Below are 57,671 nucleotides of genomic sequence, written 5' to 3' on the forward strand. Positions count from 1 at the left end.
TGGCATCCAGTTGATATTGAGGAAGAATTCTTTTTTGGGGAATATTGGTTCTATGGAGGCCGTGATGTTTTTTTCGCTGATGGCAAGCATAGAGTATTCCTTGTTACGGAAAGTGTCTGCGTGCGTAGCGTATACTCCGTGCTCAAGGGATATTTTTGATAGGCCGCTTATTAATGCTTCGTTTGCTTTGTTAGATATGTATTCATTGTATACGTCCATGAATTTCCAGTGTTTGTCGAAATCGTCGCCATGCGCATGGTCCATCACTCGTCGTAAAAGCGCTTGATTGTATATGTCCATATCTTCATTGTCTTTATCCATAAAGGTGTAATATTCTACAAATGCGTCTGCAGAATGTTCGGTGTAAAGTTCTCCAAGTGTGTTTTGTAGGTCAGTCTTCAGCGCCGGGAGGAGTGATAAATGTTCTTCATATTTAGGGTTTGTAACGATGTGCCTGAGTGCGTATTCGTTGTTGAAGAAGGCAGAAAGTTTTAAGCGATATCCTCCTAGGTCCGCATTTTGTTTTTTCATGGCTTTTTTATCTCCGTGTCTGTGGGACGGTTGAGTGCGTGGGCTATGGTTTGTGTTGCGGCTTCCGCAGCCCTTTTAAGCGCATCGTCTCTGAGGTGGGCATAGCGCTGTGTCATGGCAGGACTTTTATGAGTCATTAACTTCTGCAGTTCGTACATGCTGACTTTTCCAGAGCTTGCCAACATGCTTGCATACACGTGTCGTAGACCGTGAAATGGACGAAAGTCCTCTGGGAGGCCCGCTTCTTTTTTGATTGCGTCGGCCTGCTTCCGGATATCAACCAGTCTTCCACCACCTTTGCCTGGAAAAACGTAAGTGCTGATCAAGCGCGGAATCGACATTAGCACTTCGCGTGCGAGGTCGTTGAGGGGGATGCGCTCGGATTGTCCGGACTTCGCTCCCCTGCCATCATCGTTCCCAACAAGATTGATGAAACCTCGTTCCCAGTCAATATGCTCCCATTTTAGGCTGAACATTTCTCCTCTGCGCATGCCAGTGTATAGGGCGAGCAGCATCATGTTGCCAGCCTTTTTGTGCCTTGTATTCGCAATAGCTTCAAGAAGCGAAATCAGTTGCCCCGGTGAGAGGTCTTCGGTTCTTTCATTGTTAAGGCGCGGCATTTCGAACTGAACAGCAATTTGTGATTGAAGTATCAATCCTTTTTTGGCGCCAAATGATATAATTCGACGTAGTAGTTCCAGAATGTTCCTAATTGTTCCGGGCTTCTTTCCGGATTTTGTAAGTGCCAGGCGTAGGTTGTCGACATGTGTCGTTGTGATCTCTGCAGGCTTCAGGCTCTTAAAGGCGTTCAGGTGGACAGTGAACCTGTTCTGGTCGGTTGTAAGTCCTTTGAGGTTTTCATTCCGGTGTTTGTACTCTTCCCAAAGGCTATGGATTGTCCACTCTTTGGTGGAAAGGGCGCTTTTTTCCGCTTCACGGGTCTCTTTTCGGGTGAGGCGTTTGCCTTCAAGTAGTTGGCCGCGGATTATCGAGGCTCTGGCCGGGGTCATGTCGTCGGCGTATTGTCGGCCAACCTTTGTTTCGATGAGCTTTCCATCTCGTTTATAAACTGCGTAGTATACGCGCTCAATACCGTTGCCGCCTGTTCGTATGGTTTCACGGTAATAAACGCCTGGGTAGGCCGTCTTGATTCGCTTCGAGGGTGGCATGCTTCCTTCCTTGGTAGATGGGGTTGGGTGGTGGTATTTTCCAACCCTATTTCCATCCTGTAAAGCAAAATCCAACCAAATTTCCAACCGGGGAGCTCATGCTAGTGACTAATCAGAAGCAAAGGGTACAAAAAAATCCTTTGAATATTAGCAATGTAATTTGCTAAACAGTGTTTTGTTTTGTGTGGTTTGCTGCGAAACTCTTGGGCTCATAACCCGAAGGTCGTCGGTTCAAATCCGGCCCCCGCAACCAGTAAATAAAGGCTCTTACGGAGAACGTCCGTAAGGGCCTTTTGTTTTTTTCAGCCCTATTTCAACGTTGGGATGGCTACTCGAAATCCTGCAATAGCAAAACCAGGGAGGCGTTCAGATTGGCACAACGGGTGGCGCATGTTCGTGGGCCGTTGGCCCCTGTGCCGCAATGCGTTTGAAGAAAATTTGGTGCCGAGCCTGTCGCGCGGCGTTTTGAACTCGTTTGGAAGAAGCGCGCAGAAGAGTGTGCGCCGATTGGCACGGTTCATCACAGGCATGGAAGAAAAACGGGCGCCCCCTTCAGGCCGCCCGTTTGTGTTTTGCCTGTGTTCTGCGTTTGCTGTCTAGGCAGGGCAAAATGCGATGATGAATCCTGCGCGATTCTGCCGCGTCTGCGCGGCATTCTGCGTCAATTCAGCTCGCGTCCATCCCTGGATACTCTACCTATGATGGCGATTTCGTTATGTAAGTAGTTGGGTGTGTTCGTTTTGATCAGTGGAGAGTCGGGGGGTAGCTCTACAGGATGACCTTGCCCGGCACGTCGTTCACGCGCTTGAGGCAGGCGACATCCTCGACGCCCACGGCGTAAACCTTGCCCGCCCTTGGTTCCCGTTGGCTTTGGTCAATCAGGACCCCATCGCCATTGAGCGCAACGGGTCCATGCGCTCGCCATCCACGAGCATCAGGACCATGCAGGACGGTGCGCCTTCGCAGCAGGAAGTCGGTACGGAATGCGTAACGGCGTTCAATGCCACCAGCTGTCTCGAAGGAACCCGTGCCCGCACTCGGTCGCGCCTCGGCCATGGGCATCATGACCGGTTCGCAGTCCGCGTTTGTTCTCGTGGGCTTGACCTGAAGCGGATGTGTTGCGTGCGTTGCCTGTTGCGCGGCTGTGTGAGTGCGTTGCCCGGACGCTGCTAGGGGGCTTTGCTGGTGAAGGCAGCCGCAAGGTTTGCGACGCTGTGTGTATACCGGTTGATTTCGATACCGTGCTTCTTGAGCTTGTAGAGCAACGTTGAGCGCGGCAGGCCAAGCAGCGTGGCAGCGCCTTTCTTTCCACTGATCACGCCGTTGGTCAGGGTCAGCACCCGTTCAAGGACTTGCCGTTCGGTATCCGCCAGGGAATAGCCGCATGTCACCGAGGGAGGAGATGGCAGGGGGGCGGCGGGCACGTCGCGAACGCTCGGAAGGTGCGTCTCCTGTTGGAGCAGCGGAGTAATCATGTCTGGCTGTATTTCGCCTCCGTAGTTGAGGATCAGCAGCCGCTTGACCATGTTGGAAAGCTCGCGCAGGTTTCCCGGCCAATGATACTCTTCCAGCAGGTGCAGCGCGGAGCGGGAGAAGGTGATTGGCAGGCACTGCATGTCTTCTGTAAGAATGCCGACGAGGTGCTGCAGCAGCGCGCGCAGCTCTCCGACACGTTCTCGCAGGGGGGGGATGTTGATAATGGCCGTTCCGAGTCTGTAATACAGGTCGCTTCGGAACTGGCCACCCTGTATCAACGCACCGAGGTCGGCGTTTGTAGCGGAAATGAAGCGTACGTTTACCCGGATGGAGCGGCTCTCGCCGACTCGCTCGAAGCTGGAATCTTGCAGCACTTGCAGCAGCTTTGCCTGGAGTATCTTGTCCAGATCGCCAATCTCATCCAGGAATATGCTTCCCTTGTCCGCCATTTCGAAGCGTCCCACGCGCTGACTGTTGGCGCCCGTGAAGGCGCCTTTGGCGTGACCAAAAAGTTCGCTTTCGAACAGAGTGGAGGATAGGGCTGGGCAGTTGACCTTGACGAAGTTGTTGCTTTTTCGAGTGCTGTGCCGGTGAATGATGTGGGCGATGAATTCCTTGCCCGTGCCTGTCTCGCCGCGTATCAGGACCGGCACGTTGCTTGAGGCCAGAAGCTGCGCCTGTTGCATGACGGTACGCATGCTCTCGCACCGGTAGAAAAAACGCGGTTCAGAGTAGCTTGCCTCTTCCGGATAGAGCAGGTCGCCCACGCGCTGCTTCAGTTCCGTATTTATTTTCTGGAGTTTTGCATGGGCAAGCATGTTGTCCACGGCCAGGGCCACCTGCACGGATATCTTTTCCAGAAACGCCACCAGGACCGTGTCGTCGTCGCGCAGCAGCGGGCGTTTGAAGGAAACAACCAGTGCGCCGATGGGCTGGGAGCGGCTCATGAGCGGCAGGGCGATGGCCGAACGCAAACCAGCATCATGCATGCTGCGTATTGCGTCGAATGAAGAAAAATTCTTGATGTCCCAGGCGACGAACGTGGACTTTGCGTGGATAGCCTTATGGGCCAAAGGCCCCCGCTGAGGGGTTGGAATATCGTCCATGCATGTGACAGCAATCCCTTCTGCACGTGCGAACCATTCCAGCGTTCCGTTTTCTGCATTATAGATGCTGAGACTGCATCGGTCGCAATTGACCAAGGGCTGCAGTGTAGCTACGAGACTCTGAAAAAGACCGTCTTGGGTGACTTCGCGAACAAGAATGTTGTTAATCAGCAGCAGGGCTTGATAGAACCTGTCAGGAATGTCACTCATCGTTCCCTCGCCTATGTTGCATGAAGGGTACGCGTATGGGTTTGCATTCGTGGAGCCGTTCGTTCCGGCCCCGCTCATGGTCTAAATCACTCTTATTTGATATTGTATATTCTTGATATGATGGACTTGCGGTGCCCGAGGGCTTCGGCAGATGTGCGTCTACCGTTGCATGCGCAAATCATCATGTCAATGAACCTGACCCCAGCGGGACCGAGGTGGAACTCGCGGCGCAGTTGGCCGAGGCATCCACGTCAAAGTGCTCACTCATGGTACGCAGCGTGCGGAGTGGACACCGTTTGCTCCCGGCAGGATTGGGTTGCCGGCGTTGGTTCCGTCCCTGAACACGCTGTCGCTGGCGGAAATGTCCTTCAGCCCGGCATGTGGCCGATCGGGGTATCGTTGTGCGCCTTGAGGGCGATGGTCCAGTCTTCGGCCATCAACCCGCGGTCATGTCATGGCTGGCCTTGACGCTTTCAACAACCACGCCCCCTTGAATCGTGGTCAGGCACTGCGAGGCATGCGGGGCCACGAGGCGCCTGGGGCACTGGCGTGTGGGGTAGACTGCGGCACGCGCGCGGGTCATGCCCGGCGGGCGGGTCGGGCATGCGCTCCTCCCGGTGAACCTTGAGGTAACGCCCAAGGACACCGGGCATGCGCACGTGCCGCAGGGGGTGCCTCCTTGCGGCGAGGTGCGCCGCAAGGAGGGGGAGGCGTCTGTGGGCTAGGCGCTTTCGTACAGGCGGGTCAGGACGAATTCGCGATGGCCCAGCACTTCAGCGGACGTGTTGCGCCCGTTGGCGGTGCGGATGGCCATGTCGAGCAGCTTGTCGCCCGCGCCGTCCATGGTCAGTTCCTTGCGCAGGATGCCGGAGACATCCACGTCGACATGTTCGCTCATGGTGCGCACGGTGCGCGGGTTGGCGCACAGCTTCACCACGGGAAGGATGGGGTTGCCGATGACGTTGCCCTGCCCGGTGGGGAACAGGTGCACCACGTACCCGGCAGCGGCGCACAAGGTCACCATTTCGGCGGCGGCGGAAGAGGAGTCCATGAACCACAGGCCGGGGCCGGTGGGGGCTTCGGCCTTGTCCAGGCAGCCCACGACCGGAGCCTTGCGGCCGATCTTCTGGATGTTGCCGAGCGCCTTTTCCTCGATGGTGGTCAGGCCGCCCTCGATGTTGCCCTTGGTGGGCTGGGAGTCGGAAAGGTCGTCGGTCTTGTGGTCGTCCACGAGCTTGGCGTAGCGGTCGAAGAAGAACTGGAACTTGTTGCGTACCTCTTCGGTCGCGCAGCGCGCGGCCACCAGGTGCTCGCCGCCGGTGAGTTCGGTGGTTTCACCGAACAGCAGCGTGCAGCCCTTTTCGTACAGCTTGTCGAAGGTGTTGCCCACGGTGGGGTTGGAGGCGATGCCCGAGGTGGTGTCGGATTCGCCGCACTTGGTGGACACCCACAGGTCGCTCAACGGACATTCCACGCGCTGCAGCTCGGTGGCCCAGTGCATGAATTCCTTGGCCTTGCGCGAGGCGTTGCAGATGGTGTTGTGGTCGCCGTTCTGCTCGATGGAGAAGCCCGCAACCGGCTTGCCGGTCTTGGCGATGCCTTCCACGATGCGGTTGGTCCACTGCGGCTCGATGCCGATGACCACGACCGCGGCAACGTTGGGGTTGCTGCCCACGCCGATCAGCGTGCGGAAGTGCAGGTCGAGGTCTTCACCAAATTGCAGGCGCCCATAGGGGTGCGGCAGGGCCAGGGTGCCTTTCACATTGTTGGTCACCGCTTCGGAAGCGGCGTTGGAAAGGTCGTCCAGGGGAAGGATGACCACATGGTTGCGAACGCCCACGCGGCCGTTTTCGCGGCGGTAGCCGAGGAAGGTTTCAGCAGTCATTTTCCTACCACCTCTTGGTCTTTACGTTGTGAACATGCAGGTGTTCGCCCTTCTTGATGGGAGCGACCACCTTGCCGATGTCGGTGCCGTACTTGATCACGGTGTCGCCGACGGAAAGATCCTTCAGGGCCAGCTTGTGGCCGATCGGGGTATCATTGAGCACCTTGAAGGTGATGGTACGGTCTTCGGCCATCACCCAGCCGGTCAGGTCCTGACCGGCCTTGACGCCTTCAACAACCACGACGCCGACGGAATCGCCGTCTTCGTGCACCAGAAACTGAATGGACATGAGTTCCTCCTTGAAGGGTTGATCAGTTGCATTTTGACGGCTGGGACCGTGGCGTGTCGCCCCTAGGCCACACCGAGTTTGGCATAGATGTCCGGCAGCCTGCGTTTGGCTTCCTCGGCGACTTCGTCGTAGAGGTGCCGCCCGTGGCTATCCATGGCCACGGTCAGGGGGCCGAAGTTCTTCACCCGGAAGCGGTACAGGGCTTCGGGGTGCAGATGTTCGAAGTAAACGGCCTCGACTTCCTCGATCTGTTCCGTTTCCAGCGCTGCGGCCCCGCCGACGATGGCCAGGTACACCGCCCCGTACATGCGCATGGCGTCCAGGCTGCCTTGATACAGGCCGCCCTTGCCGATGATGGCCCGCACCCCGTAGGTGCCGATCAGCCCCGGCGTGAAGCGGTCCATGCGCGTGCTGGTGGTGGTGCCAACGCAGATCTTTTCCCATTTGCCGTCCACGTTGCGCAGGCTGGGGGCGGTGTGGATGCAGGGCATGCCTTCAAGGCTGACCGGGGGCGTGTGCCCCTGGTCGAAGATGTAGATCTGCGTCAGGTCGCGGATGCCGAACAGCGGACCGTCGAAGTAGACCACATCGCCAGCGTGCAGCGCGCGGATGTCCGCTTCGGAAAACGGGGAGGTGAGATGGTGCGTGGTGCTCATGACTGTCTCCTAGTACCCGTATGTCGTGGTGCCATCAGGCAGGATGACTGCTCGCGCCCGCCGGGCAGGCCAGCATTGGGTGTTCACGGCCACGGGGTTCTGGGTGATGTGGGTGTAGGCGTACTCAATGTGCACGGCCAGGCAGGACACGTCGCCGCCAAGCCCCATGGGGCCGCGCCCCGTGGCGTTGATGGCCTCTTCCAGCTCCTCCTCCATCTCCGCGATCTGTGGATCGGGGTGGCGCTGTCCCACCGGACGGCAGATGGCGTCCTTGGCCAGCCGCATCACAAGGTCGGACGTGCCGCCCAGCCCCACGCCGATGACGCCGGGGGGGCAGGGATTGGCGGCGCTTTCCACCACGGTGTCCAGGATGAACTTCTTGACCGCCTTGATCCCGTGCTGGGGGTAGAACATCTGCATCTTGCTCATGTTCTCCGAGCCGGAGCCCTTGGGCACCATCAAGATGTCCAGCGCGTCGCTGTCTTCGACGAAATCCCAGTAGATGACGGGCAGACCGGGCCCGACCGAGGTCTGGGGATTGACCCGGGTGATCGTGTGCGTGGAACTGCTGCGGAAGGGGAATTCCTGGGTGGCCCGCCGCGCCCCTTCGTAGAGGCAGTTCTTGATGGCGGCACCGTTCCAGGGGAATCGCGAACCGACCCGCACCTTGTAGATGGGCAGGCCCGTGTCTTGGCAGAGCAGGGTCTTTTTCTGGTCAGCGATGTCGATGGCCTTGAACATGGCCTCGAAAATGGCGCGGGCGGTGGGGACGGTCTCGCGGTCGTGGGCCTTGTGCAGGGCAACCCGCACGTCCGGCGGCAGGTCGCACAGGGCCTTGATGTAGCTCTGCTTGGCCGCCTCTTCCACAATGCGATAGTCGAATGAAGACATGTGCCAACTCCTTGTGTTGGACGCTGCGGTCAGCGGGTGGCTGGGGGATTGGTCAGCGTGTCGGGAATGCTGGTGCGGACGTCTTCGGTGCGCATGGGCACCGGTGCTCCCCGGCTGGGGTCGACGGCCAGCAGGAACGCGGCGAGGGCTTTCAGTTCCTCGGGGCGAAGGGCATAGGCAGGCATGGAGCTGGAGGACATCTTGGACTTGGGATCCTTGATGTACGCGGCAAGATAATCGGCCGAACGCCCCTTGGCGCGCATGTTGGACATGTCGGGCCCGGTCCGATGTCCGCCTTGCCCCTGGATGTTGTGGCAGTACGAGCATTCGCGTTCAACGTAGACGCGCAGGCCCTGGCGAACCTCTTCCGACATGGCGCCGGGAGGGGTGAGCACGACCTTGTTGTAGGGCGCGGCCTCGGAATAGGCCTGGCCGGTCAGGTAGACGACGCAGATGATGAAGGTCAGGCCGATGCTCATGGATACCGGCCGGTTGGTCAGCCCCTTCATGCGGCTTTCGCTCATGAAGGGCACGCACAGCATCAGCAGCGCGCCGCCCACGGGAATGACCAGGCTGCCCACAGCTTCCCATATGCCGGTGAAGTAGGTCAGCAGCTGGAATATCCACATGTAGTACCATTCAGGCCGGGGCAGGTAGTCGGCGATGAAGGTGCCTGCCTTGTCCTCCAGCGGCGCGGGGGCCGTGATCGACAGCGCAAGCAGGGCGCAGAACAGGATGCCGAAGGCGATGGCCGTGCGGTGCATGTGCTCGGGAAAGAAGCGGTAGGGCGCGCTGCCTTCTGCCGGGGGCGGCAGAGGCTCGCCGCCTACCCTTTCACGCGGATCGGAGAGGTTGTGCAGGCGAATGAGATAGATGTGCACAGCCAGAAAGAGCAGCAGCAGGGCGGGAAGCAGCAGGGTGTGGATGGAGTGGAAACGCGTCAGGGTGAACCCCGACATCCCGTCCCCGCCCAGGATGAAGTGGGTGATGGCGTTGCCCACCAGCGGGTACTGGCTGGGAATGTTGGCCCCCACCACGGTTGCCCAGTAGGCTTTCATGTCCCACGGCAGCAGGTAGCCGGTGAAGCCGAGGCCCAGCGTCACCAGAAACAGGCAGGCCCCGGTGATCCATGTGCCCTGGCGCGGATGCACGTATGCGCCGTGGAAATAGGTAACCATCTGGTGCACGAACACCAGCAGCACCATGGTGCCCGCTCCCCAGTGATGCAGGCCGCGGAGCAGTTGCCCGGCGGGAACCTCGTTCGAGATGTAGCGGACGGACTGCCACGCCTTGTCCGGGGATGGCACGTAGTAGAAGGCCAGCACGATGCCCGTGACCACCATCAGTAGAAAGACCAGGGCGCACAGCGTGCCCAGAACGGCGGTCCAGCCCGTGCCGTCCGGCAGCCTCTTGTAGAGGAAGGGCTTGAGATGCGTTTCCCATCCGATATGTTTGCTGATGTTCATTACACCACCTCGACCTTGAGTATTCCGTCCTCGATCTTCCAGGGCAGGCGATTCAGCCCCTTGGGCGGCGGGCCAGCGATGACATTGCCGTCCCTGTCAAACGCCCCGCCGTGGCAGGCGCACTTGAAGCGAGAGGACAGCGGGTCCCAACTGACGGCGCAGCCAAGGTGCGGACAGGAATTGCCGAAGCAGAGCACCTGGCCGGGGGCGTCGTGCCGGACCAGCACGCTGGTCTGCACCTGTTCGCTGTGGAAGGCCTGTCTGCGCGTGTAGCCGAGCGGCAGGGTGCTGATGTCGCCCACGGGGATGTCCTTGAGCGGGGCCACCGGCACCCATTGCGCCGGGGTGCGGCCCATGGTCGGCGCCAGGGCCGCAGTGCCCAGGATGCCGCCGAGCACGGCAACGGTCCCTGCGCCCACGGCGGCCGTCAGGAATGAGCGGCGAGAGGCGCAGACCGTTCCCGGATCGCTGGGAGGGCATGCCGTTGCGTCGGGTGAAGCCGCCGTCGGGGTCGGTGCCGCAGGCGCGGCATGGTGCCCCCCGCAGGAGCAGCCTGTAGAACTTGCCCCTGCCGCTGCGGCTTTCACGCCAGCCTTCGCGGGATCCTTCGCCTTGTCCTCTGCCGGATGGGCGGGAAGGGGCTTGAGGGATTTCAGGTGCTTCAGCGCCAGGCGCTGGATGTACTTGATGGCCCGGGTTCCGCTGATTTGCTTGGGGCAGACTTCCGTACAGTTGAACTCGGTGCGACAGGCGTAGCAGGAGTCCAGCGCCCGGGTCAGGCGGGCCTCGAACAGCCCGTCGCGCTCGTCGGCCAGAAGGGTGAACGCGCGGTTGAGGGCGGCAGGCCCCGCGTACCCCGCGTGGTGATTGACCATGGTGCAGCTCGAAACACAGCAGCCGCAGGCTATGCAGTCCGTGGCCATGCCGATGTCGACGCGCGCCTTGTCGTCCGGCTTGATGACATAGGGTTCGTCGTGCGCCTTGGCGGGCTCGAAGAACGGCAAGGCGTCCTCGTACTTGGCGAAGAACGGCTCCATATCAACCACAAGGTCCTTGATTACGGGAAAGTGGTTGAGGGGGCGGATGGTGATGTCCTGCGCAGGGGGCAGGTGGGCGACGTTGGTCTTGCAGGCCAGGGCCTCGCGCCCGTTGATGACCATGCCGCAGGAGCCGCACATGTTGACGCGGCAGGCGAAGCGGAAGGATATGCTCGGGTCCTGCTCTCGCTGAAGGCGCAGCAGCACGTCGAGTATCGTGGTGGTCTCCGGCGCGGGGATGTCCAGCGTGTAGGTATCGAAATGCCCATCCCCGCCCTTGGCCGGGTCGTAGCGGAACACCCTGACGGTGCGGGTCGTTGGTTGAGATGTCATGATGGCCTCCGGTTAGTAGATGATGCCCCAGATGAGCAGCACCAAGGCAAGGCCTATGCCGGGCAACCAGTAGACGAGGTTCCGCTGTCGCTTGATGTCCGCCAGATTGAAGTCAAGCAGGATGACTCGCAGCCCCAGCGCTGCGTGAAGCGCCACAGCGACCAGCAGCATGAACTGGAGAAACGGCTTGTAGGTGAAGAAGAGGTGCAATGTAAGGAATATGACAATGAGCACTGCGCTGAAGCGCTGTATCAGCCATGCCCACATGCCGACATGTGTGCGCTCTCTCCGATACGGATCAAGGTCTCCCCATTGCAGTGGTGCGCGGTACTCGAACTTGCTCTGTTCCATGTTTTTTTCTCCGAAGTGTGCTGCGTTGATATGTCGAGCAGGAATCACTTTTTCCATTTCTGACAGGCTTCAAGCGACTTGTGCGTAAATTCGACGGGTTTCTTTTCCGTGACGGGCATGCCATCTTCGCCGCGCCAGAGGAATGTGTTGAACAATCCGTAGTCGTCGCGCTGCTCGGGAAAGTCCAGTCTGGTATGTGCACCACGCGTTTCATCACGCAGCAATGCCGATGTCGCGGCCATGATAGACACGTCGATCATGCTGCGCGTATCAAGCCATACGTTGTAGATCATGTTGCAGGCATTGCTCTCGGAAACGGAAGCTCGTTCCACATCGTCGCCCAGGCTGCGGAATATGGGGATGGCTTCTTCCATGTCCTTCTTGTTGCGGATGATGCCCACCTTGAGCCAGTTGGTTTCCTGAATGTCGTGCCGGATTTCCAGCGGACTCCGCCCGCCGGTGCGCAGCAGAGGCTCCTGCAACCGGGCAACCAGCGATTTCACAAGGCCGGGGGCGGTCTTGGTGATGCTGCGGTCTGTCGCCAGGAACCGGGCCAGGGATTTGCCCGCCAGCCGTCCGTAGACGCAGGATTCCGCGATGCCGTTGCCACCGAGTCGGTTGGCGCCGTGCACGCCCCCTGCATCCTCGCCGGCGACGAAGAGTTTGTTCAGGCTGGCCCGGCAGTCGGTGTCGATCTCCGCGCCGCCCATGAAGAAGTGGGCCGTGGGGGAGACGGGAACCCGTCCCCGCGCCAGGTCGTAGCCAAACTGTGCGCAGCGCTCGGCCATGCCCGGAAAGGCCTTGAGCACGAAGTCCGCACCCATGTGGGCTGCGTCGATGTGCACGCCGCCTTCGGGACAGGCCCGGCCCGCCATCATTTCCATGTAGGCCGAGCGGCTGACCACGTCGCGGGTGGCGCGTTCTGCCACGTCGGGGGCGTAGCGCTGCATGTAGCGTTCGCCCTCGCCGTTGTAGAGGTGAGCCCCCGCGCCTCTCAGCCCCTCTTCCAGCAAGGCGCCGGCCACAACGCTGCCTGGTACGATGAGCCCGGTGGGGTGGAACTGGATCATTTCCATGTCGCGCATGCGGGCCCCGGCCCTGTAAAGCATGGCGATGCCATCGGCGGACTTTTCCGGGCCAGGGGCATGGAAGCGGTACTGGGTGGGGCCGCCGCCCGTGGCCACCAGGGTGGCCGCAGCTTCCACGACAAGGAATTCGCAGCGGCGCATGTCGTACAGCAAGGCGCCGGTGACCGTCTTGCCGGTGGAGTCAAGCAGCAGTTCCACCGCACGGGTTTCCTCCAGCACGGGAATGCGCCGTTTGAATACCTGTTCCGTGGTGCGGCTGATGATTTCGATGCCGGTCAGGTCGCCTCTGTGCACGGTCCGGTCGAAGGATTGTCCCGCGAAGGGCTTTTGATGGACGCGTCCATCGGGAAAACGGTCGAAAAAGCACCCGCAAACGGTTTCCAGTTCCTTGACCGTCGGGGTGCCTTCTTCGACAAGTTGCTTTGCAAGGTCCTGATTGTTGATGTACTGGCCGCCCTTGAGCGTATCCATGAGATGCTTTTCGTGCGAGTCGTCAGGGCTCAGGACTACATTGAACCCACCTTGCACCATACGGCTGCATCCACCCTTACCCTTCAACGCCTTGGAGGCGATAAGGATATTCAGTGAAGGCGATGCATCATGCGCGTATATGGCGGCAAGCTCTGCCGCAGCTCCCATTCCAAGTATGAGAAGATCGACTTTGTGCGTTTGCATCATGTCCAACCGCGCTTGTTAGAATGTTATACAGTGCCTTCGCATTCTGTATGCATTCAACAGCAAGGATGGTGCCAACGGTGTTCTTGTCGTATTTATGTTGAATTGTTGACTTTAATTTTGAGTCGGCGGGGTGGCGTGGTTGGTGGTGTCCAGTATTGGACTTTTTTGACCAAGCACGGGATTGCTGACGGTAATTGGTCATCTGTGAGGGACGGGAGGGGCCGGGAGCGTTCGGAGATGGGTGGGGATGCGCCGCTGAGGACGTCTTTCGGGGCGCGCGGAAGGCGCTTCTGTCCTTGAGGGACGCGCCTGCCGCAACTGCCGGAGTGGGGTGGCGTTGCGACGGGGGTAGAGGCGTGGGGAGGGGTGGCGGAGTCTTGGTGTGGACTGGACGAGGCTAGGCAGGACCGGGCGCCTGCGGAAGGTGAGATCGGGCGGACTCGTCTGATTGAGGGGGCGAGGCGGGGGGGGGGGCTGCCGTGCGTGGGCTGGCCGGGAGCGGGCGGGTGGTGTCCCGATGGGGGGGCGATTCGAGTACGCCCGATTGTCATCCTGCGGCGGTCTGTTTTTTGGGTGGGCAGATGAAAGCCGCATGACGGCCAGGCCGGGCTGTGTGTGTCAAGGGGCACAGCCTGCCGTCATGCGGCGCAGGGAGGGGGGGTTAGTGGCTGGGTTTTTCCGCCTTCTTGGGCGGGAAGGCGAGGCAGTAGTAGGCGGCGCAGAGCACGGCGATGCCCAGGAGAACCTCGCCGGGGAAGGCGTAGTCATGCATCCACTTGAGGTACTTGAGTCCCGTCAGCGACTGGGGAGACAGAAGCATCCAGGATCCGGCCGCGAGCAGTACGTATCCGAGTGGCTTATTCATATGCGGTCTCCTCTTTGTGCATGTGTCCGGTAATCCAGTGTCCGAAATGGTCTTGCAGGAAAGCGCCGACCACGCCGTCATCCGTGGTGTTCCCGGCGGTGGAGAACATGGGGATGAGCCCGCTGAACACGGCGACGAATGTCGTGACGTAGACCCCCGTGTCAGGAGCCCCCAGCAGGACGGCAATGATGGGCGACATGAAGTACCCTGCTCCGCCCGGAATGCCGGGCGATTCCAGCCCCAGGATCATGACCGGCGGGATGAGCATCAGTATTTCGGACAAGGAGATGGGAACGCCCAGCAGTTGGGAGACGATGATGGTCACGATGAGCACGGACATGGTGCTGCAGTTCTTGTTCAGCACCGTGCCGAAGACGATGGAGACTTCCGCTATGTCTTCGTGCAGGCCCAGGTCTCGTTCCGCGGAAATGATGTTGATGGCCAGGGTGTCGTAGGAACCGCCGGTGCCGAAGCCCGTGGGCCACACCGCGCCGTAGTAGGAGAATATCTGCTTCCAGGTGCGCTTGGTAGTATACCGGCAGAGCAGGATCATCAGGCCTACCCAGGTAACGGTGACAATCATGACCCACAGCACGGCCTGGCCATAGAGCGCCAGACCATGGGCTCCGAACTTCATGGGGATGCCGATGGCGAGGCAGCCGATCATGATGGGGTAGTACCACAGCAGTTTCTTGAAGAACCACAGGATCATGTCGCCGATGGCGATGAAGCCGTGGGAGATGACCTGCAGTTTCTCGGACTTCGCACAGAACCAGCCGACCACCATGGCGCCCACCAGCGCCTGCAACAGCGGCTGTTGGGTCAGCACGTTGGCGAAGGTGTGGCCGATCTGGCTGATCCATGCCATGGGGCCGGGAACTTCCAGGCCGGGAAGGAACATGGGGATGTCAGAGAGTACGGCGATCCAGCCCGTGACGTAGACCAGCGAGACGGCGCCCATGAACAGGTATGCGCCGAAGATCAGGCCGAACAGTTTGCCCGCCTGCTCCTTGTGGTACAGCATCAGTTTGGACATGGCTGCGGCCAGCAAGTTGAAGATCAGTAGTGCCGCGAAGGTGACGATGGTCTTTGGGAAGTATGTTCCGCTGGTATGCAGGGCGCCGATGAATTCATTTTTCGGAAATAGGTATCCAAGACACAGGCCTACACACAGGTAGAGCACAACGAGAATGGGCAGCGGTATCCTTGAATAGAAATTCCCCTTCGACATGTAAGGCTCCTCATGTAAATTGTTGTTTTTGTCAATTGCTGATGCTGGATGTCCTCATGGATGTTTCGTTGATCTCCTTCTTGGTAATTATTTACGGTATACGTTCAACGTATATTGCTATTCTGTATTTAGTTCGTGTGGCGTGGATTTGCTTGCGTGTGTGTTATTTTGATGTTCAATTTGATGCATGGTTACAGTATGAGAAGTAATGACACGGAAAAAATGGCTACAAGAACGGACATTCTGAATATTTGATGGTTTGCTCTTTTGTTGAGAATGTTCCCTGCCAATGCTCCTATATATATTGCAGGTAATGAAAGAATGGCTGTCAATAGTGTTTGTGTGTCAAGTATTCCTATTTTTACATATGCAAATGTTTTGTATAGATTAGTTATTGCGAACGAGAGGACAATTGTTCCAACAAATACGCGGCGATTCTTTTGCGTGGACAGGAGGTGAAGTGACCATACCAATCCTCCTGCATGGCACATGACCGTGGCAATTCCCCCCAGCATGCCGTAAAAGACGGCGCTGTATCTTTCGATGCCAGGACGTGGGCGTGGCAGCAGGCGAGTGAAGGCCGTCACAATGTGCGACCGTGGAAAGAGCATGCCCATCGCATACGTCATGCCGAAGATGCCGACGCCCATCCGGAAGGCATGGCCGGGAATGATGGGAAGGAGCCACGTTCCCAGCAGCAGGCCGGGCACGGCCGGCACCAGCAACCACAGCAACTCTCGCGTGCTCGCCCATTCCTTCCAGTAGTTGCGCAAGCCTATGATGTCTGAGCCCAGCATTATGGGGGCGCCTATGCCCAATGCTATTTTTGCGGGAAACACCAGGCTGAGAACAGGAAGCAGAAAGATGCCCGAGCCGATTCCCACTCCGTTCTTGATGATGGCGGAGAGAAATCCCGCAATTGCTATTGTGGAAAGTTCCATGAAAGTCATTGTAGGTGTCCTGTCGTGCCCATTGGGAAGACGTGCTTGACTCTCGCCATGCAATCGAACGCTCGGCGTCGCGTATGGCTGACGTCGGTATTGCAATAGGTGGTCCATGGTTTGCCATGCGCGTATCATCGTGAATTAATTAAGAAAAAAGCCGCCACGGCGAGGGCGTGGGCGGCTTTGTGATCAAATGAGGCATTGTTGGTTGTTATTGGTCAAAATAGTCCAATAGTCGGCATGTGTGCTCTATGGCGCGGCACGCAACAGTCGACCGGCAACTGGATATGATCTGGTGTGTGGAGTGGCCCCTCACGATTTGCCCTGACATCCCGGCCAGCCTCGGGCGACCCGGCGATACCTTTCGAGTACGGCAGTGATGAAGAGCCGCTGAAAGGCCATCATCCATTTTGCCAGCGAGCATGGCCGGTACGGGTGTCGCGCCTCCAGCTTTGCTTTGGTGGGAAGGTTGGCTGGTGAGCCGCAAGTGCATTCGTGGGGGCTGGCCAGAGCGGGAAGGTCCGGCCATGCTCCATGGCAAGTCTGAGGGGGCGTGCAGGAGTGCCATGGAGCCCTGATGCACGGACGGGCGCGAGGGTGGGTGGCTCCAGCCTGCCGTGCCCCGTGGCTTCGAAGGCCGGGCCGTTGAGTCGGGTTGTCAGGCCGGGTAGTTGAGTCGGGTAGTTGAGCTGGGCGGCCAGTTGCCGGATGGCGCTGGGCCTGAGTGGGCGCGGCTCTCCCATGGGGGGGGCGCCCTTGGCGTGGTGGGTGGGGCTGGTGGTCCCGGCGCACCGCCACCATGCCTTGCCATAGGCGTTCCCTTTGAACCCGGCAGCCGAAAGCAGCAGCTTGCGGGCAGACGTGTTGCCCGACGCCGGAGCGCAACGGCGGCCATCATGAGTGATGGCCGTCGTGCTGCTTGTTCCATCCAGTCATGGCAGGGATGCCATGGCTGGATGTGCCGTTTCTGCGGGCTTGGGCTGCGGCAGAGGGGCGACTGGGGGGCGCTTGCTGCGCTGATGCGGCAGGGGGGGGGGGCGCTGGGGCCGCGGGTGACGAGCTTGTTGCGTTTTCTTTGGGCGGTAAGGTGCGCGTAGTCTGGTTGCACCCGCGTGATGCGTGCAGCAGGCCGACGGCTGCGCTTTGTGTGCTGGGAATCGTCGTTACGGGGGGAGGGCTGGCGACTCATCCTTGGGATTCGATGTGAGCTCTGTAGGTGATCCCACTGTGCTCATGGCGCATATGGACCAAACGCCACCCCAACGACAGGAGGTCTGTCGGCCTCTTTTGAAGGGAGCGGACCGGTTTGCGCCGGAGGCGGTTTGGGGAGCTGGGGATCGTCAGCCGCTCGGGCTGGTGCCTGATTATGTTTGCGGCCCGCACCTTGTGAGGTTGCGGGCCGCCTGCAGCCGATTATCGGCCTTGTATATGGGGGGGGCAAGGCGGGATCCTCCGCTGCAGTTTTGCCCGGCCATCGGGTAAGCGCCGGACCGTGGCGAGCCTTAGGGGGGGCAAGGTCACCACTTCTGTTGAAAACTACTCTGCAAAGTCAGTGGAAGCTATTAGATTGATAATTGCACAGGAAGATAAAAAATAACGCTTTTGAGTGGTGTTGCTTTCTAATTGACAATATTTCACGTGGTGTAAATAGTGTATCATCAACTGGTTTTTTTGTTGGCATAGTTGTGTTTTTATATTTGAATTGTGTTTATTTGGCGTGGTAGTGCGGTCCGCGCTTGGTGTGGGCATGTGCTTGTGTCGAGTGTTGTAATTGTCTTTTTCCTTTGGAAAGGGACTGAGAATGGCCAGTATTCTGATGATCGGGTATCAGGCGGACTTGTATGCCCATCTGTCTCGCCTGCTTGTCCGTGAAGGGCATACGCTGCATCTCGCCTCATCGTTCGACGAGGGGGTGGAATACTGCGATTCGTTCCAGTGCTGTCTTGTGGTGCTTGAGGAGGGTGTAGTCCCTGTAATGTCAGTTGCAATATCAACTTTGCGTTCAATGTCTGCATCTCCGCATGTTGTGGTGGTTTCTGAACGGTATGATGCGAATTTTGGGCAGGAGGTTATTCTTGGTGGCGCACTGAATTATATGCAAAAGGGAACTGCTCCTCGTGCAATATGCGCATTGATAAGTCATCTTCCGGGCATATCTGCTGATGAAAATCATGTTTCGTCGTTTCGAGAGTTTGGTATTTACGGTAGCTCTGCCAAGCTTCAGGTGCAACTTAGTATAATAAGCCGTTCTCGCAGTGCGGATGTCAATGTGTTGTTGCAAGGCGAAACGGGCACGGGGAAAGAGTTGTTTGCCAAGGCCATCCACCGGATGAGTCCACGGAAGGATGGCCCGTTGATTACTGTGGATTGTGCCTCTTTGCCTGAGCATCTCGTTGAAAGTTTGCTCTTGGGGTATTCGCAGGGCGCATTTACCGGAGCGGCCCGGTCGCGGGTGGGACTCATCAAGCAGGCAGACGGGGGTACCCTGTTTCTGGACGAGGTGGGCGAGTTGCCTCTGGCGCTGCAGAAGAAGTTTCTGCGTGTCTTGCACGAGCGGCGCTATCGCCCCGTGGGCGGGGGCAAGGAAGAGACAAGCAACTTCAGGCTGGTGGCGGCGACCAACAGGGATTTGCAGGAAATGGTCCGGCTGGGGACGTTCCGCGATGACCTGCTGTACCGTATCGGTACGATGAAAGTGTTGCTTCCTCCATTGCGTGAGCGAGGCGCGGACGTGATCGAGATAGCCGAACATCTGCTGGAGGCGAGAGCCGCGGCCAATGGCGGCAGCCCACGGCAGATGTCGGCGGACTTCAAGGCCCGCTTGCTGGCGTATCCGTGGCCGGGGAACATTCGGGAACTCGTCAACGTCATAGATTGCACGCTGGCAGTGGCCACGGATGGCGATGTGCTGTTTGCCGAGCATCTGCCCGCGACGATTCATGCGGGGATGCTGCAAGCCAGCAATCATGCGTGGTCCGGCCCCAGGCAGGGGGCTGCCCACAGGCGGGACGGGATGGCGCAAGGCCCGGCTGTAGTGGATGATGATGCGCGCCTGCATTCTGGAGAGGATATTGCGGTCTCCATTTCGCGGCCGCATGTCATTCCTTCATTTCGCGAGGCGAAGCGCGAGGCGATGGAGAGTTTCGAACGGACCTACCTTTCCAAGTTGTATGCAGAGGCTCAGGGTAATGTGCATAATGCATGCGCATTGTCGAACCTGTCCCGGGCCAGGCTGTATGAACTGATGAGGAAGTACGATCTGCTGAATTGATATTTATGTTGCCGTCATCGTTCTTCGGCCTTGCAGGATCGCAGTCATGATTCTCGAAATTGCGTGCCGCAATCTTTTTCACGACCGCGTAAGGCTCGTCGTGACACTTACAGGCATCGTCTTTGCCGTGGTGCTGGTAACGATACAGTGCGGGCTTTTTCTGGGGTTCATCACCACCATCTCTGGCGTGGTGGACAACAGTCAGGCCGACTTGTGGGTGACCTCGCGCGGGGTCAAGACGTTCGACATCGCCATGCCCATGCCCGAAAGCCGGGTACAGCAGGTTCTGGGGGTAGAGGGGGTGGCGGACGCCGCAGGGATGGTCGTGGACTTCTCTTTCTGGAAGAAGCCGGATGGCGGGCAGGAGTCCATAGAAATCATCGCCTTTGAGAAACGCAAAGGCCTTGGTGGTCCATGGAACATGATCGAGGGTGATGCAACGCGCCTGGACGCCGAGGACTCGGTGATAATGGACACCCTCTATCTGGAAAAACTGGGCGTCACTTCACTTGGCGAACAGGTTGAAATAGTGGCCCATCGAGCCAGGGTGATGGGCTTCACCATCGGCATTCGCTCCTTCACCACATCGCCCTACGTATTCACCGACTACCGCAACGGGCATCTCTATTCGCGGTTCGCCCCGGGGCAGATCACCTACGTGCTGGTCAAGGCGGATCCGGGCGCGGATATGGACGAGTTGCGAAGGCGCATCGCCGGGCAGGTCGCGCATGTGGATGTGTTTACCACCCGGGAATTCAGCCAGAAAACCCGCGAGTACTGGATGCTCAGCACCGGGGCGGGTGGGGCCTTGGTGCTGGCCGCACTGCTGGGCCTGGTGGTCGGCATGGTCATCGTTGCCCAGACGCTGTATGCGACCACAATGGACCACCTGCCCGAATTCGCCACGCTGAAGGCCATGGGCGCGCCTGACGGGTACATCCTGCGCATCATCATGGGGCAGGCGGTGATCAGTGCGTTGCTGGGCTACGGCCTGGGCATGGGGATCTGTTTCACCATCGCACATCTGCGCCGCTACGGAGAAACCGCCATCATCCTGTCGCCTGCCCTGGCGCTGGGCATGTTCTTTCTCACGCTTTTCATGTGCGTTGCGGCGTCCGTGATCTCCATCCGCAAGGTGCTGGTCATCGATCCCGCCATTGTGTTCAAGGGGCGCTGATGGAATCCCGGCCATTACTTGAAGTGCGTGACGTGAGCATGGTTTTCGGCAGTGGGGAGAATGCCCAGTATGCCCTGCGCGACGTGGACCTGGCCGTGCATGACGGAGAGGTGCTGATGCTGCGTGGTCCGTCGGGCAGTGGCAAGACGACGTTGTTGTCCATAATGGGCGGCATTCTTTCTCCCACCAGCGGCGAAGTGTTCGTTGACGGGCATGCGATGACGAAGCGGTCCACGGCAGAGACATCCGCCCTGCGACTTCAGTACTTCGGTTTCATCTTTCAGGATTACAACCTGTTCCCGACGCTTTCCTGTTCGCAGAACATCCAGGTGGCCCTGGACCTGCGTGGCATTGGCAGGGGGGATGCGCGACGGATCGCCGCCCGGACCCTGCAAGAGGTTGGCCTGGGGAACAAGCAGGACGAGATGCCGGCCAAGCTCAGCGGGGGCCAGAAGCAGCGTTTGGCGGTTGCGCGAGCCCTGGCGGGGTCGCCCAAGGTTATGCTTGCCGACGAACCGACAGCGGCGCTTGATTCGGCGAATGGCCTCATGATCATGGCGTTGCTGCGCGACCTTGCACACGCGCGCGGTCGCGCCGTTGTCGTGGTGACCCACGATGACCGTATCATGCCGTATGCCGATCGGGTCGTGCACATCGAAGATGGACGGATAAAGGTCCCGGGGTGAGGTGCGCCATGAAGCCCAGGCTGATTGTCTTTGCCGCGCTTGTCGGCGTGGCGTCGGTGCTCGCGTTTTCAAGGTCGGTACAGCCGCCGCTGAACGGGCTCATGCCGCGCACGTCCGCGGCGGCGGCCCTTGAGGAGCGGAAGCAGGGGTGGATAGTCGCCTCCGGAAGGGTCGAGCCGGTGACCAAGGAACTGGTGCTTGGCTTCGAGACCAGCGGGGTCATCGAAACGCTGCACGTGGCCGAGGGTGACAAGGTCGAACAGGGGCAGTTGCTCGCCCGCCTTCGCAACGAAGTGGAACTGGCCCAGCTTGACGAGGCGCGCGCCAATGCGCTTGCCGCACGAATGGAACTGGAGAAGCTGACCAACGGGGCCAGGCCGGAGGAAAAGGGAGAGGCGCAGGCCAGGGAGCGCCGGGCGCTCAAGGTGTTCGAGCAGGCCCGGCAGGAAGCGGCGCGGCGTCAGCGGCTGCGTTTTCAGGACGCCATCTCCAGGGAGGACATGGAACGTGCCCAGCGCGACATGGACGTGGCGAAGCAGGAGTACGACGCCGCCTGGCAGCAGCTGAAGCTGGTCGAGGACATGTACCGGCGGGAAGACGTGGCCAAGGCAGGACATCAGCTGGCCGCCGCCGAGGCAGCCGTCCGGGTGGCCGAGTCCACACTGCGCCGCATGGACCTGCGGTCTCCGGTGGCCGGAACGGTGTTGAGGGTGTTCGGAGAGGCGGGCGAAGTCTTTTCGCTCTTCGCTCCCTCGCCCGTGATCAGCGTCGGTGACATTGCGGCGCTCAACGTCAGGACAGAAGTGGATGAACGGGACATCGGCCGCGTCCGGGTGGGGCAGGCCGCGTACGTGAGGGCCGATGCCTATGGAAAGGAACGGTTCGGCGGCAAGATAAGCCGCGTGGTGCTCAGCCTGACGCCCAAGACGCTGCGCACCGGCAACCCGTCGGAACCGGTGGACCGGAGTGTGCTTGAGGTGTTGATCACGCTCGACGCGCCCGGCCCGCTCGTCAGTGGATTGCGGGTGGATGCCTACATCGATGCCTCGGCACTCCCCTTGCCGCAATGACGTTTCCAGGGCGCACCAGCATGCCGTTGCTCACGGAGCATCCCGCGCAGACCTCTGCGGCGCCGCCGGGCGAGATAGCCTGGCGAGTGGCGCCGTTCGCCGTTTACATGGTGTTCACGGCAATTGCAGAGGTTTCCACATTGCTCGGCCTGCCGTTTTCAGGCGCATGGGCGGGTGCGCTCTATCCGGTAAGGGCCGTTTGCGTGGCGGTGGCGTTGGTGGTGTGCCTGCCGAGGTGCCCGGAACTCATGCCGAAGGATATGACCGGGCGTGGCATTCTGTTCGCATCCATGGTGGGCGTGGCGGTATTTGCGGCGTGGCTGGCCCTTGATGTGCCGTGGGGCCGGGTGGGAACGCCCGTTGCCTTTCCGCATCGGGCCTGGGGCGATGATGCACGCCCCCTGCTGCTCGCCATCCGGTTCCTTGGGGCTGCCGTACTGGTTCCCCTGGCGGAGGAACTGTTCTGGCGCTCCTTCCTGATGCGCCACATTCAGGGCGGGGATTTTCGCACGGTGCCGCTGTCCCGCTTCCATCCCTTGTCATTCATTGCCGTGACCGTGCTTTTCGGCCTGGAACATCACCTGTTGGTGGCGGGCATGCTGGCCGGGGCAGCATACAACATGGTGGCCTTGCGGACGGGAAGCCTTGGGTGCTGCGTTCTGGCGCATGCCGTGACCAACGCGCTGCTCGGCCTGTGGGTGTTGTATGCGGGCGCATGGGAGTTGTGGTAGCTGCGCCTTGCTTTGCCAGTCGCTTCGTGTGCCATTCGTTCCGTGCGCCAGTCGCTTGGTGTGCGGGCGATGGGCATGATGATGTTTGATTCCGGGATGCCCCGGTTTTTTCGCGGCATGGAAAAGCGGAGCCCCATCAGGGACTCCGCTTTTGTTCTTGTCGGGTGGCGGGGGGGCTAGGCAGTGCGCCTTGCGCGCCGCAAAAGCAGGGCCAGGCCCCCGAGCCCGATGCCCATCAGCAGCGCCGAAGCGGGTTCGGGCGTCGGAAGGGCACGGATGGTCAGCAGCGTGTCGTGGACGGTGGTAGCGCCTTCGGATGTCACCCAGCCCACGGCATCCGCGGCAAGACCAAGGGCGGCGCGGTATGCAGCGGGAATGGGGGAGAAGGACTTGGTGAAGTCCATCACGTAGTCGATGCCGTAAAAGTGGAAGACTTCCTGGGTCACTTCGGGGTTGAGCAGCACGAACACGTCGTTGGGGGTGCTGCTGTTGTTGGGGGTTTCATAGAAGGCGAAGTCCAGGGACGTGGAGAATACCGGCAGCGCACTGCCACCCACGGGCGTAAGCTTCAGGATCGCGCGGACGATGCCTCTCGCCAGGTCCAGGTTGCTTGCCGGGATTGCGTTGTTGTTGTGCGTGAGAACAAGTCCGACCTTGGCGGCACCGTTGGTGTCGATTATGCCACTGGTCGCGGCAATGACGATTGAGCTCAGTGGGTTGACGTTCTCGTGTATATACCTTCTGCCATTATAGTAATAGTCTCCCCAGCTTAGTTTTGAGTAGCCGGTGACGCTTTTTGCAGGATCGACAAGGACGCCGCCATCGTAGTTGTAGGTAAGTGTCTTTTCGATGCTGCCGGTTATGCCGTTTGTGCTGTCGCCGTATACGTTGGTATCGTTCAGCGTGTTGGTCCACTCAACGAATACTCCGTCGACGGTGTAATTCCACTGGGTGACGATGCTGGCCGATGCGGATGTCTGGAGCAACAGGGGGATAAGCAGGGCCAAGAAGAATGTGACTAGGCGTTTCATGGCATGAACTCCTGCTGGGTATACCGAGCCGTCATTTGACCAGGAGCCCTCCTTTCGAGGACTCCTGGTCGTTGTGCTGGTTTGAGGGAGCGACTGTCAGGAATTCCGACAGGCCGCCCGGGTCATGTCAGGTGCGGGCGTGCCGACGGAGGCCGAAGAGGCCCAGGAGGCCGAGCCCCATCAGGATGATGGAGGTGGGCTCCGGAGTGGGCAGCGCCGTGATGCTGAGGAACGTGTCGTGCGTGGTGAGCGCGTTCTCGGAGGTTATCCAGCCCACGGTGCCGGGATCCAGGCCGAGCAGCGCAAGGTACGCATCGGGGATCAGCCCGAACGATTCGCCGAAGCTGAACACGTAGTCGACGCCGTAGTAGTGGAACGTCTCCTCGGTCACTTCCGGGTTCAGCAGGACGAACACGTCATTTTCGGTGGGCGTGCCGTTCGGGGTTTCAAAGAACAGGAAGTCCAGCGTGGTGGAAAAGACGGGCAGCGGGGGGAAGCCCGAAGGGGTAAGCTCGAGAATGGCGCGAACCATGCCGGATTCAAGCTGGATCGAACCGCCCAGGATCACGTTGTTGTCATGGTACAACTGCATGCCAAGCGAGGCCGGACCGTCGGTAATGAGGGTGCCACTGTTCGGGGTGATGCCGATGGAACTCAGCGCGGCGCCCGGCACCTGCGAGTATACGGGACCCGGACCGCTCCAGACATAATCGCCCCAGGAAAGCTTCGAGTATCCTTCGGCATACGTGCCCGGAGGGACGGGGACGCCCGCGTCCAGATCGTATGCCAGATACTTGTAGTCCGCCGCGCTGGTGGTGATGCCCTGCACCGGCGAACCGTAATTGCCGCTGGTGCCCACGGTGGTTGACCAATTGATGAAAGCGCCATCGACCGTGTAATCCCACGACGCGATGGGGGACGCCCAGGCACTGGCCATCATCATTGCCGAGATGATGATAGTGCTGCAAATGGTTGATACGATGCGGTTCATCTCACGTGCTCCTTGTCTCGAAAATTTATGAAGGCCGCCAAGGTTGATGGCCCGTGAAAAGCAAGCGTTGTACCAATTGGTATTTCATTTTTTGTTATAGCGTGTTGCGGTGTGTTTTGGGCTTGATTTCAGGGCCCGAATGGAAGGCGGAATGTTAACCTATCCGACAAGCAGCGCGGAACAACGCGCGGGGATGGGGCCGGGATGGGCGTATCGTGCGGCATAAGGCCGCCGACAGCGTGTTGTCTTTTCCGACATGCGGGGGCGCGGGGGCGGGGTGACGGAGGAACGCCTTCGGCCCGGAACCGTATGACGGTTCCGGGCTTGGGCGGCAGGATCAGGCCCTGCTGTCGGGAAGCAGGATTTCCGACAGGGCCAGCCGATAGGTGCCGTGCCGGATGGCGGGCCCGATGCCGGTCCGGAACAGCATGACCGGCAGTTTGTCCGAAGGATGCGGCAATGCCTCGGCAAGCAGACGCCACGCCTTTTCCAGCAGGGATGCATGGCAAGGCGAAAGTGTTTCCGCGTCCCCCAGGCGAATGCGCAGGTGCAGCAGCGGCAGGGCGGCAAGAGGCTGCAATGCGTAGCCCATGTGCTCCAGGGCGCACCATGCGCGTTGCCAGGCCATGCCCGCGCGGACAATGTCCGCCTCGGCCTCTCCGTTGGCCAGCAGCAGCGCCACGCCACCACTGCGCAGAACGCTGAGCGCACCGTGCAGCGGCATGAGCCTGCCGAGCCCGACCTGGTTTGCCGCATGCATGGCGGACCATGGCCGCAGGCTGCGCAGGTACATCTCGCCCAGTGGGCCCGCCTCCAGATTGCCTAGGGGCAGCCCGTCGCCGTAGGGCCCCTGCTGTGGTTCGAAGCGGATGAAGCGCATCAGGTGTTCGTGCAGATCGGACCGTTCCACGCGTACCCTGTCGGCAAGGTAGACGGCCTTGGCCAGAATCTTGCGCTGCGCCGGGTCGGCAGCCCAGGCCAGTGTCGCATCCTGCTGTTCGTCCACGATGTGGTCAACCCGGTCGCGCACGGCGGGCGGTATGGGGCAGGCCGAATACATGCGCCGGTTGGTATGCCGCCGCCAGAGGGCCGCCGCCATGATTTCGTGGCTTTGCACTCCGACCGGGGTGCAGTGAAGCGACGCCACGCGGTTGTGGTCTTGTTCGTCGGGGAACAGTGAAAGATCGGCGTCCAGCCCGACACTGCCAGCGGCAAAAACGGCATTCTGCACGGCCGCCCCGCAGGCAAGCAGTGTGGCGACCTGCCGGTAATTGAAGAAGGAATCGTCCGCATGCCTTGCCGCGTGGATGTGTATGCCGGTTTCGTGCAGGGCGATGCGCCATGGCTGCACGTTGTCGCCTGAGGGCGCCCGGGTGGCAGCCTGCGCGATGTATTCCAGCGTTGCGGGCGGGATGTCCTGGCGCAGCCCCATCATTTCCGGATCAGGGGGGCGCGGGGCGCCGGTGCGCGGCGTGCCGAGAAAGAACCGTCGGGCGATGGCAAGCTTCAGCCGTTGCAAGGGGGACCGCAGGCCCTGGCGCAGCTTTCCGGTGGTGAATCGCCCCGTGAGCGGGTCGAATTGGCGAAAGTACGGCGTCGGCCTGATCCCTTTCTTGCCCAACAGCAGGCGGACCGCCTCCGTGCCGGCCATGCCCGCGCATATGTGGCAGGCGATGTCCAGCGAGGGGCCCCGGCGATCATGCAGGCTGACGAATCGCCTGTCCATGTAGCCAAGGTGGGCCGGGCGGGGCGCCAGCCCCATGCCGAAGCGCAGATATCCCTCCATTTTCTCGGTGTGTTCCGTGATGTCGAAGTAGTCGTCAAAGTTCATGCCGCCCGGCGTGAATACCAGCAGGGCGCACGAGAACCCGAGCGGCGCGGCGGTAATGACGGGAATGCCCAGCGCAAGGGCGCGGTTGAACAATTGACGGCGTATGTCGAGCGCAAAAAAGTCTATGCCATCCACCACCAGGTTGACATCCTTGAGGAAATCGTCGAGCGAGGTTGCGGAAATGCCCCCGGGAAAGGCGCGGATGTCCATGAACGGATTCACGCTGAGCGCGCGCTCGGTCATGACGTCGAGCTTGTTTCTCCCGAAGCTGGCGATGCTCGCCCCGTATTGTCTGTTGATGTTGACGGGCGAGTAAGCGTCGAAGTCGGCCAGGTTGAAATTGCCGATTCCGGTGCGGGCAAGCGTCATCAGGTGCACGCCGCCTACGCCACCCAGCCCCGCAATGGCCACGCGTGAGCCGAGCAGCTTGCGCTGCCCGGCGTAGTCCACCAACCCCAGGTTTCTGCAAAAGGCCACATCCGAGTACGCGTCCCGGGTTTCGAGCTTGAGCATGTCCAGCGGGACGCCGCTGGGTGTTTCGGGGTGGACGGGGTGTGTCGAGAAGTGGTTGAACAGGGCCCGGTGGTAGATGGTTTCGATGAAGTCGCGCTGCTCTTCGGCCAACTGGTCCAGAAGTTCCGGGCGTTGGCGCAGCAGATGATAGGCGGTGTACGGATCAAGGGGCTGGTCCCGCTTGACGGGGTTGTCCTTGGTATCCGTCTCTCCACTGTTCATGCGGACGAAGAACGTGAAGAGGTTGGTATCGAAGTCGTCGGAGTTGCCGTACTTTTCCTTGAGTTCATCCATGGTCTCGGAAAGGTTTATGCGTAATGCCACGGCAGGGGCATTCACGGAATCGTAATGGCGCACTTCTCCAAACGGCTTGAACAGGAATATCTGCGTATAGAAATTCACATGCTTGGGGTTTACGGTAATGACGATGTCGTCGAAACTGGACATGATGGAGTACTGGAACATGGCCTTCGCAAGATAGACCATGAGGTTTGTCCACCTGCGTGTGTACTGCGTCGCAAGTGATCCGACTTCGGCAATGATCCTTCCCTTGTCCCGCAGCGTGTCGAGTTCGGGCTTGTACAAGGCGTCCATGGGAAGCCCGAACAAGTCAGAGTCTGGTATGTGCGATAGCGTGCAGAGCACGTCGTTGTAGCTTTTGAAGACGAAAACGGAAGTTTGCGGCAGCATGCTCCAGATGGTGTAGTGCATGAGAGACGGGTGCGGCCTGGTGTAGCCAGAGCGCAGGTACTCTTCATACACAAGGCGGAACGCCCTCGTATATTCGTCGGGCGTTTCCGCTATTTTTATGGCTGGCCTGTCCAGGGAGCCCAGTTTGCACTGGAGCAGGGAAGACCGCTTGATGCGAATGGTGCGTCTTTTGTCGGCGATTGCGAGCATGGTGGCCTCTGTGTGGCTGATCTGCGCGTTGTGCCTTTGGTGGGGCTCAAGCCAGTTTCATGCCAGTGGAGTGCCGGTGCGAGGTTTTTCGACAGCAGGGTGTCGCTTTTGCGTGGTAGTGATTTGTAATGATCCGAGATTGTTTGTTTTGTGTTTGGCATGAATGTGGCATGGAGTATGGTGGCAACGCGGTGCGCCGAGGTTCTGTTCGCGGAGTACAATGATGTTCAGCATGATTGGTATGCGAACCACTTAAAGGCGGAAATTCCGTAAGTGAGGGCGCTGTTGTGATGAGTGTTGAAGTAGATATGCAAGCAGGGGCGCGGCTCGCAAATGTTTCTGAATGTCTGAAGTGTCCACCTGGGCAGATTGCTTCCGGAATACTGAATACGTTCTTTGAAAGTGGATATGTTGGCTATATGAATAGTGATATTGAGAAAAGGAGGGTTCATCGCAAGTTTGCGAAAATTGATGCCATAGCGCATGTTTCTGAAGGTGCAAATCAGTACAGATGTACCCCGACTGTCATAAGGAATATCTCTTTATGTGGTTTCAGGGCGGAGATACATCAAGCATGCGGTGAATACGAAAAGGTCATGAGAGAGGCAGGCGCTTTCGAATTGATGTTTACATTTCCTGCGGATGAAGATGTTGTGACGTTCAATTGCCAGATACGTTACATGGCTGTTGGTGACAGGGTGGTGGTGGGTGGGGCGTTTGTAACGCCTGATATCATTTCACTTCGTGCGTTGGTGAAATACCTGCTGTCACAGCAGGCCGAAGATGGACACGACGCTGTGGTGTGTCGAGAGAATTTACAGGTGTCGGATTTTCCGACAAGCGGAACGGCATGAACATTCTGCGCCGAGCCGGTTCTGTATTGTAACAATTGTGCGGGCGGGGGGGCGCAGGGGCAGGTCATCCAGGTTCGCCGGGTGCATGAAATACAGGCGCGTACGGCATTGCCGTATGCCCGGCAGGGCGTGGCGTGTGAGTGGCCGGTTGCGTTGCGTCGCGTGTAGGGGATGCCCGCACCCGGCAGGTAGGTTCCGGTGCGTTTGTTGTTGTCGGAACGGTCGTGGGTGTCTTTGCCTTCGCCGTGTTGGTTTCACGCGGAATCAACGGGTGTGGGCAGAGGCTTTTTTTTGTCCAGCTTATCACGACCAGCGTCCAGTTTATCATGCGAGTCTTGGTTATCAATACGTAATACGGAAAAGTCTAGAATGTATTTTTTATAATACGGTAAAATATAGAACCATTTTTTGTGCATATTCGGCGCGACCAACTGGCATGGTATTGGCTCTTATAGGGGACACATCCGTTTTTCGAGAAACCGGAGGCCCCTGTGTGGAACAATCTTCGCTGGATCGTTTGCTGGGTCGTGGTCATGCTGTCCGTTTCGGGTTGCGGAACCGACAAGGCCGGGGACTTCCTGTCCGAAGGGCGCAAGCTGATGGGGCAAGGCAACCCGGCTGGCGCCGTGGTGCTCTTCAAGAATGCGCTGGAAAAGGATCCCGGCGACTACACGCTGCATCTTGAACTGGGCCGCGCCTACTATGCGCTTGGCAAGATTGATCTGGCCGAGAACGAGCTTCAGAAGTGCTACCGGCAGCAGCCAAATGACCCGGCGCTGAATCTCGCCCTGGGCGAAGTGTACGTTGCGCGCAACCTTCCGGACCAGGCGCTTGTTCATGTCCAGAAGTTCGAGGAGCATGCCGGTGCCACCGCTGCCTCGCGCGAGTTGGCTGGGCTTGCCTATGGCCAGGCCAGGCGCCCGGAAGAAGCGCGCAAGGCCCTGGAGCAGGCATTCAGCCTTGATCCCAAGTGCATATCCGCTCGGTTGGCGTTGGGGCGCCTTTTCCTGTACCGGGGCGACCTGCGCGCGGCTTCTTCCGTGCTGCAAGAGGCCCTTTCCATCGGTCCCGATGACTCGGCGGCCCTTGCGCTTCAGGGCGACATCCTGTTGCGGCAGGGAGAGACGGACAAGGCGCTTTCCCTGTTCCGCAGGGTCACCCAGTTGACCCCCCTTGATGAAAACGCCCGGTACATGGTGGGCGTGCTCCAGTTGCAGCTTGGCAACGAGGCCGAGGCCGCGCAGACGGCCGCCGCCATGCGCGCGGACTTCAAGGACAGCGCCCTGGTGTTCCTGTTGGAGGGCGCCCTGGCCGCCACCAGGAAGGACTTCTCCGAAGCCGCCACCCTCCTGCAACGCAGCGTGGCGCTGCGCCCCAGCGTGGAGGGCTACTACAAGCTGGGGATGGCGCTCTATGCCAAGGGCGATCTGGAAATGGCCCTGAGCCAGTTCAACACGGTGCTGGCATCCACCCCGGACCATGACGCGGCCCGGCGGATGGTATGCACCATCCTGCTTGCCCAGCGCCGCCTGGACGAGGCGATGCAGGAGGCCCGGAAGCTTCTCGACAGGAATCCGGGAGACGCCAACGCCCATTTCCTGATGGCCGGGGTGCTTCTGGCCGGAAAGGACAAGCGAGGCGCCGAGAAAGAACTGGAGGCCGGTCTGGCCCAGGAGCCGGCCCACATCGGCGCCCTGTTGCAGCTCAGCACGCTGAAGCAGTCGGAAGGAAGGACGGACGAGGCCCTGGCGGACCTGCGCACCGCCGTGGTCGCGGCCCCGGACAACATCATCGCCCGCAACGCGCTGTATTCCTTCCACTTGGGCCGAGGTGAAATGGACAAGGCGGAGAAGGTCGTCCTCGAAGGGGTGAACAACACCCCGCAGGACGCCGTGCTGTATACGATGCTTGTCCCTCTCTATGCCAATGCGGGCAAGGAGGCCAAGGCGCTTGACGCGGTGGCCAAAGCCCACCGGGCCGATCCGGCATTTGCCGATGCATATCTTGCCGGTCTGCGCGTCCATGCCGGGGCGGGCAGGGTGGAGCAGGCGCTGGCCGAGAGCGAGGCGTATCTTGCCGTTTCGCCCGACTCTCCGGGCTTCCTTGTGGCGTCCGGGGCGCTGCTTGATCTGCTGGGCAGGACGGCCGAGGCGGATGCGCGGTTCGACAGGGCGCTCGCGAGCAAGGACCGCCAGGTTGTGCTTGTGGTCGCCAACCGTGCCGCTGCGACAGGGCGCACCGACAAGGCGAGGCAGGTTCTGGAGGCGGCGTTGCAGGCTGACAGCCAGGAAGACCTGCGCGAGGCGCTCGCCGTGCTGCTGGTGCGGGAGAACAAGCCGGATGCCGCGCTTGCCCTTTACAGCAGCATCGAGGCGCAACGACCGCGCGAAGCCCTGATCGGCCGCTATCGCCTGCTTACCCACATGCGGCGCAACCAGGAGGCCGCCGAGACGGCACGCACGCTTGGCCTGCGGGAAGGCGGTTCGTCGTTGCCGACCATGCTCGAAGCCTATGCGCTTGAACGCATGCAGCAGCGCGAACAGGGAATCCAGCTTCTTGATGCGGCGTATCGCCAGAAGGGAAGCGCGGATCTGCTGCTGGCGATGGGGGGGATGCTGGAGCGAGGCGGGGATCTTGCCCGGGCCGAAGCCTGCTACAAGGACGCCCTGAAGGTCCAGCCCGACGATGTGCCGACCCTGCTGGCCATGGGCACGCTGCAGATGCGCCGCAAGGCATACTCCAAGTCCGTTCCCGTCTACGAAAAGGCTTTGCGCCTGGCTCCGGCCAATGTCGTGGCCATGAACAACCTGGCCATGGCCTATTTGCAACAGAACGGCCGGGCGCAGATGGCCTTGCAGCTGGCCCTTCAGGCGTACACGCATTCTCCCGAGAATCCCGAGGTGCTTGATACCCTTGGCACCTGCATGATGGCCAACGGCAGGGCCGACGAGGCCTCCCGGGCATATGGCCGCGCGGTGGCGGCGGCGCCTGAAAACCCCACGCTGCGCTACCACCATGCGGAGGCGCACTTCAAGGCCGGGCGCAAGGGCAAGGCCGCGGAAGAACTGCGCGTGGCCCTTCAGACCCCCGACTTTCCCGAGGCGGCGCAAGCCAGGGAATTGCTGCGCAAAGCCGGCAACTGACGAGGTTGGGAATGAGCCGCCTGCCCATCATACACCTGTTGCGTGATTCCGCCTGGGTGGCGCTGGCGCTGCTTTTGGCCGTGCTGTCGTCGGCTCCGCACGGCGTGGCGGCGCCGCCGTTGCGCGACCTGCTGGCGCTGGCTGTCGTCCTGCTGCTGTGTGCGGCCACGGTGGAAGCGCTGGAGGCCAAAGGAGAAGATGTCCACCCGGGGGTGGGCGGAACCGTCCTTGCCGTGCTTGCGGCAGCGGTGGTGCTGGTGCCGCTGCATTTCGGCACCGGCATACTGCTGCAACACGAAGGCGTGGCTCTGTGGGCGCTCCTCTGGTTTGCCCTGCTGCGCGGTGGGTGCGTTCTCGCATCCTCGTACTGGCGCGTATTTCCCGCGCTGGTGCGGAGCGTTCTCGTGCTTGGCAATGCCGAGGGCATCCGCAGGATGACGGCTCTCGTGGCAGATTCCGACGGGCGGTACCGGGTGAAAGCCGCCGTCCAGTGCCCTGATCCGGGGGCGGAGGTGGCGCGGCGCGATGCGGACTGGCTGGCGGACCTCGCCCGCCGGGAGGGCGTGCGCATCATCGTGATCAGCCTGTCGGAACGGCGTGGCACGTTCCCGCTCGATGCCGTGCTGCGGTGCCGGTTGCGCGGGGTGCGGGTGCTTGATGCGCCCACCTTCTACGAGCTTGTCACGCGCAAGCTGAACATCGAGGGCATCACCCCCGGCTGGTTCATCTTCGCGCCGGGCTTCGGTGGGGCGCGTTGGGAAGAATGCGCCAGGCGGCATGCGGATATCGTGCTGGCGCTCCTGGCGCTTTGCCTGGTGGCTCCGTTCCTGCCTTTCGTGGCGCTTGCCGTCTCCCTTGATTCACCCGGGCCCATACTGTTCCGGCAGGTTCGGGTGGGGCGGGGAGGCAAGCCGTTCGTGCTCTACAAGTTCAGAACCATGGGCGATGGCGCGGAAAGGGACACCGGGCCGGTATGGGCGCGCGTCAACGACAGCCGGGTGACCCGCCTTGGCGGTTTTCTGCGCCGCTGTCGCATTGATGAACTGCCGCAGCTTTTCAACGTGCTGCGCGGGGACATGGGGTTCATCGGTCCGCGTCCGGAACGTCCCGAATTCGTGTCCGAACTGGTGCGCGAAGTGCCTTTCTACGATCAGCGCCACGCCGTGAAGCCCGGGCTTACCGGGTGGGCGCAAGTGTGCTTCCCCTATGGGGCCAGCAAGTCCGATGCGCTCGAAAAGCTGCGCTACGACCTCTATTACATCAAGAACCGTACGCTGATGCTGGATATGGAGATTCTTGCGAGGACATTCTCCGTTGTACTTTTAGGAGCAGGAGCACGATAGTGAAATATTTTGCTGGAATCGTGGCTGTTGTCGCTGTGCTTGTGTGCGCGTCTTCCGGTTATTCCTTCGAGTACGTAGTCGGATACGGAGACGTGATCAACGTCAATGTGTGGGGTGAAAAGGACCTGTCGGTCAAGGTGACGGTCAGGCCGGACGGCAAGGTGACGCTGCCGGGCGTTGGCGATGTGGACGCCGCCGGGCAAACCCCGGAGCAACTGCAAACGAAGATAGCCGCGAAATATGCTGAAATCGTGCGCAATCCGGTCGTCACCGTAAGTGTGGACACGTCGCAGAACAACAGCGTGGTCGTGCATGGGCCGGGCGTGAAGCCAGGCATGGTTCCCCTTGTGGGGCGGACTACGCTTTTGCAGGTGCTCACCCGTGTGGCTCCCGAAGCCACGGCGGATCTTGATGGCGCAACACTGTCGCGTGGAGAGGACGTGCTGAGGACCGGTTTTCGCGATCTCTACGAGCGGGGCGTTGCCTCGGACGATGTGGAGCTCAAGCCGGGGGACAGGGTGTTCATTCCTTTCCGTTCGAAATGGGCGGTGTACGTCGTCGGCGCCGTGAACACCCCGAAGACCATCGCCCACCACGATGGCATGACGCTGCTGGAGGCACTGCTGGCCGCCGAAGGATTCACGCGGTTTGCCGACCGGAATCGGACGGAGGTCGTGCGCGCTCACGACGGGCGTCCGGAGGTCATCGTCGTGCGCGCGGGCGACCTTGTCGACAAGGGCGACCTTAGCCAGAACGTGCTGCTGCAGGCGGGCGATTACGTGATCGCCAAAAAGGGGATGTTCTAGATGGCGCAGGGGGGACAGCGACCGGTGAAGGCAGGCGGGCAGCAGCCTGAGGGACCGGACATGAAGCGTTACCTCGTGCTGGTGAACGAGAGCGTCGTGTCGTTCTGCGCGGTGGCGGTGCTCGTGGCGGTGCTTGGAGTGGTGGTGAGCTATGTGCTCCCCAAGCGTTATCAGGCCCAGTCGTCCGTTTCCATTGAGGAAAACGTGGTCAACGAGCTGGTAAAGGGAATTGCCGTCACACCCTCGCTGGAGGCAAAGCTGCGGATTCTCAAGGTTTCCATACTCAGCCGCAAGATGTTGTTGCGGGTGATCAAGGACTTGGACATGGATCTGGGCGTGCAGGGCGAGCGGCTTGAGCGCTTGATAGAAACAACACGATCGAATGTTGAAATTACGCATGAGGAAAGAAAGGGCCTTTTCTACATCAGATACGCGAACTCTTCTCCGGAAAAGGCACGCGATTTCGTCAATGCATTGACGCGCAGATACATCGAGGAAAGCACGTCATCGAAGCGTGAGGAATCATACGAAGCGACGAGATTTCTTTCGGATCAGATAGCAGTGTTCCAGAAGCGTATTGATTCCGCACAGCAGGCAATCGATGCGTACAAGTCGGAGAAGGGCATGATTCTCAGTCTGAATGAGAACATACTTCGCGAGGAAATCAAGGAAACGGAACATCGTCTGGAGGAGACGCGCATTCGCAAGAACGAACGCCTTGCCCAGCTCAACATCATTGAAAAGGGAAGCGGTGGGGGACGGCTTGCGGAAAAGGAGGCGTCCTACAAGACGTTGCTGCGAACCTATACCGATCAGCATCCGGACGTGATCAAGGCCCGGGCGGAGCTTGACGCTTTGCGCTCTGGCGGGGACGGGGCGGATCGCCGCAAGGGTAGCGTGGATTATCAGCGCCTCAAGGTGGAGCTGGAGTCGTTGAGCGAGATAGAGCAGGTCCAGCAGGCGCTCATAGAGAAGGACAAGCGGCTGCTGCAAGAGCTTCCCGCCGTGCAGACGGAGTTGCAGGCCCTGCAGCAGGCGCGCAAGAACGAGACGTTGATCTACGAGCAGCTCGTGTCGCGCTACGGGCAGTCCGAGGTCTCGAAACAGATGGAATTGCAGGACAAGGCCGTGAGTTTTCGCATCATCGACCCCGCGATCCTTCCCTTGCGGCCCAGCAGCCCCAACAGGCCGCTGATCATGCTGGGTTCGCTGGTGGCGGGCGTGGTCGTGGCTGCGGGCGGGATCATTCTGTCCGACCAGTTTTTCCGCAGGGTGCGCTCGATGGAAGACCTGACATCCAGGGGGTTTCTGGTGCTTGGCGCGTTGCCCCGCATAGCCACCGCCGCGGACGCGCGCGTGGCGAGACGCAGGCGGACCGCCATCGCCCTGGCCCTGTTGGCGATGCTGTGCATCGTGGGGCTTGCCGGGTGGGAATACAGCGGTTTCGAGGGGCTGGACACGCTGTTTGCCAGGGCTCGCTACATCCTTTCCACATGGTTGTGAGGAGATGGTCATGAGCAGGATCGAGGAAGCGCTCGCACGAGCGAGCCGAGAGCGGAAGGCCGATGATGCATCAGCGGGGGCGGGCGTCGCTTCCGGCTTCTCTCCCGCCGTGTCCGCGCCGCCAGGGGGCACCCTGCGGCCCGCACCCGCCGCGCGTTCGGTGACGCTTGACCCCAAGCTCATCGCGGCTTCGGGCTTCGATAACCCTGTGAGCGAGGAATACCGCAAGGTCAAGGAGAAGCTCGTATCCCTGGCGCGCCAGAAGGGAATGAACCTGTTCATGGTCACCAGTTCGGTGATGGGCGAGGGGAAGACGCTGGTTTCTGCGAACCTCGCCATCTGCCTCGCCCAAGAATACGACAACACCGTCCTGTACATTGATGCCGACCTGCGTGCCCCGTGCGGGCATGAGCTGTTCGGTGTCGATGCCTCGCCGGGACTGTCGGACTGCCTGATGGATGGAGTTCCCCTGCACGAGGCGCTCGTGCCCACCGGGGTGGGGCGGTTGTCGTTTCTTCCGGCGGGGCGGCAGCTTGCCAACCCCGGGGAGCTGTTCGCCTCTTCGATGATGCGCGACATGCTGCTGGAAATGAAGCGCCGGTATGCAGACCGGTACATCATCGTCGACACCGCGCCGGTGCTGCCGTTTGCCGAGACCCGGGTGCTCAGCCGCATGGTGGATGGCGTGTTGCTGGTGGCGCGGGAAAACCTGGCGACGATCAGCGGGCTAGGCAGGACGCAGGAAGCCATAGAGGGCGCCAACGTGTTGGGGGTCATCTACAACGACGCAAGCCATCCCGCATGGCCGAGCTTTCCCGGTTACGGCAACAGGTACGGCGGCAACCGCTACGGGTATGGCAATCACCGCTCCGGACGGAGCGGGGCCGAGTGATGGGGACATAGGTGTACGCCGAATTCTTCCGCTTCAGGGTCAAGCCGTTCGACCTGCTGCCCAACCCCGACTTTCTCTTTCCGAGTCGGGCGTATCGCAAGGCGTCCGCCTACCTGGAATACGGGGTGCGCGAACGGGCAGGCTTCATCCTGATCACGGGCGAGGTGGGCGCGGGCAAAACCACGCTTATCCGGGACCTGCTGAAGCGCAACCTCGGCGACGTGCTCATCTCGAAGGTGTTCAACACCAGCGTGGATGCCGAGCAGCTGGTGGCAATGATCAACGATGACTTCGGACTGGAGACGGAGGGCAGGGACAAGGTCACGATGCTGCGCGAGCTCAACGAGTTCCTCATCAACCAGTATGCCGAACGCCGCCGCCCGGTGCTCATCATCGACGAGGCCCAGAACCTTGCCCCGGAGGTGCTCGAAGAAGTCCGCATGCTTTCCAACCTTGAAACGGACAACGCCAAGCTGCTCCAGATCATTCTGGTGGGTCAGCCGGAACTGCGGGAGCGCATCCGGTCACCGCAACTGCTTCAACTGCGCCAGCGCATACTGGTGCAATGCCACCTGGAACCTCTGACGGTTCAGGAAACTGCGGAATACATCGCATGCAGGATGGAGCGTGCAGGCAACAAGGATGCATTGCAGTTCGAGGATGGGGTGCTGGATGAAATACACAGGGAAACGAAAGGTATTCCTCGTTTGGTGAACATCCTGTGCGGCTACGCGTTGCTGGATGCGTACGCTGCGGACAGGAGAAGCGTGTCCCTGGTGCAGATGCAGGATCTTTTGCGGTCGATGGACTTCGCACGGCAATTCTGGCCCGAGCCCCCGACCGTGGAGCCCGCTACGGAGGAAGTGCGGATGCAGCCGCTCCCGAACGCACCGCAGACCGCCGAGCCCCGTTCGCCCGTTACGGCGCAGGGGGTGGCCTCGCTGCTGCTCGGGTTGTCACGCAGGGTGGGCGAACTGGAGGAAATGCAGTCGCGCATGGGCGAGAACGCCTATCTCGACATGCTGGACCGGCAGAAGTCGATGGAGCGAATGCTGTCGCAGCTTTCGGAACGGGTGGACCGGCTGGGCTTCGCGCAGGCGCAGCGGCTGGTACAGGTGCGGCAGGAACAGCCGCAGGTGTCGGGCGAGGATATCCGTCCCCGGCATGGCAGACTGTGGCGGTGGTTTGTCGGCGGCTAGGCAGAAGGTTGTGCCAACGGTGCGGAGACACGGGGAGAGTCAGATGGCTTCCGGGACATCCGTTTCTAGATGTGGCTTCGTGATGTGTTTCGCGGTGCTGGGCTCCATGTGGATCCTGGCCGCTTCCGCGGGCCGTGCCGTTGCGGACCAGACCGTGGAGGCAACGTTCGGCCTTGGTGGCGAATACAACGATAACGTCAGGGAAACCCGCAACGGTAAAGGCGATTTCGTTTCGCACGTCAAGCCTGGCCTCCGATACCTGTACGAGGCCGAGCGGGTGACGGCGAAGTTCGATTACAAGGGCGACTACTCCTACTACATGCAGGGCGAGGCCCCGGACAACTACAGCCACACGCTGGATGCACGGGTTCTGCTGGAACTGGCCGAGGACAGGTTCTTTCTGGACATCGCCGAGAACCTGCGTCCGGTCTACCGGCAGGCGGCCCGCGGCGACCTGGTCGAGGGCGATACCACCCGAGACCAGACGGACCAGAACACGTTCACGGTCTCACCGTATTTCTCCTTCAAGCCGGGTGAACGCACCAGCCTGAAGACCGGCTACCGCTTTTCGGACATCCGTTACGCCGAAGAAGCGCAGCCTGGAAGCGGCTCGCGCAAGTGGGTTCCGGGGTGGAGCAGCGGGGAAGCGTCCATGAACAGGAACGTGCGGCAGCAGCACGAACTGTTCGGAGACCTGGAGCATGAAGCGAGCGAAACGGTCACGATGCTCGCCGGCTATGACCTGATGCGCCAGGAAGCGGAAGAGCAACAGGACTTCTACCGGCACCGCCCCTATGTGGGCGCCAGCTACGAGTATGCGGAAAAGAGCACGGTGCGCGTCAAGGCGGGGCCCATGCTTACGGAAACCGACGCCGGGGACCGGTCCGCCCGGCTGTATTATTCCGCCTCCCTGTCGCATGCCCTGGACCGGAAAACGCTGACCTTGTCCAGCGAGCGCGACTATACCGACGACCCCGAAACAGGCCGCAGCATCCTGCGCGACCTGAACACGGCGGGCATATCCTTCCAGTTCGACCGTTCCACGCTAAGCGCCACGCTGGGGTACGCCGAATATGAAAGCTCGTTGCAGGGTGGTGGCAACAAGTTCTGGAGGCCGGGGCTCAACTACACGTACGAACTCACCGATCGCCTGAAGGCCAACGCAGGCATCAACGCGGAACTGGATGCCGGTTCAACGACCAGCGTGACGTCCGACAGATATTACGCAAATGCAGGGCTCAATTACGAGTTGACGGAGTCGTCGTGGCTTGCACTGACCTACAGATACAAGATGGTTGACTCCAGTGATGACGCATCGTCGTTTACGGTGAACAGAGTCATGATTGAATGGGGAATGACGTTTTGATGTTGTAAGACGCCAGCAAAGATGAAGCGGCACGATGCCGTAGGGGAGGGAGCCATGCGGAACGCCCTTACCGTCGATGTGGAAGACTATTTCCACGTGAGCGCATTTGAAAAGGCCGTCGATCCAGGACAGTGGGATTCGCTGCCCCAACGTGCGTTGCGCAATACCAACCACGTTCTCGACCTGCTGGACAAGTGGGGGTTGCGCGCGACCTTCTTCACCCTGGGCTGGGTGGCCAAGCGTCACCCCGAGCTGGTGCGGCGCATGGCGTCGGCGGGGCACGAGGTGGCGTGCCACGGATACTCGCACCGCCGCATCACGACCATGAACCCCAAGATGTTCCGCGATGACATCCATCGTTCGCGCCTGCTGTTGCAGGACCTTTCCGGGCAGCCCGTGAACGGTTACCGGGCGCCCAGCTACACCATCACGCAGGACACCATCTGGGCTCTCGATGTGCTTATCGAAGAGGGCTTCACCTACGATTCAAGCATATTTCCCATCAATCACGATATCTACGGCATGCCCGGAAGCCAGCGTTTTCCGCATGCCATCACCCGGGACAGCGGCGTTATCAAGGAGTTTCCCCCCACGACCTATCAGGTGGAAATGCTCGGTCGCCGCGTGAACCTGCCGGTGGCCGGCGGCGGCTACCTGCGGCTGTTGCCGGCGTCCTGGGTAAGTGGAGCCTTCAGGCGGCTGAATGCCTTGGGCAAGCCTTGCGTCCTGTATTTCCACCCGTGGGAGATCGATCCTGCGCAGCCGCGCATCCGGGCGGCCCTGCGGTCCCGGTTCCGCCATTACCTGAATCTTGCCACCACAGAATCGAAGCTGCGCCATCTCTTTTCCACGCTGCGGTTTTCCACCATGAGTTCCGTGCTGTTCGGGACGGTGGCCAATGTCTGAAATCGATGTCGTGCGCATGTCACCCCACGCGCCGGGTGACGCAGCCGGGTGGGACGCCTACGTGGCGTCACGGGGGGACGCCTCGGGGTACCACCACATGGGATGGCTGCGTGTGGCCGAGCGCGCCTTCAACCATGCGGTCTACCCGCTTGCCGCCTTCGCGGATGGTGAACTGACGGGGATTCTGCCGCTGGTCCATATCCGCAGCCGGTTGTTCGGCCGTTTTCTCGTGTCCCTGCCTTTCGTCAACTACGGCGGCGTGTTGTCGGATACGCAAGAGGCTTCGCAAGCCCTCATCGAAGAGGCCGATGCGTTGATGCGCAACCTTGGCGCGGGCAGCATCGAACTTCGCCACGTCGGCCAACCCCGGCTTGGGCTTTCCGCCAAGTGCCACAAGGTGACGATGCTGCTCGACCTGCCGCGCGACCCGGACGACCTGTGGCGCGGCCTGCGCGACAAGGTGCGCAACCAGGTCCGCAAGGCCGACAAGTGCGGCCTGGTGGCCGACCGGGGGGGGAAGGAACTGCTGCCCGCCTTCTACGACGTGTTCGCGGTGAACATGCGTGACCTTGGTACCCCCGTGTACGCACGGCGTTTTTTCGAGACCATCATGGACGAGTTCCCCGACGAAACGCACATCGCAGTCGTCCGGGATGGCGCCCGCGTCGTGGCCGCGGCATTCTGCTATGCCCACGGCTCCGTCTTCGAAGTGCCGTGGGCCTCGTCACTGCGCTCGCACCGGCAGTGCTGCCCGAACAATCTGCTCTACTGGGAGTGTCTGCGCGCGGCATGCCGCGAGGGGTTCCCCGTGTTCGATTTCGGGCGCTCATCGCCCGACAGCGGCCCCTGGCGCTTCAAGGCGCAGTGGGGCGCGCGCGAAGTGCCCCTGAGCTGGGAATACCTGTTGGCCGACGGCGCGCCGTTGCCGGACCTGAACCCGTCCAATTCCCGGTTCGGCCTTGCGATACGGGTGTGGCAGCATCTGCCCGTGGGATTGACCCGCCTCATCGGTCCCCACATCGTCAGGAGCATCCCATGACCTCGCTGGCACAGGCCTTTTCGGCGCCGTTCCGCCATCTGCCCCCCGGGGGGGTGCCCCTGTCGCCGGGCGACATGCTGGCCGCCTGCGGGACCGCCTGGGACACCTGGCGCCAGGGCGACCTGGCCGGTCAGGAAGTGCTTGGGCAACTGGGAGCCGCAGTGGGCCGCATGACCGGCTGCCGCCATGTCTTCGCCTTTGGGTCGGGGCGTGCCGGAATGTCGGTGGCGCTACGCGCCATGCGAGCACTGTCGCCGAACCGCAACGTGGTCCTGCTGCCCGCCTTCACCTCCTATTCCGTGGCGGCGGCGGTGGTGCACGCGGGCCTGCGGATACGCCTGTACGATCTCGAAGCGGAGACGCTGGCGCCAAACCTCGGGGATGTGACGGCGCAACTCGACGATGCCGTGCTGTGCGTGGTGGTCTGCCACCTCTACGGATATCCGGTGCGCACCGCCGAACTGCGAACGCTGTGCCGCGCCGCGGGGGCCATGCTGCTGGACGATGCGGCACAGGCCATGGGGGCGCGGTCCGGGGACGGACAGGCCGGGACCACCGGGGATGTCGGACTGTTCAGCCTTGCCCGGGGCAAGAACATCACCTCCGTGAACGGGGGACTCATCGTCACGGACGATGCCGCTCTGGCCGCGAACATCGCATCGCTGGCGCCGTGGGCGGCAATTTCCGGCAGCGTTGCCCCGGCGCACGCGGACATCGCCAGCGACGTGCGGTTGCTTGCGCAGTGCGTCGCGCTGTGGCTGTTCCTGAATCCACGCCTCTACTGGCTGCCCGCGTCGCTGCCCTTTCTCGCAATCGGCGCGTCGCGCTTCGTGCCCGACTTCGACATCGGGGAGTTGCGGCCTTTGCAGGCAACCCTGGCGTCACGGGGCGTCTCCCGGCTGGCATCCATAAATGCCGGGCGCGGCCAGGTGGCCGGGGAACTCGGGCAGCGTGTCCGGCATGTGGGCGGCCTTCGCACGGTGCGCGTGCAGCCCGGCGCAAACCCCGTGTACCTGCGGTTTCCCGTACTGCCGGAAGGGGGAGGTTGGCCGGGGGACGCCGTGCCGGAGGTGCCCCGCCTCGGCATGGTCCGCTCCTACCCGGAGTCCTTGCAGGACCTCGCGCCACTCGCGCCGTACCTGCTGCCGGGCCCTGACTGTCCCACCGCGCGCTGGCTTGCGGCGACACTGCTGACCCTTCCCACCCACACCCGGGTCACGGAAAGCGACATGGACGCCATGATGGATGCGCTGGCCAGCGGGGCGGGCCGCAACAGGCCGGGCGCCATGGAAGCGGCATCGCAGAAGGGAGGCGCCTGATGGCCATGCTGTTCTGGTGTTCGTCCTTCTTGCTGGTCTACGCGTTCGCGGGGTTTCCGCTGCTGCTGGAGGCGCAGGTGCGGTTGGCGCGGCGGCGCGGTCGTGCGCCGGTTCAGGCGGCGGACAATGTGCGAATGCCAACGGTCAGCGTGCTGCTCGCGGTTCACAACGAAGAAGCGGTCATTGAGCGCAAGATACGGAATTTCCAGCAGTTGGAGTACCCGGAGGACCGGATATGCCTGTACGTGGTCTCCGACGGTTGCACCGACGCCACCGAAACCCTCACGGAACGGTGCGGCTCGCCGCGCGTGCGGCTGCTGCGGCAAACGGAGCGGGGCGGCAAGACCAGGGCGCTGAACCGCGCGGCGGCAGAGGCCGATGGCGAGATCTTCGTCTTTACCGACGCCAACGCCATGTTCCGGCCCGACTGCATACGGCGGCTGGTCGAGAGGCTGGCGGATTCGTCCATCGGCCTCGTGAGCGGCGTGAGCGTGTACGTGGACGCCGCCGGATCGCCTTCGCCGGGCGGTGTCTACCGGCGCTACGAGGAGTGGATCAAGGCCCGCGAGAGCGACCTCTTCTCCATCGTGGGGGCCGATGGAGCGGCCTACGCCATGCGCCGGGAGTTCTACGTTCCGCTGGAGCCGGAATACATCAACGACCTTCTGCACCCCATGCAGGTGCTTATGCTGGGCGGGCGCGCCGTCAGTGAGCCGCGCGCCGTGGTGGAGGAAGAGGCGGATGACGCCGACGCCATCGTCGAGATGCGCCGCCAGACCCGGATCATGGCCCAATCCTGGCTCATCTGTCTTCGGATGCTGCCGGTACTGGTGCGCGAGGGGCATTGGGGATTTGCCTGGCAGGTGCTGTCGCACAAGGTGTTGCGCTGGGCCACGCTGCCCCTGCTGGCGGTGTGCGCGGCAAGCTCCCTCTTTCTGGCATCCCGGGGAGGGGCGTATGCGCTCGCAGCCCTGGCGATGGGAGGGGCAGGACTGGCGGCGCTGGCTGGCGCGTTGGGCCGGGGCGGGCTTGCCCGCACGGCGTGGCTGTTCGTCGTGCTGCATCTTGCGGCGGTCAACGGGTTGATCCGGTTGCTGCGCGGCCATGTCTTCGTGACGTGGACCCCGCGGGGCAGCTAGGACCACGGGAGGTATGCCATGACGAAGGCCAGGACCGTGGTGTCCTTGATCGGGCGGGGAACCCGCCTAGCCTGGAGGATGGGGCGCAAGGTGGTGCGCGCCATGCGCGCCGACCATTGCCCGTTGACGCTTCCCGCGTTCGCGTTCGTCAGGGGCGAGGGAGACATGGCCCGGTTGCACCGCGCCTGCCAGCGTTTCGGCACGGCCCGTTGCGTCACCGCGGCCTCGTGGGTGCGCGTGATGATCAGCACGTTGTCATGGCCGTGCAGTTCGCTGGCGTCCAGCATGCTCCACGCCGTGAGCCAGGGGGGCGACGTGGCGCGGCGATACCGCGTGCCCCGCTGGAAGCAGGTGTGCATGAGCTACGCGGCCGCAATGCGGCACAACATGAACACCAGGCTGTTCTACGGGTTCGACCTGTTCAGGGCGGATGCCCCGAGCCCCGGCAGCTTCATCATGCCGCATGAACTCCGGATCATCGCCGAAGTCCTGTCCTCGACCAGCATGGCGCCCGACATTTCCACGCGTATCGCCTTTCTCCAGCGTTGCGAGGAATTGGGCCTGCCGTGCGTTCCCGTCCTTGCCCGGTTCGGCACCGACGGCAAGGTGGCGTGGACCGATGGCGCTTCGCAGGCGGCCTGCGGCCGCGATCTCTACCTCAAGCCCGCCGACTGGAGCGAAGGCCCCTGCGGTGAACTGTGGCAGTGGCACGGAGGGCAGGGCGGCTGGCAGCGGCACGGCAACAAGGCCACGCTGGACGACATAGCGGAACGCGGGGTGGAACTGGCAGCCGGAAGGACCATGCTGTTGCAGCCGTTCGAGCCCGCGCATCCGACACTGCGTCCGCTCGGGCTGCTTGGTTCCTGCTCGGTGCGCTGCTTTACCCTTGCGGCCCTTGGGGGCGAGCCGCACTTCATCGCCGCGGCGATGCGGATTCCCGGCGGCTGGTGGCGGGCGGAGTGCGGTCCCGAGTTCGGGCTTACCGCGCGCGTCGTGAACCTGGAGACCGGGGAACTCGGCGATGCCGTGAAGCCTCGTTCTCCGCACCGCTGGAGGCGGCACCCGGAAACGGGCGAAGTGATCGCCGGGCTGCGCCTGCCGCTGTGGGACAGGGCCAAAAGCCTGGCCGCCGAAGCTCACCGCAGGATGCCCGACTACCCGGTCATGGCCTGGGACATCGTCATCGGTTCCAGCGAGTTGCGCCTGCTTGGCGGCAGCCCGGCCCCGGCCATCGACACAGCGCGTTTTCCGGCTGGTGAAGGGATGGACGACGAACGGTTCGCCAACTTCATCCTTGCCCATTGCGAAAGGCTGGGGGCGGTCGCTGCCGTTCACTAACCGCCGCGCCCCTTCCCGCGCCCCGTGTGCGGGGAGGGTGACGGCCGAGAAGGCATCATCCTGTGGAACTGGTCGCCATACATCTCCTGACGCTGGTGGGGTTCACGCGGATAGCGGAACTGTTCCCCGTGCTGGCGCCGTTGCAACTGGGCAAGATCGCCTTCGCGCTCGGTGGCGTGGTTCTGGCCGTCTGCCTGAGCCGCCACAGGGGGCCCGGGAGCCTTTTCGACCTGCCGCTCCTGAAGCCCGTGCTGCTGCTGTTTCTGCTCGCGGCATTGAGCGTGCCCCTCAGCGTATGGCGTTCGGGTGCGCTCGAAAGCTTCGAGGGGGTGGCCAAGACGATATTCATTTTCGCCGTGCTCTCCTTTGCCGGGGCCCGCACAGGGGGGAATTCCGTCCGGCTCGCGCTGTTGATCGGGGTGGTGGTGCTGGGCGGGATGATGATCGTGGAAAAGGGCTCGGGGCGCGCCTTCGTCAGCGCAACCTATGATGCCAATGACATAGCGCTCCTGTTCGCCATGTTCCTGCCCGTGCTTGGCGCGGAGGGAATGGCCCGGAGGGGCATCACGCGGCTCGTCGCCTGGGGCGGGGCGTGCATCGCACTGTTGGGCATGGCCATGACCCAGTCCCGCGGTGGGGTCGTGGCATTGGCCGTGGTCGCCCTGCAGATGGTGTTGTCATCGCGGCGCAGGGGGCTGCTGTTGCTGGCCCTGGGCCTGGCGGGCGCCATTTTCTACCTGAGCGCGGACGCGGCCTATTGGGACCGCTTCGCCCTCGTCGGCGATGCCAGCGACGACTACAACATGACTGCGGAAACCGGGCGCCTGCAACTGTGGAAAAGCGGCCTTTCGATGTTGCTGCGCAACCCGGTGCTTGGCGTTGGCGTGGGACAGTTCGCGGCGGCCAACTACACGTTCGGCAACGGCGCATACCTGACGGCGCACAACACGTACATTCAGGTGGCGACGGAAATGGGGGTGTTCGCGCTGTGGGTCTATGTCTGCCTGTTGCGCAGCATCATCGCGTTCGCACGGGAAGGCGCAACATCACCAGGCCTTGACGAGGCGGCGCGCATGCGCTGGCTGGGCGTGCGGTATGGCATTACCGCGTTCATGGTCGGGATTCTGTTCGTTTCGCAGGCGTTCGCCATATCGTTCTACGGCTTCATGGCCATGGTCTCGGCCATGCGGTCCGGGCAGCTGGCGCTTGATGTCCCGGCGGCCGTGCAGACCGAGCCGACATCGACCGCAAGCCCGCGGCGAGGCCGGAGGGGAAGCGAGACACGCATCCGGTCACTCCGGTCGCCGCTGCCGGACACCCGCTGGAACGGTTTGCCGCCGCTGCGCGGGGCAGGCAAGGCGGGGGAGGACGTATGAGCACGCTCGGTTACTTTGCCCGCAATTCCGTGATTCGCATCCTGTCCTTTGCGGTGGGGGTGGCGTTCGCCCTGCTTGTCACTCCGACGGTTGTGGGGGCCATGGGCAAGGCCCAGTACGGGGTGTGGGTGCTGGTGAGCTCCATCGTCTGCTATTTCCTGCTGCTGGAAGGCGGCGTGATGCAGGCGGTTTCGAAATATGCCGCGGCGGCACACGGCCGGAACGACCAGCAGGAGGTGGACCGGGTCTTCACGGTGGGCGTGGCCCTGCACGGGCTTTCCTGCCTCGTGTCGCTGCTGGTTACCGCCGCCCTCGTCTACGGCGCCGATTTCTTCGATGCCCGGCATGTTTCCCCCGGACGCCTGCGCTTGTGCCTGTTGATCTACAGCAGCTGCCTCGCGGCGATGTTCCTGTTTCGAAGCCACATGGGCATCATCATGGCCGAGATGCGCTGGACGCTGATCGCCGTGCTGGCCATGCTCCGCAGCACGGTCACCAGCCTGGTGGTGCTGTTCTCGATCAACGAATCGAACGGCCTGGAGCTGCTTTCCGCCGTGAACGGCGGCGGCTTTCTGCTGGAATCGCTGCTGTGCGTCCTGATCGTGAAAAGGCGCGGGAGCGCCCGCTTCCGTCCGCATCTGTTCAGCCGCGCCCTGGCCCGGGAGATGCTCGGCTACGGATGGGCCTTCACCGTGACCCAGATCGGCGAGTCCATGCGCTACCGGTCGCAGAACTACATCATTGCGTGGTTCATGGGCGTGCGCGAGGTGGCGGTGTTTTCCATCGCCATGCAGTTCGTGGGGTATTTCCTGAGCCTGATGCAGAGCGCGTTCGGGATCATGGTGCCTTACTTCAGCCGCCTTCAGGCCGATGGCGACGGCGAGGGTACCCGGGCGACCCTGCTGTTCTCCCTGCGGCTCAGCTACATGACCTCCTCCCTGATCGCGGCTTGTCTCATCTTCTACGGCAGGCCCTTCATCCTGCTTTGGCTCGGCGAGGGGTTTTCCCCTTCGTATGACGCGCTGGTGCCGTTGAGCCTGGGCGCGGCGCTTTCCCTGGGCATGCTGCCAGCCGACGGGTACCTGCTGGGAACAGCCACCCACCGGACCCTGGCGCGCTGCGCCATGGCCGAAGGCGTGCTGATCGTCCTGCTTTCGCTGCTGCTGGTCACCCCGTACGGCATAGTGGGCGTGGCCTGGGCCTATCTGCTCGCGTCGGCCCTGTTCCGCGCGGGAATCGTGCCGTGGCTGGTCTTTACCCATGCGGGCATGTCGTTGATCGTCTACCTGCGGCTGCTGGCAGAGTTGGGCGTCACCCATGTCCTGCCGCAGGTGCTGTGTTTCCTGCTCATCCGCGACGCATTCGGGCCGGGGTACTGGCAACTGCTGCTCTGCTGCTGCGCCCAGGCGGGCGTTGCGGTGGGCATGCAGGCGGCGCTGCTGCGCTGGGGCGGCAAGAGCCCGCTGTTCGCGACGGCACAGGGGAGGGCGGCATGATCAAGGGGCGCGACTTCATCGTCTTTTCCGACGACTGGGGGAGGCATCCCTTCAGTTGCCAGCATGTCATGCGCCATTTTCTGCCCGACAACCGCATCCTGTGGGTCAATACGATAGGCATGCGCCTGCCCCGCCTGTGCATCTACGACGTGAAGCGGGCCTTCGAGAAGGTACGCTCCTGGGCCGATCCCGCACCCTCGGTGGAGTTGCCGCAGGGGCTGCGCGTCATCTCGCCGTTAATGGTCCCCCTGTCCCCGCTGGCGTCGGTGCGGGCCTTCAACCGGCGTAGCGTGCTGGGCGCGGTGGCGCGGGCATCGCGCGATCTCGGTCTGCGCGATCCCGTCCTGCTGGCCACCGTGCCCAACGCGGCGGACTACGCGGGCCTGTGTGGCGAGTCGCTGGTTGTCTACTATTGCGTGGACGAGTTCAGCGTGTGGCCGGGCATGAACCTGCCGGAGATGGTGCGCGAACTGGAAGCCGATCTGCTGCGCAAGGCCGACCTCGTCATGGCGGTTTCGGATGAACTGGTCGCCCGCAAATCCAACGGGCGCAGCCCCACGCGCCTTTTGACCCACGGCGTGGATTTCGGGCACTTCAGCGCGGCCGCCGGTCCGGTTTCCGTGGCGGACCTGCCCGAAGCCCTGCGTTGGCTGGAGGGGCCTGTCATCGGCTTCTACGGGCTCATCGACAGCCATCTGGACATCGACCTGCTTGTCGATCTGCTTGCGGCCCGTCCGCACTGGAACGTGGTGCTCATCGGCACCCGGCGCATCCCGCTGGACGCCCTGGAGCGGTTCCCCAATTTTCTCTGGTTGCCGGCAGTGCCATACGGCGAACTGCCCGGATATGCCGCCCGCTTCGACGTGGCCGTGATTCCGTATGTGGTGAACGAGCACACCTGCACGGCGAACCCCTTGAAACTGCGCGAGTACCTGGCCACCGGAAAGCCGGTGGTGGCAACACCCATGACGGAGGTGCTGCGCTTTGAAGGCGTGGTGCGCATTGCAACTTCCGGCGACGCCTTCGTGGCCGCCATCGAGGACGAGTTGCACAGCCCCGCCCCGGTGGGCCCCCGGTGGAAGGTGCTTGAGGGAGAAACCTGGAAGGACAAGGCGGAACTTGTTTCCTGCTGGATCGAAGAGGCGTTGGCCGCGGGCGGAGCGCCGCGACCGTTGGAGGGGACGGCATGAGCCGACCGAAGGTGTGCGTGTTTCTGGCCACCGCCACTCTGGGCGGCATGGGGAAGGCCCTGGTGCAGTTTCTGCGCACCGGGGGGCTCGACCTGTGTGATCCCGTGGTGGTGGCCTACTCCTTCGGCGAACCGTGCGAGACGGAGTTCACGTCGGCCATCCGGGATTCGGGCGCGACCATGGCCTGCCTGTACCAGCGCTGGCGCTACGATCCGACGCTGGTGGCGCAGGCGTTGCGGATCGTGCGCGAGAGCCGGTGCGCCATGCTTGAGTCGCATGGCTACAAGAGCCATGTGGTGTGCGCCTGCCTGCACCTGCTGACCGGTTTGCCGTGGGTGGCCTTCGTGCATGGCTGGACTGCGGAAAGCTGGAAGATCCGGGCGTACCGGATGCTGGACCAGCTGGTGCTGCCCCTGGCCACGCGAGTGGTGGCGGTTTCGGAATCGCTGGGCAACCAGTTGTGGGCAGGGGCGCGACGCCGGATGGTGGTCATCCCCAACGCGGCGGATCCGGAAGAATTCGAGGGAACGCCCGGACGAGACATCCGGAAGGAATGCGGCATTCCGGAAAACGCCATCGTGGCCGGGGTGGTGGGGCGCCTGAGCCCGGAAAAGGGGCAGCTGCACTTTCTTCGTGCACTGGCCCTTGCGCGGGTGAGGCAGCCCGCCTTGCAGGGCATTCTGGCGGGCGACGGCCCGGATGCGATGTCGCTGCGCGAAGAGGCGCGGCGGCTGGGTCTGGACGGTTTCGTCCACTTCCTTGGGCACGTGGCGGAACCGTTGAGCGTGTACAGGGCGCTGGACATGGCCGTGCTGCCGTCGCTCAGCGAGGGGATGCCGCTGGCCGCGCTGGAGGCCATGATGTGCTCCCTGCCCGTGGTGGCCACAAGGGTTGGCGGTGTGCCGGAGGTTGTGCAGGACGGGCGGACGGGCGCTCTCGTGCCCGCCGCCGATGCGGAACGCCTGGCCGATGCGGTTACGGGCCTTGCGGACGACCCCGCCTTGCGTGCCCGTTACGGAGAGGCGGGCCGGGAACGGGTGATGGAATGTTTCACGCCGGGGCGGCGGGCGGAGCACATCGTGCATCTCTATCAACATCTGACGTCGGCTGTCCGGGCATAAGGAGTCCGAAATGGGAGGCTGGGCGGCATTCAAGGTGGCCATCAGGAAGCGTGAAACGCCCTTTCATGCGCGATTGTACGACATGGCGAAGTTCATCTTCGGCATTTCCATGCCGGTGGTGCCGGGGCTGCATTCCTTCCTCTACAACGAATGGGCAACCAGAACATCCATCTGGCACAATTTCTGGCGCGTTGTGTACTACGAGCCCATGTTCAAGTCTCAGTGCAGAAGCGTGGGTAAGAATTTCAGGATGTGGTATTCCGGAAACGGAACAACGCGTATTCTTGGAAATCTGGGAATATACATAGGTGATAACGTTGCCATGTTCGACAAGGTGTCGCTTGTGGGGCTTACAGTGTGTGAAAACCCGGAATTGCATATCGGAAGCAATGTGTACATAGCGCCATTCGTGCGCTTCATGGTGGCAAAGCGCATAGATGTCGGAGACTACAGCATGGTCGGCTGCCACATCATCATGGACAACTCCGGACACCCCGTTGCGGATGCGCGTGCCCGCATGGTCCCGGGGGGCGGGCACCCCTCGAAGGGCGGGGTGCGACCGGTGCGCATAGGCGTCCTGTGCTTTCTCGGAGAGGCCAGCGTCATCTATCCCGGCACCACGGTGGGTGACGGGGTGGTGGCAAAGGTCGGCACGCACATCATGGGCGAGATTCCCCCTTTCTGCCTCATCGAGGGGAACCCGTGCCGCATCGTGGGCAAGCTCCCCATCAACGACAACCTGGCGGAAGTGTTCGGGGAAGAGCGTGTGCGGGCTTGGCGCAAGGCCCAGGATGTCGTGGTGCTGGATGCGTGATGACCGGCAGGACGCCCCGATGGCGGAAACGCGACCCTATGGCGGGATGGTGTGAAGATGGCCAGTAACATGCTGAAAGCATTCGTGCTCGTGTGCGCCGTGCCATTCTACGTGCTGCACCGGCTTGAGGCGCTCGTGCTGGGGCGCGAGCGATCCTTCGCGGGCATGACGCAACTGCTGGCACTGCTTCCGGGCGTGTACGGCGTGCTGTTGCGCGTGGCGTTCCTGCGTCTTGCGCTGCACGGATGCACGTCGGCATGCGTGGTGGAGTTCATGACCACCTTCGTGACGCCGCAAACGGTCATCGGCCGCAACGTGTACATCGGGGCCTACTGCAACATCGGGCATGCCGACATTGGCGACGACAGCCTTATCGGCACCCACGTCATGGTCACCAGCGGCAAGCATACCCACTTTTTCGACGACCCCGACGTGCCCATCAGGCTTCAGGGCGGGCGGGACGAGTGCGTGCGCATCGGCAGGGATTGCTGGATCGGGAATGGCGCCATCGTCATGGCCGATGTCGGCGACGGGTGCGTGGTGGCGGCGGGCAGCGTGGTGGCGGCGGCGCTGGCGCCGTACAGCATCGCGGCGGGCATTCCGGCGAGGGTGCTGGGCAGGCGCGGTGACCGCCGGGAACGGGAGGAGGCATGAAACCCCATGTGATGCAGCTCATCTTCCGGATGTTTCCGGGGGGCGCAGAGCGGCTTGCCCTGACCACGCTGGAGAAGGCGAGCCCCCATGTGCGGGGCACGGTCTGCGGCCTGTTCGGCGGGGAGGGACCGCTTGTGCCCGAAATAGAGGCCCGTGGCCTTGCCTGGCGCACCCTGGACGTCATCGGAAGGTCGAGGCTGACGGGCATCGCGCGGCTTGCCGCCCTGCTGCGTCGCGAAAAGGTGGACATTCTGCACGCGCAGGACTCCTACCTGCTGCAATGGGCGGCCCCGGCGGCGTGGCTCGCCGGGGTCCGGCTGGTCTACACCGAGCATGCGACGCACGGGTTCGAGACGCAGCCCCGCGCCCGGCTGCTGGTGCGGCTGCTGGCGCCGTTTCTGGGGGGCATTTCGTGCGTCACGGAAACATTGCGCAACTATATGGTCGATGTGCTGGGTGTTGCCCCGCATCGGTTGCGGGTGATCCGCAACGGGGTGGACACCGTGCGTTTTTCGCCCGCCGGGCCGGGGAAGCAGGTGGCGGAACTGCCCCCGGGCTGGGGGCAAGGCGGCCTGGTCTACGGAAACGTGGCCCGGTTCTGCGATGCCAAGGACCATCCGGGCCTGCTGCGGGCGTTTGCCGCCGTTCGGGCAACCCATCCGGACGCACGGCTGCTGCTGGTGGGCGACGGTGAGCGGCGCGACGAGGCGGAGCGCCTGTGCGGCGAACTTGGGCTTGAAGGGGCCGTGCATTTCACCGGCACGCGGCGTGACATTCCCGAACTGCTGCGCGCGATGGATGTCTTCGTCCTGTCGTCCCGGTACGAGGGCATGCCGGTGGCCGTGCTGGAGGCAATGGCCTGCGGCATCCCCGTGGTGACGACCGAGGTGGGTGGCATCGGGGAACTGGTGACGGATGGCGAGACGGCCCGCGTGGTGCCCCCGCATGACGTGCAGGCCCTGGCTGCGGCCATGCGCTGGATGGCCGACAATCCGGCGCACAGGCAGGCCATGCGCGAGAAGGCCATGGAAATGGTCCGGTCGCGTTGCAGCGACGAAGCCATGTTGCGCGGGTATCTGGCCCTGTACGGCGTAGGGGAGGCCCACACATGACAACGCACATCTGGAGAACGGCGCGTCGGCAGCATGCGCAGGCCGCGCCGGTACGGAGCCGCCCATGACGCTTGCCGCCGTTCTGCGCCAGCACCCGCTGCATTTCGTGCCGGTTCTCGCCATGTTCGCCGTGGTCTACCACGCCATCGTCATGCGCATGGTGGGCGACTGGAGCTTTGACCCCAACTATTCGCACGGGTTCCTGGTGCCGTGCCTGTCGGCGTGGTTTGCATGGCGCAGGTGGCCGCAACTGCGCGAAGCCGTGGTCGTCCCGTCCCTTTGGGGGCTCCCGCTGCTGGGGCTTGGCCTTGTGCTGCTGCTGTTCGGCTCCGTGACGCTGGAACTGTTCACGTCACGGGCCTCGCTGGTGGTGCTGCTGGCCGGAACCATACTCTATCTTTACGGGACCGGGGTGTTCCGCCTTTTGCGCTTTCCGCTGGCGTACCTGCTGTTCATGGTGCCCCTGCCATACACCGTGTACGACGCCCTGGCCCTGCCATTGAAGGGCCTGGTGTCCGCCGTCGCAACGGGTGGCATCCGCCTCATGGGGCTTCCGGTGCTGCGGGAAGGCAACGTGATCATTTTCCCCAACATAACGCTCGAGGTGGTGGACGCGTGCAGCGGCCTGCGTTCGCTCATGAGCCTGGCTGCGCTGGGAACGGCCTTCGCCTTCCTGTTCCTTCCGGCCGGGTGGCGGCGCTGGGTGCTGGTGCTGGCCACCGTGCCCATTGCCGTTGCCGCCAACACCCTGCGGGTTTTCGTCACGGGCGTGCTGTCCTGGTATATGGGGGCTGGCGCGGCAAGCGGCTTCTTTCATGAATTCGAAGGGATAGTCGTTTTCTTGGTGGCCATGGCCCTTACCGGCGGCCTGGGCATTGCCTTGGGGCGTGGGCATCAGGACCAGCGCGGGAAGGAGTGAATGCAGATGCGGATCAGAGTGTTGGTAGTGCTCCTGTTTCTTGCCGCTGGCGCTTACGTCAGCCATGCCCGTGTCGAGTCCGCCGTACTGCCGCAACGAGCCCTGAGTGATTTTCCGCTCGCGTTGGGCGAGTGGCGCAGTACGGGGCAGGTGTTCTTCGACAGCGAGACGATGGCCGTGCTGCGCCCCACGGATTATCTGGTGCGTCTGTACACGAACGACGCCGGGCGCAGGATCGGCCTTTACGTGGGGTTTCATGGCGGCGGCAAGGGCGCGGGCGCCATACATTCGCCGCGCAACTGTCTGCCCGGTGCCGGTTGGTTGCAGGTCGATTCGGCCCGGATGGACGTGCCGACCCCGGCGGGTGCCGTGCAACTCGTCAGGGCCACGTACGCCAAGGAGGCCGAGGGGGCCGTCTACTATTACTGGTACGAGGTGCGGGGCGAGCCGATAACCGACGACATGGACCTGAAGCTCGCCGAATTGCGCAACGCCGTTCTGCATGGCCGCAGGGATGCCGCGTTCATCCGGTTGGATGTTCCGGTGAACCAGGCCCAGGGAGCCGACGCGGACGTGGCTGCCTTCATTGCCCAGTTGTATCCGACGTTGCGTCTGTTCCTGCCGCAATGACTGTCGGGAAAAAGGGAAAGACCGATGGGCCGCCGGGTTCACGTAAAACCGGCGTCCCGGCCTTCGGGTGAAAGGAAAGCGACATGCCAGGCCTGCTCATCATCGATGACAATGAAGACGTGCGCAAGCAGTTGCGCTGGGGCCTGTCCAAGGAGCCATACCAGCTCTATCTGGCCGGTTCCACGGAAGAGGCGCTTGCCCTGCAGCGCGGGCATTCGCCAGCCGTGGTGACGCTGGACCTTGGCCTGCCGCCGGACGCCGAGGGCACATCCGAAGGTTTCCGGGCGCTGGATGCGTTGCTGAAGCAGGACCCGCGCGTGCAGGTCATCGTCGTGACCGGGCACCACGACGTGGAAAACGCCCTGCGGGCCATACAGGGGGGGGCCTATGACTTTTGCCACAAGCCCGCCGACCTGGACGTGCTGAAGATCATCATAGGCAGGGCGTTCTTTCTGCATGGCCTGCGCGACAATGTCGGCCCGCCCGTGAAGCGGCAGGGCGAATGCCAGGGCATCGTGGGACAATGCCCCGCCATGCTCGCGGTATTCGAGACCATCAGCAAGGTGGCGGCCTCGGACGCGCCGGTGCTGGTCACCGGCGAATCCGGCACGGGCAAGGAACTGGTGGCCCGGGCCATACACGCCTTCAGCCACCGCACTTCCATGCCGTTCGTGGCCATCAACTGCGGCGCCATTCCGGACAACCTGCTGGAGGCGGAATTCTTCGGGTACGAGAAGGGGGCGTTCACCGGTGCCACGCAACGCGTGCAGGGCAAGGTGGAATACGCGGACAATGGCACGTTGTTCCTGGACGAAATAGGGGAACTGCCCCCCAATCTTCAGGTAAAGCTGCTGCGGTTTCTGCAGGAAATGGTGATCCAGCGGGTAGGCGGGCGCAAGGACATCCGGGTGGACGCACGCATAGTGGCCGCGACCAACCGCGACATCCAGTCCGAAATCGCCTCCGGGAGGTTTCGTGAAGACCTGTACTACCGCATAGGCGTCGTGCCCATCGTGTTGCCGCCCCTGCGCACGCGTGGCGACGACATCCTGCTGCTTGCCCGGCATTTCCTGGAGCGCTTCGCAAGGGAGAGAAACCACCAGGTCAAGATGCTGTCCCCGGCGGCCACGCAGGCCATGCTGCGCCACAACTGGCCGGGCAACGTGCGCGAATTGGAAAACAAGCTGCGGAGAGCGGTCATTTTCGCCAGCGGGCAGCACATTGCACCGGTCGATCTGGGCTTTGACGACGCCATGCCCGCAGAGGCACCCGCCCCGCCGCGCCCGGAAGGCACCCTGAAGGAGGCGCGCAACGCCCTGGAGCGGGACATCGTGCTGACCGCGCTGGAAAAATGCTCCGGCAACATCGTGCAGGCATCGCAGGCCATCGGGGTCAGCCGGCCTACCTTCTACGACCTGCTGCGCAAGCACGGCATAGAGATATGACCCCCCGTCCGGTCAACGGTGGAAACGAGGGATGCGGGCCGCCGGTCCCGGTAACGCAGCTCAGGAGGCACAGCATGCCGTTCGCCAACGTCAATACCTGCCTCGCGGCAGCGCCCGGCACGTCCGGGCTGCACGTGGAGCGCCGGGCAATTCGCGTCCTGTCGGGGCTGGTCCTTGCGTTGGCCATCGCGCTGGCGTCCGCCATGCCTTTGGCGGCAGCCGGGGAGGATGCCAGGAGCGGCTTCCGGCCACTGGGGCCGGGTGGAGGCGGGGGCATGTACGTGCCGTCGATTTCTCCGTACGACGCCAGGCTGGTGTTCGTGGCGTCGGACATGGGAGGGGTGTACCGGTCCGAGGACGGTGGGGAAAGCTGGCGGCTGATTCCCTACCGCCAGGGTTTGCAGTTCACGCAGGTTTCTCCGCCCATGGCGCATTTTCCTGCCCGCATTGCCTGGATCACGCAGCGGAACCGGGTCACCGTGAGCGATGACGGCGGAAAGACCTGGCGGACGCAGCCCGAAGGCCCATGGAAGAATGCGCCGGTCACGCGCCTTGCCGCCGTGCCGGGTTCGCCCGATGCGCTGCTTGTCGGCACGCAGGATGCCGTGTGGCGTGGCGAATTTTCCGGCAGCGGCCAGCCGGGGGGCTGGCGCCAGGTGATCGATGGTGGCAGCAGCGAGACAGTCTCGCTGGGTGGCTCGCTGTACACCTTCGTCAGGAACGGCGAGTTCCTGGCCAGTCCGGACGGAGGGCAGACCTGGAAGCCCGTCGCGCCGGGCGGACAGCCGTCGGTGGGGGGGCGGGTGGCTTCGCTTGCTGGCGGCATGGACGCGAAGGGAACGGTCCTGCTGGCCTCCGTGGAAGGTGTCGGCATCATGCGGTCGACGGACGGGGGACAAAGCTGGAGCAGGGGCAAGGCCGGGTTCGAGAACGAGCGGCATCTGGCCATGGCCCCCGGCCAGACCGCCGTGGCCTACGCGGCGCAGACCAATGGCGTGGCGCACAAGCAGCTCTTGCGCACCACCGATGGCGGCAAGACCTGGGACAAGTGCTTCCGCATGGCGATGCCGTGGGACAAGGTAAGCTTCGGCACCAACGTCGAGCGCTCCTGGGTGCAGACGCAACTGGGATGGGGCTACTATCTTACCTCCAACCCGCTGGCCGTGAATCCGGCGGGCGATGGCCTGCTGCTGCTGGCGACGCAGGGAGACCTGTACGTCAGCCGCGATGGCGGAGATTCATGGACACAGGCCATGTCGGCCGTGCAGCATGCCGCGGATGGCGGCGCGGCGCCGGTGCTGAGTTCCATCGGGCTGGAGGTGACCAGCGCCTGGGCATACCTGCACGACCCCCACGACACGCAGCGCCAGTACATTGCCTATACGGACATAGGCTTCGCCCGCTCGGTGGACCAAGGGCGTTCCTGGACGTGGTCGGCCAAGGGGTCGCCGTGGACCAACACCTTCTACGACGTGGTGTTCGACCCGGCCATGCCCGGCCGCATGTACGCCGCCGCCAGCATGCGGCATGACATTCCGCATGCCCAGGAGCTGTTTCCCACCAACATGAAGTTCGCCATTCACGCCATGGGCGGCGTGGTGGCAAGCGACGACCACGGGGCCACGTGGCGGGTGCCCTACGACCCCAGGGGCGGGGAGGC

At 62.2% G+C, this 57,671-nt stretch carries 47 protein-coding genes (2 of these 47 running past the window's edge); 29 read left to right on the forward strand and 18 right to left on the reverse strand.

The features are described 5' to 3' along the window. The 15 genes from K6142_RS13060 to K6142_RS13130 all read right to left on the reverse strand — a co-directional run. Window positions 1–531 carry the 5' portion of a hypothetical protein gene (locus K6142_RS13060; protein ID WP_167123738.1) on the reverse strand. 510 nt of this gene lie to the left of the window's left edge, so only the first 531 of its 1,041 coding nucleotides appear in the window; the start codon lies at window positions 529–531; its stop codon lies beyond the left edge, outside the window. Then, window positions 528–1,700, reverse strand: a complete 1,173-nt coding sequence (locus K6142_RS13065; RefSeq protein WP_223380894.1) for a tyrosine-type recombinase/integrase — start codon at window positions 1,698–1,700, stop codon at window positions 528–530. Before K6142_RS13065 ends, K6142_RS13060 begins: the two co-directional genes overlap by 4 nt. Window positions 1,701–2,468: 768 nt before the next feature. After that, on the reverse strand, window positions 2,469–2,765 hold the full coding sequence (locus tag K6142_RS13070; RefSeq protein ID WP_223290207.1) for a helix-turn-helix transcriptional regulator: 297 nt from the start codon (window positions 2,763–2,765) through the stop codon (window positions 2,469–2,471). Between the two features lie 104 nt (window positions 2,766–2,869). Further along, the gene (locus tag K6142_RS13075) at window positions 2,870–4,492 is read right to left on the reverse strand and encodes a sigma 54-interacting transcriptional regulator (protein WP_190243608.1); all 1,623 of its coding nucleotides are present in this window, start codon (window positions 4,490–4,492) and stop codon (window positions 2,870–2,872) included. 721 nt (window positions 4,493–5,213) lie between these two features. Beyond that, on the reverse strand, window positions 5,214–6,377 hold the full coding sequence (locus K6142_RS13080) for a UxaA family hydrolase (protein ID WP_223380895.1): 1,164 nt from the start codon (window positions 6,375–6,377) through the stop codon (window positions 5,214–5,216). A gap of 4 nt (window positions 6,378–6,381) precedes the next feature. Then, window positions 6,382–6,666 (reverse strand): UxaA family hydrolase, encoded by a 285-nt coding sequence (locus K6142_RS13085; RefSeq protein ID WP_190243606.1) that lies wholly within the window; start codon window positions 6,664–6,666, stop codon window positions 6,382–6,384. 62 nt (window positions 6,667–6,728) lie between these two features. Then, window positions 6,729–7,322, reverse strand: coding sequence for a FumA C-terminus/TtdB family hydratase beta subunit (locus K6142_RS13090; RefSeq protein ID WP_190243605.1), 594 nt, complete (start codon window positions 7,320–7,322; stop codon window positions 6,729–6,731). Between the two features lie 9 nt (window positions 7,323–7,331). Then, window positions 7,332–8,213, reverse strand: a complete 882-nt coding sequence (locus tag K6142_RS13095) for a fumarate hydratase (protein ID WP_190243604.1) — start codon at window positions 8,211–8,213, stop codon at window positions 7,332–7,334. 29 nt (window positions 8,214–8,242) lie between these two features. Beyond that, the gene (locus K6142_RS13100) at window positions 8,243–9,679 is read right to left on the reverse strand and encodes a cytochrome b N-terminal domain-containing protein (RefSeq protein WP_190243603.1); all 1,437 of its coding nucleotides are present in this window, start codon (window positions 9,677–9,679) and stop codon (window positions 8,243–8,245) included. Next, on the reverse strand, window positions 9,679–11,049 hold the full coding sequence (locus K6142_RS13105) for a 2Fe-2S iron-sulfur cluster-binding protein (RefSeq protein WP_190243602.1): 1,371 nt from the start codon (window positions 11,047–11,049) through the stop codon (window positions 9,679–9,681). Before K6142_RS13105 ends, K6142_RS13100 begins: the two co-directional genes overlap by 1 nt. 12 nt (window positions 11,050–11,061) lie before the next feature. Next, window positions 11,062–11,400, reverse strand: coding sequence for a succinate dehydrogenase (locus tag K6142_RS13110; RefSeq protein WP_190243601.1), 339 nt, complete (start codon window positions 11,398–11,400; stop codon window positions 11,062–11,064). 44 nt (window positions 11,401–11,444) lie between these two features. Further along, on the reverse strand, window positions 11,445–13,166 hold the full coding sequence (locus K6142_RS13115; protein ID WP_190243615.1) for an L-aspartate oxidase: 1,722 nt from the start codon (window positions 13,164–13,166) through the stop codon (window positions 11,445–11,447). A 661-nt stretch (window positions 13,167–13,827) separates the two neighbouring features. Beyond that, window positions 13,828–13,986: a hypothetical protein gene (locus K6142_RS13120; protein WP_190243600.1), complete on the reverse strand. Its 159-nt coding sequence runs from the start codon at window positions 13,984–13,986 to the stop codon at window positions 13,828–13,830. 37 nt (window positions 13,987–14,023) lie between these two features. Continuing rightward, window positions 14,024–15,262: a cation:dicarboxylate symporter family transporter gene (locus K6142_RS13125; RefSeq protein WP_190243599.1), complete on the reverse strand. Its 1,239-nt coding sequence runs from the start codon at window positions 15,260–15,262 to the stop codon at window positions 14,024–14,026. A gap of 191 nt (window positions 15,263–15,453) precedes the next feature. Further along, window positions 15,454–16,212, reverse strand: coding sequence for a sulfite exporter TauE/SafE family protein (locus K6142_RS13130; RefSeq protein ID WP_190243598.1), 759 nt, complete (start codon window positions 16,210–16,212; stop codon window positions 15,454–15,456). A 1,795-nt stretch (window positions 16,213–18,007) separates the two neighbouring features. On the opposite strand from K6142_RS13130, the gene K6142_RS13135 reads away from it, so the two are divergent. The 5 genes from K6142_RS13135 to K6142_RS13155 are packed head-to-tail and all read left to right on the forward strand — an operon-like array spanning window position 18,008 to window position 23,141. Next, window positions 18,008–19,477, forward strand: coding sequence for a sigma 54-interacting transcriptional regulator (locus K6142_RS13135; protein ID WP_190243597.1), 1,470 nt, complete (start codon window positions 18,008–18,010; stop codon window positions 19,475–19,477). Between the two features lie 46 nt (window positions 19,478–19,523). Further along, the gene (locus K6142_RS13140) at window positions 19,524–20,654 is read left to right on the forward strand and encodes an FtsX-like permease family protein (RefSeq protein WP_190243596.1); all 1,131 of its coding nucleotides are present in this window, start codon (window positions 19,524–19,526) and stop codon (window positions 20,652–20,654) included. Next, window positions 20,654–21,340, forward strand: a complete 687-nt coding sequence (locus K6142_RS13145; RefSeq protein WP_190243595.1) for an ABC transporter ATP-binding protein — start codon at window positions 20,654–20,656, stop codon at window positions 21,338–21,340. The genes K6142_RS13140 and K6142_RS13145 overlap by 1 nt, the downstream gene beginning before the upstream one ends. 8 nt (window positions 21,341–21,348) lie before the next feature. Next, window positions 21,349–22,410, forward strand: a complete 1,062-nt coding sequence (locus K6142_RS13150; protein ID WP_190243594.1) for an HlyD family secretion protein — start codon at window positions 21,349–21,351, stop codon at window positions 22,408–22,410. Window positions 22,411–22,430: 20 nt separating this feature from the next. Beyond that, the gene (locus K6142_RS13155) at window positions 22,431–23,141 is read left to right on the forward strand and encodes a CAAX prenyl protease-related protein (RefSeq protein ID WP_190243593.1); all 711 of its coding nucleotides are present in this window, start codon (window positions 22,431–22,433) and stop codon (window positions 23,139–23,141) included. Window positions 23,142–23,317: 176 nt separating this feature from the next. On the opposite strand, the gene K6142_RS13160 is transcribed toward K6142_RS13155, so the two are convergent. The 3 genes from K6142_RS13160 to K6142_RS13170 all read right to left on the reverse strand — a co-directional run bounded on the left by K6142_RS13160 (window position 23,318) and on the right by K6142_RS13170 (window position 28,407). Continuing rightward, window positions 23,318–24,172, reverse strand: a complete 855-nt coding sequence (locus tag K6142_RS13160; protein WP_190243592.1) for a THxN family PEP-CTERM protein — start codon at window positions 24,170–24,172, stop codon at window positions 23,318–23,320. 127 nt (window positions 24,173–24,299) lie between these two features. Then, complete coding sequence (locus K6142_RS13165; protein ID WP_190243591.1) at window positions 24,300–25,163, reverse strand: THxN family PEP-CTERM protein; 864 nt, start codon at window positions 25,161–25,163, stop codon at window positions 24,300–24,302. A 337-nt stretch (window positions 25,164–25,500) separates the two neighbouring features. Then, on the reverse strand, window positions 25,501–28,407 hold the full coding sequence (locus tag K6142_RS13170) for a ThiF family adenylyltransferase (protein ID WP_190243590.1): 2,907 nt from the start codon (window positions 28,405–28,407) through the stop codon (window positions 25,501–25,503). 290 nt (window positions 28,408–28,697) lie between these two features. Between K6142_RS13170 and K6142_RS13175 the strand changes: the two genes are divergently transcribed. The 24 genes from K6142_RS13175 to K6142_RS13290 form a co-directional block, all read left to right on the forward strand. Beyond that, window positions 28,698–29,261, forward strand: a complete 564-nt coding sequence (locus K6142_RS13175) for a hypothetical protein (RefSeq protein WP_223290206.1) — start codon at window positions 28,698–28,700, stop codon at window positions 29,259–29,261. A gap of 491 nt (window positions 29,262–29,752) precedes the next feature. Next, on the forward strand, window positions 29,753–32,404 hold the full coding sequence (locus tag K6142_RS13180) for a tetratricopeptide repeat protein (protein ID WP_190243588.1): 2,652 nt from the start codon (window positions 29,753–29,755) through the stop codon (window positions 32,402–32,404). An 11-nt stretch (window positions 32,405–32,415) separates the two neighbouring features. Then, complete coding sequence (locus K6142_RS13185; protein ID WP_190243587.1) at window positions 32,416–33,747, forward strand: TIGR03013 family XrtA/PEP-CTERM system glycosyltransferase; 1,332 nt, start codon at window positions 32,416–32,418, stop codon at window positions 33,745–33,747. 41 nt (window positions 33,748–33,788) lie between these two features. Then, window positions 33,789–34,553, forward strand: a complete 765-nt coding sequence (locus K6142_RS16675; protein ID WP_223380909.1) for a polysaccharide biosynthesis/export family protein — start codon at window positions 33,789–33,791, stop codon at window positions 34,551–34,553. A gap of 60 nt (window positions 34,554–34,613) precedes the next feature. After that, window positions 34,614–36,056, forward strand: a complete 1,443-nt coding sequence (locus K6142_RS13195; protein ID WP_223380896.1) for an XrtA system polysaccharide chain length determinant — start codon at window positions 34,614–34,616, stop codon at window positions 36,054–36,056. 10 nt (window positions 36,057–36,066) lie between these two features. After that, entirely contained in the window at window positions 36,067–36,948 is an 882-nt protein-coding gene (locus tag K6142_RS13200; protein ID WP_190243584.1) for an XrtA-associated tyrosine autokinase, read from the forward strand. Between the two features lie 11 nt (window positions 36,949–36,959). Further along, window positions 36,960–38,147 (forward strand): XrtA/PEP-CTERM system-associated ATPase, encoded by a 1,188-nt coding sequence (locus tag K6142_RS13205; RefSeq protein WP_190243583.1) that lies wholly within the window; start codon window positions 36,960–36,962, stop codon window positions 38,145–38,147. A gap of 106 nt (window positions 38,148–38,253) precedes the next feature. Then, complete coding sequence (locus K6142_RS13210; RefSeq protein ID WP_223290205.1) at window positions 38,254–39,513, forward strand: TIGR03016 family PEP-CTERM system-associated outer membrane protein; 1,260 nt, start codon at window positions 38,254–38,256, stop codon at window positions 39,511–39,513. Window positions 39,514–39,567: 54 nt separating this feature from the next. Next, on the forward strand, window positions 39,568–40,419 hold the full coding sequence (locus K6142_RS13215; protein WP_190243581.1) for an XrtA system polysaccharide deacetylase: 852 nt from the start codon (window positions 39,568–39,570) through the stop codon (window positions 40,417–40,419). Beyond that, a complete protein-coding gene (locus K6142_RS13220; protein WP_190243580.1) occupies window positions 40,412–41,458 on the forward strand; it encodes a FemAB family XrtA/PEP-CTERM system-associated protein in 1,047 nt (348 codons plus the stop codon). Before K6142_RS13215 ends, K6142_RS13220 begins: the two co-directional genes overlap by 8 nt. Continuing rightward, window positions 41,455–42,777 carry a DegT/DnrJ/EryC1/StrS family aminotransferase gene (locus K6142_RS13225; protein WP_190243579.1) on the forward strand — a complete coding sequence of 441 codons (1,323 nt, stop codon included), beginning with the start codon at window positions 41,455–41,457 and terminating at the stop codon, window positions 42,775–42,777. Before K6142_RS13220 ends, K6142_RS13225 begins: the two co-directional genes overlap by 4 nt. After that, complete coding sequence (locus K6142_RS13230; protein ID WP_190243578.1) at window positions 42,777–43,916, forward strand: glycosyltransferase family 2 protein; 1,140 nt, start codon at window positions 42,777–42,779, stop codon at window positions 43,914–43,916. Before K6142_RS13225 ends, K6142_RS13230 begins: the two co-directional genes overlap by 1 nt. A gap of 18 nt (window positions 43,917–43,934) precedes the next feature. Beyond that, complete coding sequence (locus K6142_RS13235; protein ID WP_223380897.1) at window positions 43,935–45,254, forward strand: sugar-transfer associated ATP-grasp domain-containing protein; 1,320 nt, start codon at window positions 43,935–43,937, stop codon at window positions 45,252–45,254. 62 nt (window positions 45,255–45,316) lie between these two features. After that, window positions 45,317–46,630 carry an O-antigen ligase family protein gene (locus K6142_RS13240; protein ID WP_190243577.1) on the forward strand — a complete coding sequence of 438 codons (1,314 nt, stop codon included), beginning with the start codon at window positions 45,317–45,319 and terminating at the stop codon, window positions 46,628–46,630. Beyond that, the gene (locus K6142_RS13245) at window positions 46,627–48,126 is read left to right on the forward strand and encodes a lipopolysaccharide biosynthesis protein (protein WP_190243576.1); all 1,500 of its coding nucleotides are present in this window, start codon (window positions 46,627–46,629) and stop codon (window positions 48,124–48,126) included. Before K6142_RS13240 ends, K6142_RS13245 begins: the two co-directional genes overlap by 4 nt. Then, window positions 48,123–49,316: a glycosyltransferase gene (locus K6142_RS13250; protein ID WP_190243575.1), complete on the forward strand. Its 1,194-nt coding sequence runs from the start codon at window positions 48,123–48,125 to the stop codon at window positions 49,314–49,316. Before K6142_RS13245 ends, K6142_RS13250 begins: the two co-directional genes overlap by 4 nt. Further along, window positions 49,313–50,437, forward strand: a complete 1,125-nt coding sequence (locus tag K6142_RS13255) for a glycosyltransferase family 4 protein (protein ID WP_190243574.1) — start codon at window positions 49,313–49,315, stop codon at window positions 50,435–50,437. The genes K6142_RS13250 and K6142_RS13255 overlap by 4 nt, the downstream gene beginning before the upstream one ends. Window positions 50,438–50,447: 10 nt before the next feature. Further along, window positions 50,448–51,251, forward strand: coding sequence for an acyltransferase (locus K6142_RS13260; protein ID WP_190243573.1), 804 nt, complete (start codon window positions 50,448–50,450; stop codon window positions 51,249–51,251). Between the two features lie 69 nt (window positions 51,252–51,320). Next, window positions 51,321–51,905, forward strand: a complete 585-nt coding sequence (locus K6142_RS13265; protein WP_190243572.1) for an acyltransferase — start codon at window positions 51,321–51,323, stop codon at window positions 51,903–51,905. Further along, window positions 51,902–53,017, forward strand: coding sequence for a glycosyltransferase family 4 protein (locus K6142_RS13270; protein WP_190243571.1), 1,116 nt, complete (start codon window positions 51,902–51,904; stop codon window positions 53,015–53,017). Before K6142_RS13265 ends, K6142_RS13270 begins: the two co-directional genes overlap by 4 nt. A 64-nt stretch (window positions 53,018–53,081) precedes the next feature. After that, window positions 53,082–53,936 (forward strand): exosortase, encoded by an 855-nt coding sequence (xrt, locus tag K6142_RS13275; protein ID WP_190243570.1) that lies wholly within the window; start codon window positions 53,082–53,084, stop codon window positions 53,934–53,936. Next, window positions 53,937–54,566 (forward strand): exosortase C-terminal domain/associated protein EpsI, encoded by a 630-nt coding sequence (locus K6142_RS13280; RefSeq protein ID WP_223290204.1) that lies wholly within the window; start codon window positions 53,937–53,939, stop codon window positions 54,564–54,566. 83 nt (window positions 54,567–54,649) lie between these two features. Further along, complete coding sequence (prsR, locus tag K6142_RS13285; protein WP_190243569.1) at window positions 54,650–56,011, forward strand: PEP-CTERM-box response regulator transcription factor; 1,362 nt, start codon at window positions 54,650–54,652, stop codon at window positions 56,009–56,011. Between the two features lie 74 nt (window positions 56,012–56,085). Continuing rightward, window positions 56,086–57,671, forward strand: the 5' portion of a protein-coding gene (locus K6142_RS13290; RefSeq protein WP_190243568.1) for a WD40/YVTN/BNR-like repeat-containing protein. It continues 757 nt past the right edge of the window; only the first 1,586 of its 2,343 coding nucleotides appear in the window; the start codon lies at window positions 56,086–56,088; its stop codon lies off the right edge, out of view.

The sequence above is a fragment of the Nitratidesulfovibrio sp. SRB-5 genome, assembly GCF_019931275.1.
In the GTDB taxonomy this organism is placed as follows: Bacteria; Desulfobacterota; Desulfovibrionia; order Desulfovibrionales; family Desulfovibrionaceae; genus Cupidesulfovibrio.

Coding starts and splice junctions, on each gene's coding strand:
- K6142_RS13105 (WP_190243602.1), bottom strand. CDS start 11,049: ATGACATCTCAACCAACGACCCGCACCGTCAGGGTGTTCCGCTACGAC.
- K6142_RS13130 (WP_190243598.1), bottom strand. CDS start 16,212: ATGACTTTCATGGAACTTTCCACAATAGCAATTGCGGGATTTCTCTCC.
- K6142_RS13080 (WP_223380895.1), bottom strand. CDS start 6,377: ATGACTGCTGAAACCTTCCTCGGCTACCGCCGCGAAAACGGCCGCGTG.
- K6142_RS13280 (WP_223290204.1), top strand. CDS start 53,937: ATGCAGATGCGGATCAGAGTGTTGGTAGTGCTCCTGTTTCTTGCCGCT.
- K6142_RS13065 (WP_223380894.1), bottom strand. CDS start 1,700: ATGCCACCCTCGAAGCGAATCAAGACGGCCTACCCAGGCGTTTATTAC.
- K6142_RS13095 (WP_190243604.1), bottom strand. CDS start 8,213: ATGTCTTCATTCGACTATCGCATTGTGGAAGAGGCGGCCAAGCAGAGC.
- K6142_RS13160 (WP_190243592.1), bottom strand. CDS start 24,172: ATGAAACGCCTAGTCACATTCTTCTTGGCCCTGCTTATCCCCCTGTTG.
- K6142_RS13260 (WP_190243573.1), top strand. CDS start 50,448: ATGGGAGGCTGGGCGGCATTCAAGGTGGCCATCAGGAAGCGTGAAACG.
- K6142_RS13135 (WP_190243597.1), top strand. CDS start 18,008: ATGGCCAGTATTCTGATGATCGGGTATCAGGCGGACTTGTATGCCCAT.
- K6142_RS13185 (WP_190243587.1), top strand. CDS start 32,416: ATGAGCCGCCTGCCCATCATACACCTGTTGCGTGATTCCGCCTGGGTG.
- K6142_RS13255 (WP_190243574.1), top strand. CDS start 49,313: ATGAGCCGACCGAAGGTGTGCGTGTTTCTGGCCACCGCCACTCTGGGC.
- K6142_RS13245 (WP_190243576.1), top strand. CDS start 46,627: ATGAGCACGCTCGGTTACTTTGCCCGCAATTCCGTGATTCGCATCCTG.
- K6142_RS13170 (WP_190243590.1), bottom strand. CDS start 28,407: ATGCTCGCAATCGCCGACAAAAGACGCACCATTCGCATCAAGCGGTCT.
- K6142_RS13165 (WP_190243591.1), bottom strand. CDS start 25,163: ATGAACCGCATCGTATCAACCATTTGCAGCACTATCATCATCTCGGCA.
- K6142_RS13155 (WP_190243593.1), top strand. CDS start 22,431: ATGCCGTTGCTCACGGAGCATCCCGCGCAGACCTCTGCGGCGCCGCCG.
- K6142_RS13225 (WP_190243579.1), top strand. CDS start 41,455: ATGACCTCGCTGGCACAGGCCTTTTCGGCGCCGTTCCGCCATCTGCCC.
- K6142_RS13115 (WP_190243615.1), bottom strand. CDS start 13,166: ATGATGCAAACGCACAAAGTCGATCTTCTCATACTTGGAATGGGAGCT.
- K6142_RS13100 (WP_190243603.1), bottom strand. CDS start 9,679: ATGAACATCAGCAAACATATCGGATGGGAAACGCATCTCAAGCCCTTC.
- K6142_RS13110 (WP_190243601.1), bottom strand. CDS start 11,400: ATGGAACAGAGCAAGTTCGAGTACCGCGCACCACTGCAATGGGGAGAC.
- K6142_RS13075 (WP_190243608.1), bottom strand. CDS start 4,492: ATGAGTGACATTCCTGACAGGTTCTATCAAGCCCTGCTGCTGATTAAC.
- xrt (WP_190243570.1), top strand. CDS start 53,082: ATGACGCTTGCCGCCGTTCTGCGCCAGCACCCGCTGCATTTCGTGCCG.
- K6142_RS13195 (WP_223380896.1), top strand. CDS start 34,614: ATGAAGCGTTACCTCGTGCTGGTGAACGAGAGCGTCGTGTCGTTCTGC.
- K6142_RS13145 (WP_190243595.1), top strand. CDS start 20,654: ATGGAATCCCGGCCATTACTTGAAGTGCGTGACGTGAGCATGGTTTTC.
- K6142_RS13210 (WP_223290205.1), top strand. CDS start 38,254: ATGTGGATCCTGGCCGCTTCCGCGGGCCGTGCCGTTGCGGACCAGACC.
- K6142_RS13215 (WP_190243581.1), top strand. CDS start 39,568: ATGCGGAACGCCCTTACCGTCGATGTGGAAGACTATTTCCACGTGAGC.
- K6142_RS13235 (WP_223380897.1), top strand. CDS start 43,935: ATGACGAAGGCCAGGACCGTGGTGTCCTTGATCGGGCGGGGAACCCGC.
- K6142_RS13270 (WP_190243571.1), top strand. CDS start 51,902: ATGAAACCCCATGTGATGCAGCTCATCTTCCGGATGTTTCCGGGGGGC.
- K6142_RS13250 (WP_190243575.1), top strand. CDS start 48,123: ATGATCAAGGGGCGCGACTTCATCGTCTTTTCCGACGACTGGGGGAGG.
- K6142_RS13070 (WP_223290207.1), bottom strand. CDS start 2,765: ATGATGCCCATGGCCGAGGCGCGACCGAGTGCGGGCACGGGTTCCTTC.
- K6142_RS13150 (WP_190243594.1), top strand. CDS start 21,349: ATGAAGCCCAGGCTGATTGTCTTTGCCGCGCTTGTCGGCGTGGCGTCG.
- K6142_RS13175 (WP_223290206.1), top strand. CDS start 28,698: ATGAGTGTTGAAGTAGATATGCAAGCAGGGGCGCGGCTCGCAAATGTT.
- K6142_RS13120 (WP_190243600.1), bottom strand. CDS start 13,986: ATGCTTCTGTCTCCCCAGTCGCTGACGGGACTCAAGTACCTCAAGTGG.
- K6142_RS13220 (WP_190243580.1), top strand. CDS start 40,412: ATGTCTGAAATCGATGTCGTGCGCATGTCACCCCACGCGCCGGGTGAC.
- K6142_RS13265 (WP_190243572.1), top strand. CDS start 51,321: ATGCTGAAAGCATTCGTGCTCGTGTGCGCCGTGCCATTCTACGTGCTG.
- K6142_RS13230 (WP_190243578.1), top strand. CDS start 42,777: ATGGCCATGCTGTTCTGGTGTTCGTCCTTCTTGCTGGTCTACGCGTTC.
- K6142_RS13125 (WP_190243599.1), bottom strand. CDS start 15,262: ATGTCGAAGGGGAATTTCTATTCAAGGATACCGCTGCCCATTCTCGTT.
- K6142_RS13090 (WP_190243605.1), bottom strand. CDS start 7,322: ATGAGCACCACGCACCATCTCACCTCCCCGTTTTCCGAAGCGGACATC.
- K6142_RS13200 (WP_190243584.1), top strand. CDS start 36,067: ATGAGCAGGATCGAGGAAGCGCTCGCACGAGCGAGCCGAGAGCGGAAG.
- K6142_RS13085 (WP_190243606.1), bottom strand. CDS start 6,666: ATGTCCATTCAGTTTCTGGTGCACGAAGACGGCGATTCCGTCGGCGTC.
- prsR (WP_190243569.1), top strand. CDS start 54,650: ATGCCAGGCCTGCTCATCATCGATGACAATGAAGACGTGCGCAAGCAG.
- K6142_RS13140 (WP_190243596.1), top strand. CDS start 19,524: ATGATTCTCGAAATTGCGTGCCGCAATCTTTTTCACGACCGCGTAAGG.